The organism is Pseudomonas sp. GW456-L13 (genome assembly GCF_017350115.1).
GTDB classification, from domain to species: Bacteria; Pseudomonadota; Gammaproteobacteria; order Pseudomonadales; family Pseudomonadaceae; genus Aquipseudomonas; species Aquipseudomonas jessenii.
In genome coordinates, this window is the sequence record NZ_JACNAS010000001.1 from 169,684 (window position 1) to 227,354 (window position 57,671).

The 57,671-nt window shown below is 60.4% G+C and carries 40 protein-coding genes (2 of these 40 only partly in view); 30 read left to right on the forward strand and 10 right to left on the reverse strand.

What is annotated here, in order from left to right; genetic code table 11:
* The 3 genes in view from J4D25_RS00800 to J4D25_RS00810 are tightly spaced (at most 4 nt apart) and all read left to right on the forward strand, a layout consistent with a single transcriptional unit that may run on beyond the window.
* On the forward strand, window positions 1–704 hold the 3' end of the coding sequence (locus J4D25_RS00800) for an FUSC family protein (protein WP_057714777.1). 1,432 nt of this gene lie to the left of the window's left edge; only the last 704 of its 2,136 coding nucleotides appear in the window; its start codon lies off the left edge, out of view; its stop codon occupies window positions 702–704.
* Window positions 694–894 (forward strand): DUF1656 domain-containing protein, encoded by a 201-nt coding sequence (locus J4D25_RS00805; protein WP_032829912.1) that lies wholly within the window; start codon window positions 694–696, stop codon window positions 892–894. The genes J4D25_RS00800 and J4D25_RS00805 overlap by 11 nt, the downstream gene beginning before the upstream one ends.
* A 4-nt stretch (window positions 895–898) precedes the next feature.
* Window positions 899–1,864 (forward strand): HlyD family secretion protein, encoded by a 966-nt coding sequence (locus J4D25_RS00810; protein WP_057714778.1) that lies wholly within the window; start codon window positions 899–901, stop codon window positions 1,862–1,864.
* A gap of 207 nt (window positions 1,865–2,071) precedes the next feature.
* Here the strand turns inward: J4D25_RS00810 and J4D25_RS00815 are convergent, their stop codons facing one another.
* The 4 genes from J4D25_RS00815 to J4D25_RS00830 all read right to left on the reverse strand — a co-directional run bounded on the left by J4D25_RS00815 (window position 2,072) and on the right by J4D25_RS00830 (window position 9,120).
* Window positions 2,072–3,493: an efflux transporter outer membrane subunit gene (locus J4D25_RS00815; protein ID WP_057714779.1), complete on the reverse strand. Its 1,422-nt coding sequence runs from the start codon at window positions 3,491–3,493 to the stop codon at window positions 2,072–2,074.
* A complete protein-coding gene (locus J4D25_RS00820; protein ID WP_057714780.1) occupies window positions 3,493–6,672 on the reverse strand; it encodes an efflux RND transporter permease subunit in 3,180 nt (1,059 codons plus the stop codon). Before J4D25_RS00820 ends, J4D25_RS00815 begins: the two co-directional genes overlap by 1 nt.
* Window positions 6,673–6,684: 12 nt before the next feature.
* The gene (mexE, locus tag J4D25_RS00825; RefSeq protein ID WP_057714781.1) at window positions 6,685–7,938 is read right to left on the reverse strand and encodes a multidrug efflux RND transporter periplasmic adaptor subunit MexE; all 1,254 of its coding nucleotides are present in this window, start codon (window positions 7,936–7,938) and stop codon (window positions 6,685–6,687) included.
* Between the two features lie 264 nt (window positions 7,939–8,202).
* The gene (locus J4D25_RS00830; protein WP_057714782.1) at window positions 8,203–9,120 is read right to left on the reverse strand and encodes a LysR family transcriptional regulator; all 918 of its coding nucleotides are present in this window, start codon (window positions 9,118–9,120) and stop codon (window positions 8,203–8,205) included.
* 270 nt (window positions 9,121–9,390) lie between these two features.
* Between J4D25_RS00830 and J4D25_RS00835 the strand changes: the two genes are divergently transcribed.
* From J4D25_RS00835 to pgm, 4 genes are all read left to right on the forward strand, one after another.
* Window positions 9,391–10,413 (forward strand): zinc-dependent alcohol dehydrogenase family protein, encoded by a 1,023-nt coding sequence (locus J4D25_RS00835; protein WP_057714783.1) that lies wholly within the window; start codon window positions 9,391–9,393, stop codon window positions 10,411–10,413.
* A gap of 551 nt (window positions 10,414–10,964) precedes the next feature.
* On the forward strand, window positions 10,965–12,455 hold the full coding sequence (locus J4D25_RS00840) for a hypothetical protein (RefSeq protein WP_057714784.1): 1,491 nt from the start codon (window positions 10,965–10,967) through the stop codon (window positions 12,453–12,455).
* Between the two features lie 40 nt (window positions 12,456–12,495).
* Window positions 12,496–13,896, forward strand: coding sequence for a PLP-dependent aminotransferase family protein (locus tag J4D25_RS00845; protein WP_057714785.1), 1,401 nt, complete (start codon window positions 12,496–12,498; stop codon window positions 13,894–13,896).
* Window positions 13,897–14,008: 112 nt separating this feature from the next.
* Window positions 14,009–15,655 carry a phosphoglucomutase (alpha-D-glucose-1,6-bisphosphate-dependent) gene (gene pgm, locus J4D25_RS00850; protein WP_057714786.1) on the forward strand — a complete coding sequence of 549 codons (1,647 nt, stop codon included), beginning with the start codon at window positions 14,009–14,011 and terminating at the stop codon, window positions 15,653–15,655.
* A 198-nt stretch (window positions 15,656–15,853) separates the two neighbouring features.
* On the opposite strand, the gene J4D25_RS00855 is transcribed toward pgm, so the two are convergent.
* Window positions 15,854–16,549 carry a pirin family protein gene (locus tag J4D25_RS00855; RefSeq protein ID WP_057714787.1) on the reverse strand — a complete coding sequence of 232 codons (696 nt, stop codon included), beginning with the start codon at window positions 16,547–16,549 and terminating at the stop codon, window positions 15,854–15,856.
* Window positions 16,550–16,828: 279 nt separating this feature from the next.
* Here J4D25_RS00855 and J4D25_RS00860 point away from each other — a divergent pair, with 279 nt between their 5' ends.
* Window positions 16,829–19,303, forward strand: a complete 2,475-nt coding sequence (locus tag J4D25_RS00860) for a UvrD-helicase domain-containing protein (protein ID WP_057714788.1) — start codon at window positions 16,829–16,831, stop codon at window positions 19,301–19,303.
* Window positions 19,304–19,473: 170 nt separating this feature from the next.
* On the opposite strand, the gene J4D25_RS00865 is transcribed toward J4D25_RS00860, so the two are convergent.
* Window positions 19,474–19,746, reverse strand: a complete 273-nt coding sequence (locus J4D25_RS00865) for a DUF1652 domain-containing protein (protein WP_057716601.1) — start codon at window positions 19,744–19,746, stop codon at window positions 19,474–19,476.
* Window positions 19,747–20,012: 266 nt separating this feature from the next.
* On the opposite strand from J4D25_RS00865, the gene J4D25_RS00870 reads away from it, so the two are divergent.
* From J4D25_RS00870 to J4D25_RS00885, 4 genes are all read left to right on the forward strand, one after another.
* Window positions 20,013–20,828 (forward strand): AraC family transcriptional regulator, encoded by an 816-nt coding sequence (locus J4D25_RS00870; RefSeq protein WP_057714789.1) that lies wholly within the window; start codon window positions 20,013–20,015, stop codon window positions 20,826–20,828.
* A gap of 50 nt (window positions 20,829–20,878) precedes the next feature.
* Window positions 20,879–22,285 (forward strand): FAD-binding oxidoreductase, encoded by a 1,407-nt coding sequence (locus J4D25_RS00875; RefSeq protein WP_057714790.1) that lies wholly within the window; start codon window positions 20,879–20,881, stop codon window positions 22,283–22,285.
* A gap of 29 nt (window positions 22,286–22,314) precedes the next feature.
* Window positions 22,315–22,656, forward strand: coding sequence for a cupin domain-containing protein (locus J4D25_RS00880; RefSeq protein WP_057714791.1), 342 nt, complete (start codon window positions 22,315–22,317; stop codon window positions 22,654–22,656).
* A gap of 71 nt (window positions 22,657–22,727) precedes the next feature.
* Window positions 22,728–23,813 (forward strand): polyamine ABC transporter substrate-binding protein, encoded by a 1,086-nt coding sequence (locus J4D25_RS00885; protein WP_057714792.1) that lies wholly within the window; start codon window positions 22,728–22,730, stop codon window positions 23,811–23,813.
* Window positions 23,814–23,856: 43 nt separating this feature from the next.
* Here J4D25_RS00885 and J4D25_RS00890 read toward each other — a convergent pair whose 3' ends face one another.
* The gene (locus tag J4D25_RS00890) at window positions 23,857–24,513 is read right to left on the reverse strand and encodes a hypothetical protein (protein WP_057714793.1); all 657 of its coding nucleotides are present in this window, start codon (window positions 24,511–24,513) and stop codon (window positions 23,857–23,859) included.
* A 573-nt stretch (window positions 24,514–25,086) separates the two neighbouring features.
* Here J4D25_RS00890 and J4D25_RS00895 point away from each other — a divergent pair.
* From J4D25_RS00895 to J4D25_RS00930, 8 genes are all read left to right on the forward strand, one after another.
* Complete coding sequence (locus J4D25_RS00895; RefSeq protein WP_057714794.1) at window positions 25,087–26,544, forward strand: serralysin family metalloprotease; 1,458 nt, start codon at window positions 25,087–25,089, stop codon at window positions 26,542–26,544.
* Between the two features lie 81 nt (window positions 26,545–26,625).
* Complete coding sequence (locus J4D25_RS00900; protein WP_057714795.1) at window positions 26,626–27,039, forward strand: AprI/Inh family metalloprotease inhibitor; 414 nt, start codon at window positions 26,626–26,628, stop codon at window positions 27,037–27,039.
* Window positions 27,040–27,200: 161 nt separating this feature from the next.
* Complete coding sequence (locus tag J4D25_RS00905) at window positions 27,201–28,949, forward strand: type I secretion system permease/ATPase (protein ID WP_057714796.1); 1,749 nt, start codon at window positions 27,201–27,203, stop codon at window positions 28,947–28,949.
* Between the two features lie 62 nt (window positions 28,950–29,011).
* Window positions 29,012–30,322, forward strand: a complete 1,311-nt coding sequence (locus tag J4D25_RS00910) for an HlyD family type I secretion periplasmic adaptor subunit (protein ID WP_373423033.1) — start codon at window positions 29,012–29,014, stop codon at window positions 30,320–30,322.
* 2 nt (window positions 30,323–30,324) lie between these two features.
* Window positions 30,325–31,692 carry a TolC family outer membrane protein gene (locus tag J4D25_RS00915; protein WP_057714798.1) on the forward strand — a complete coding sequence of 456 codons (1,368 nt, stop codon included), beginning with the start codon at window positions 30,325–30,327 and terminating at the stop codon, window positions 31,690–31,692.
* Between the two features lie 154 nt (window positions 31,693–31,846).
* Window positions 31,847–34,894: an autotransporter serine protease gene (locus J4D25_RS00920; protein WP_057714799.1), complete on the forward strand. Its 3,048-nt coding sequence runs from the start codon at window positions 31,847–31,849 to the stop codon at window positions 34,892–34,894.
* 23 nt (window positions 34,895–34,917) lie between these two features.
* Window positions 34,918–36,618 carry a hypothetical protein gene (locus J4D25_RS00925; RefSeq protein WP_057714800.1) on the forward strand — a complete coding sequence of 567 codons (1,701 nt, stop codon included), beginning with the start codon at window positions 34,918–34,920 and terminating at the stop codon, window positions 36,616–36,618.
* A 102-nt stretch (window positions 36,619–36,720) separates the two neighbouring features.
* Window positions 36,721–38,574 (forward strand): polyurethanase, encoded by a 1,854-nt coding sequence (locus J4D25_RS00930; protein ID WP_057714801.1) that lies wholly within the window; start codon window positions 36,721–36,723, stop codon window positions 38,572–38,574.
* A 122-nt stretch (window positions 38,575–38,696) separates the two neighbouring features.
* Here J4D25_RS00930 and J4D25_RS00935 read toward each other — a convergent pair whose 3' ends face one another.
* Window positions 38,697–38,921 (reverse strand): YgdI/YgdR family lipoprotein, encoded by a 225-nt coding sequence (locus J4D25_RS00935; protein WP_057714802.1) that lies wholly within the window; start codon window positions 38,919–38,921, stop codon window positions 38,697–38,699.
* 197 nt (window positions 38,922–39,118) lie between these two features.
* Here J4D25_RS00935 and J4D25_RS00940 point away from each other — a divergent pair, with 197 nt between their 5' ends.
* From J4D25_RS00940 to J4D25_RS00955, 4 genes are all read left to right on the forward strand, one after another.
* Window positions 39,119–40,786 carry a VRR-NUC domain-containing protein gene (locus tag J4D25_RS00940; RefSeq protein WP_057714803.1) on the forward strand — a complete coding sequence of 556 codons (1,668 nt, stop codon included), beginning with the start codon at window positions 39,119–39,121 and terminating at the stop codon, window positions 40,784–40,786.
* Window positions 40,783–43,062 carry an ATP-dependent DNA helicase gene (locus J4D25_RS00945; protein ID WP_057714804.1) on the forward strand — a complete coding sequence of 760 codons (2,280 nt, stop codon included), beginning with the start codon at window positions 40,783–40,785 and terminating at the stop codon, window positions 43,060–43,062. Before J4D25_RS00940 ends, J4D25_RS00945 begins: the two co-directional genes overlap by 4 nt.
* A 125-nt stretch (window positions 43,063–43,187) precedes the next feature.
* Entirely contained in the window at window positions 43,188–44,090 is a 903-nt protein-coding gene (locus J4D25_RS00950; protein WP_057714805.1) for a zeta toxin family protein, read from the forward strand.
* A gap of 100 nt (window positions 44,091–44,190) precedes the next feature.
* Window positions 44,191–46,107 (forward strand): PAS domain-containing sensor histidine kinase, encoded by a 1,917-nt coding sequence (locus J4D25_RS00955; RefSeq protein WP_057714806.1) that lies wholly within the window; start codon window positions 44,191–44,193, stop codon window positions 46,105–46,107.
* Here J4D25_RS00955 and J4D25_RS00960 read toward each other — a convergent pair.
* Both J4D25_RS00960 and J4D25_RS00965 read right to left on the reverse strand, forming a co-directional pair.
* Window positions 46,085–47,446, reverse strand: coding sequence for a sodium:proton antiporter (locus tag J4D25_RS00960; protein WP_057714807.1), 1,362 nt, complete (start codon window positions 47,444–47,446; stop codon window positions 46,085–46,087). The genes J4D25_RS00955 and J4D25_RS00960 overlap by 23 nt on opposite strands.
* Before the next feature lie 198 nt (window positions 47,447–47,644).
* Window positions 47,645–48,799 carry a MalY/PatB family protein gene (locus J4D25_RS00965; protein WP_057714808.1) on the reverse strand — a complete coding sequence of 385 codons (1,155 nt, stop codon included), beginning with the start codon at window positions 48,797–48,799 and terminating at the stop codon, window positions 47,645–47,647.
* Window positions 48,800–49,088: 289 nt separating this feature from the next.
* On the opposite strand from J4D25_RS00965, the gene fdnG reads away from it, so the two are divergent.
* The 6 genes in view from fdnG to selB are tightly spaced (at most 51 nt apart) and all read left to right on the forward strand, a layout consistent with a single transcriptional unit that may run on beyond the window.
* Entirely contained in the window at window positions 49,089–52,154 is a 3,066-nt protein-coding gene (gene fdnG, locus J4D25_RS00970; RefSeq protein ID WP_157858924.1) for a formate dehydrogenase-N subunit alpha, read from the forward strand.
* A complete protein-coding gene (gene fdxH, locus J4D25_RS00975; protein WP_057714811.1) occupies window positions 52,155–53,090 on the forward strand; it encodes a formate dehydrogenase subunit beta in 936 nt (311 codons plus the stop codon). It abuts the gene before it with no gap.
* Window positions 53,087–53,752, forward strand: a complete 666-nt coding sequence (locus J4D25_RS00980) for a formate dehydrogenase subunit gamma (protein WP_057714812.1) — start codon at window positions 53,087–53,089, stop codon at window positions 53,750–53,752. The genes fdxH and J4D25_RS00980 overlap by 4 nt, the downstream gene beginning before the upstream one ends.
* A 3-nt stretch (window positions 53,753–53,755) precedes the next feature.
* Window positions 53,756–54,682, forward strand: coding sequence for a formate dehydrogenase accessory protein FdhE (gene fdhE / locus J4D25_RS00985; RefSeq protein WP_057714813.1), 927 nt, complete (start codon window positions 53,756–53,758; stop codon window positions 54,680–54,682).
* A gap of 51 nt (window positions 54,683–54,733) precedes the next feature.
* A complete protein-coding gene (gene selA / locus J4D25_RS00990) occupies window positions 54,734–56,164 on the forward strand; it encodes an L-seryl-tRNA(Sec) selenium transferase (protein WP_057714814.1) in 1,431 nt (476 codons plus the stop codon).
* Window positions 56,161–57,671 carry the 5' portion of a selenocysteine-specific translation elongation factor gene (selB, locus tag J4D25_RS00995; protein ID WP_057714815.1) on the forward strand. The gene runs 397 nt beyond the window's last position, so the window shows 1,511 of its 1,908 coding nt (coding positions 1–1,511); the start codon lies at window positions 56,161–56,163; the stop codon falls past the right edge of the window. Before selA ends, selB begins: the two co-directional genes overlap by 4 nt.

Genomic DNA, 57,671 nt, shown 5'->3' on the forward strand with positions numbered 1-57,671 from the left:
CCAGTCCACCCACTACAGGTACCGGGATTGGCCTGGGGCTCACGACGTTTTTGTTGCTTGGGCCGTTGAACGTGGGGATTGGTCAAAACACTGCCAGCCAGTGGTTCGAGTTTGCCGGAGCCTATACCTGTGCGACCGTGCTGGCTTTGAGTGTCTATGCGCTGATCTTTCCGTTCAGGCCGGATTTTCGCATGCGCCGGCTCTACAAAGAGAACTGCGAGCAGGTGTACGCCTTGCTGAAAACGTCGGCGAGCGATGAACAGCAGTTTGCGTTCGAGAGCCGTATGGTTGACCGCCTGACCATGATGTTGGGGCTACTGCCGGCGACCCGGGAGCCACAATCGCGCGAGCTGTTTCAAGTCAGCTTGGCCTGCATGGCATTGGGTATCGCCTTGAATCAGCTGCGGCAGCAAGGGCAGAACAACGCACTGCTGAGTCCGGATCTGCAACGTCGCCTGTTTTCGACAGTCCGGGAAACGGGCAGGCTGGTTGCCGGTCGGCCCGGGGTCGAAGTGGTGCAGGTGCTTGATAGCCTCCACACCTTGGGCGACGACCTGGATGCCCTGCACACCAATGTTCACGAGCACCTGTGGTCGGTGTTCCGCATGCGTGTGGCGCTGCTGATCGTGGTGTCGTTCGTGGAACGCTATCGCGGCCACTTTCAACCCTCAGGCCTTGAAGGAGACCCTGTCCTTGCCCATTGATCTGGAAGTGGGTGGTGCCTATCTGCCCCCGATTGCCCAGGCGCTGCTGCTGGGCTTGCCGATTTTCCTGTTGCTGGACTGGACATTGCGGCGCCTTGGCGTGCTGCAGTTTGTCTGGCACGAGGCGTTGTTCGAAGGCGCGTTGTACGCCTGCGTCTGCGCCACGTTGATTCTGGTCATGGGAGCCTGAAGCCGTGAAGAACATCCTTTCCCGACTCACGACGGTAGCGGTGGTATTGCTGGCCCTCATTCTGGGCTGGTTCGCCTGGGAGCATTACACCCGCGCACCCTGGACCCGGGATGCCCGGGTGCGTGCCGATGTGGTGACCTTGTCCGCCGACGTTTCGGGGCGAATCGTCAGCCTGGCCGTGCAGGACAACCAACATGTGAGCAAGGGCCAGGCGCTGCTGGAGATCGATCCGGCGCGTTACACCCTGGCGGTGGAGCATGCCAGACGCGCGGTGGAGGTGGCGAAAGCCTCGCTCGGGCAGGCCCAGGCGGCGATTATCTCCAGCGAAGCATTGCTCAAACAACGTCAGAGCGAGGAGCAGCGCCGGCGCACGCTCAAGGATCGTTCAGCGATTTCCGGCGAAGAGTGGGAGAAAGCCAGCACCGACGTGTCGGTGGCCCAGGCCGACTTGATGCGTAATCAGGCCAGTCTGGTGTTGGCCCAGGCCAACGTGCAACTGGCCATCGCGGCATTGACCCAGTCGGAGCTCGACTTGCAGCGTACCCATGTCGTCTCCCCGGTGACCGGCTATGTCACCAATCTGCTGACCCGGGAGGGTGATTACGCCTCGGCAGGTGGCCCATTGTTGGCGCTGGTGGACAGCGAGTCGTTCTATGTCAGCGGTTACTTCGAAGAAACCAAGTTGCCGCGGATCGGGGAGGGTGACCGGGTCAGGATCGAGTTGATGAGTGGCGAAACGTTCGGCGGCAAAGTGCAGAGTATTGCCTTCGCCATTGCCGACCGGGAAAACCTGCCGGGCGGCCGTCTGCTGGCCAGCATCAACCCCAGCTACACCTGGATCAAACTGGCGCAACGGGTGCCGGTGCGGATCGAGATCGATGCCGACTATGCCGGTAAAAACAACCTGCGGGCGGGGACCACGGCTACCGTGACCGTCCAGGAAACCCGCAAATCCAAAGACCAGCACTAACCCCCCTGTGGGAGCGAGCTTGCTCGCGATAGCGGTGGATCAGTCAACATCATTGGTGAAGGTGCTTGCGTCATCGCGAGCAAGCTCGCTCCCACAGGGGGGGGGTACTGCCTTTTTTAGGGCAAAAAAAGCCCCGCGACCGAATGAGACGCAGGGCAAGGAAATTGGTTGGTTGCGGCCAACCAAAGGAGCGCTTTAAAAACCGTATTACTTGCTCGCGACCGTCTCCGGCTGCCAGCCACCACCGAGGGCCTTGTAGATCGCGACGATGCCGCGATACAGGTCAACCTCGGCCTGGGCCTGGGTGTCTTCGGCCGCCAGGCGTTCACGCTGGGCGTCAAGCAGTACGAGGAAATCGGACGTGCCTTCGCGGTAGCGGATTTGCGCCAGGTCGGCAGCCGAGCGGCTGGACTCGCTCTGGCGAATCAGCGAGATCAGGCGCTGTTGGCGTTTGCCATAGTCGCTGAAAGCGTTTTCCGATTCTTCCAGGGCCAGCAACACTTGCTGCTCGTAGGTCGCCAGGGCGCCTTCGGCATCGGCGTCGGCGCCACGTATGCGGGCTTTTACGCTACCCAGGTCAAACGCGGCCCAGGTGATGCTCGGGCCCAGCGCCCAGGCGTTGGCCGCCGAAGAACCGATCTGCGAACCACGTCCGGCAGTCCAGCCGAGGAAGCCGCTGAGGCTGACCCGAGGGAACAGATCCGCCTTGGCCACGCCGATACGCGCGGTGGCCGAGGCCAGTTGGCGTTCGGCACTGAGGATGTCCGGACGGCGTTGCAGCAGTTCACCCGGATCGCCGATCGGCAGGGCCTTGGCAATCGCCGGCAAGTCTTTCGGGCTCAGGTCCACGGTCAGCTTGTCCGGACGTTCACCCAGCAGGGTGGCGATGCGGTTTTTCTGCCGAACCTGTTCGGCCTGCAGTTGCGGCACGCTGGCTTCAACCGACGCCAGTCGCGCATCGGCACGCTCCACATCGAGCTGGTCGCCGACGCCGGCATCACGCAGGCTGACCGTGATCTTGCGCGACTCCTGCTGGTTCTCCAGGTTGGCCAGGGCAATTTTCTCCCGCAACTGCGCGCCGCGCAGCTGCCCGTAGGAGTCCACCAGTTCGGCAATCATGGTGACTTGCAGTTGGTACAGATCGGCCTCGAATGCCTGTTGCTCGGCGTTGGCCGACTCCAGGTTGCGCTGGATGCGACCGAACAAGTCAATCTCCCAGGCCATGTCCAGACCCAGGTCATAGCGTTCGCTGTTGACCCGGTCGGTGGTCTGGCCCGGAATCTGTCCTTTGCCCAGGTCACTGCTGACGCGGCTGGTGATGGTCGGCATGGCGTCGTTGCTGACGTCATCGCGGATCGCCCGCGCCGCTTTCCAGCGGGCGAAGGCGACGCGCAGATCACGGTTGCCTTGCAGGGATTGCGTCACCAGCTGGTTGAGGGTCGGGTCTTCGAACTGCTGCCACCAGATGCCTTCGAAACGCGAACGGTCAAAGTTCTTCTGGCCGGCGGCGCCGTCGGTGGCGGCCGTGATGTTGGCCGCCTCGGTGGTTGGCGTCTTGTAGTCCGGGCCCACGGCACAGGCACTCAGGGCCAGTACCAGCAGGCTCGGCAGGAAGGCTTTCAAACTCATCAGTGCGACTCCAGCTTCAGGGTGGCCTTGGCAGCTTTGCGTGCCTGGCCGCGCTCGACAAAGTTACGGATCAGTACGTAGAACACCGGCGTCAGCAACAGACCGAAGAAGGTCACCCCAAGCATCCCGGAGAACACCGCGACACCCATGGCGTGGCGCATTTCGGCACCGGCGCCGCTGGAGAACACCAGGGGCACCACACCCATGATGAACGCGAAGGAGGTCATCAGGATCGGCCGCAGACGCAGACGGCAGGCTTCCAGGACCGCTGCCAGCGGGCTCAAGCCTTCCTCCTGTTTGTCCTTGGCGAACTCGACGATCAGGATCGCGTTCTTGCAGGCAAGCCCCACCAATACGATCAAACCGATCTGGGTAAAGATGTTGTTGTCACCGCCGGAGGCGATCACACCGGTGATGGCCGACAGCAGGGTCATCGGTACGATCAGGATCACCGCCAGTGGCAGGCTCCAGCTTTCGTATTGAGCCGCCAGTACCAGGAATGCCAGCAGCACACAGAGCGGGAACACGAACAGTGCGGTGTTACCGGACAGGATCTGCTGGTAGGTCAGGTCGGTCCATTCGTAGGTCATGCCGTTGGGCAGTTCTTCCTTGAGCAGTTTCTCGATGGCTTTTTCGGCCTGGCCGGAGCTGTAGCCGGGAGCTGCCGCACCGTTGATTTCAGCGGTGATGAAGCCGTTGTAGTGCATCACGCGGTCCGGGCCCGAGGTATCGCTGACCTTGATGAAGGTCGCCAGCGGGATCATCTCGCCTTTGTTGTTACGCACTTTCAGCTGGCCGATCTGGTCGGATTCGAGACGGAACTGTTGTTCGGCCTGAACGTTGACCTGATAGGTGCGACCAAAGCGGTTGAAGTCGTTGGCATACAGCGAACCCAGATAGATCTGCAGGGTGTCGAAGATGTCGCTGACGGCCACGCCGTGGGTCTTGGCTTTTTCCCGATCGATGGCGGCATCGACCTGGGGCACGTTCACGGTGTAGCTGGTGAACAGGCCGGCCAGTTCCGGCACGTTGTGGCTCTTGTTGATGATGTTCATGGTTTCCTTGTACAGCTCTTCGTAACCCAGGTTGCCCCGGTCTTCGATCTGCAGGCGGAAACCACCGATGGTGCCCAGGCCTTGTACCGGCGGCGGCGGGAAGATCGCCATGTAGGCTTCCTGGATATTCGCGTACTGGCCGTTCAAGGCGCCGGCAATCGCACCGGCGGACATGCTCGGGTCTTTACGTTCGTCGAACGGTTTGAGAGTCACGAACACGATGCCGGCGTTCGGACTGTTGGTGAAACCGTTGATCGACAGGCCCGGGAAGGCCACGGCGCTTTCCACGCCGGGCTGTTTCAGCGCCAGCTCGGACATGCGCTTGATCACGTCTTCGGTACGGTCCAGGCTCGAGGCATCCGGCAGTTGCGCGAAGGCCACCAGGTATTGCTTGTCCTGGCCGGGGACGAAACCGGTCGGGGTGCTGGAGAAACCGAAGAAGGTCAGGACCATCAGGCCGGCGTACAGCAGCAGGGCGATACCGCTTGAGCGGATCACGCGGGCAACGGTGCCGACATAACCATGGCTGGCCTTTTCAAAGAAGCGGTTGAACGGACGGAACAACCAGCCACCGAAAATCTTGTCCAGCACCTTGGAGAATCGGTCCTTCGGCGCGTCATGGCCCTTGAGCAATACCGCGGCCAGCGCCGGCGACAGGGTCAGGGAGTTGAAGGCCGAGATCACCGTGGAAATCGCGATGGTCAGGGCGAACTGTTTGTAGAACTGTCCGGTCAGGCCGGAAATGAACGCCGCCGGAACGAATACCGCACACAGCACCAGCGCCGTGGCGATGATCGGGCCGGTTACCTCGCCCATGGCTTTTTTGGTCGCTTCAACCGGGGTCAATCCGAGTTCGATGTTCCGCTCGACGTTCTCCACCACCACGATGGCGTCGTCCACCACGATACCGATCGCCAATACCAGGCCGAACAGTGACAAGGCGTTGAGCGAGAAGCCAAACAGATGCATCACGGCAAAGGTACCGATCAGCGATACCGGCACAGCGACCAGCGGAATGATCGAGGCGCGCCAGGTTTGCAGGAACAGGATCACCACGAGTACCACGAGGATCAGTGCTTCGAAGAGGGTGTGAACCACCGCCTCGATGGAGCCGCGCACGAAGATCGTCGGGTCATAGACGATGCTGAAGTCCATGCCTTCGGGGAAGTTTTTCTTCAGTTCGGCCATTTTCGACCGCACTTCGTTGGAGATTTCGATGGCGTTGGAACCCGGACGCTGGAAGATCGGGATCGCCACCGCCGGCTGGTTGTTCAACAACGAACGCAGGGCGTACTGGCTGGAGCCCAGCTCGACGCGAGCGATGTCTTTGAGGCGAGTGATTTCACCGTTGTCGCCAGAGCGAATGATGATGTTCTCGAACTCTTCCTCGGAAACCAGACGGCCCTGGGTGTTGACCGACAGCTGGAAGGCCGTGGCATTCGGTGCAGGAGGCGCACCCAAGGCACCGGCCGCCACTTGACGGTTCTGCTCACGAATCGCCGTGACCACATCGGTGGCGGTCAGGTTGCGCGAAGCGGTCTTGTTCGGGTCGAGCCAGACACGCAGGGAGTAATCGCCCATGCCAAACAACTGCACATCACCGACACCACCCAGACGCGCCAGCTCATCCTTGATGTTGAGCAAGGCGTAGTTGGACAGGTAGAGCATGTCGTAGCGTTTGTCCGGTGAGGTCAAGTGCACAACCATGGTCAGGTCGGGCGAAGCCTTGTCCACGGTGATACCGATGCGCGTCACTTCCTCGGGAAGTTTTGGCTCGGTCCGCGTCACACGGTTCTGCACCTGCACCTGTGCGTTGTCCAGGTCAGTGCCCAGCGCAAAGGTGATGGTCAGGGTGATCTTGCCGTCAGCGGTGGACTGCGAGGACATGTACAGCATGTTCTCGACACCGGTGATGGCTTGCTCCAGTGGAGCGGCCACGGTTTCACCGATGACTTTTGGGTTGGCACCCGGGAAGTTGGCACGAACCACAACGGTCGGCGGTACCACTTCCGGGTATTCGCTGATCGGCAGCTGGAACAGCGAGATGGCGCCGGCGATCAGGATCAGCAGCGAAAGCACCGCTGCAAAGATCGGCCGTGAAATGAAGAATTGGGAAAAATTCATCGTAAAAATCCCTTAACCGCGTGGGGTCGTGGCAGCCAGTTTCACAGCCGTGCCCGGCGCAACCCTGGCAGGCGCGACTTGGGGCAGGTTGCTGGCTTCCAGCGCTTGGCGTTGTTGTGCGAGTGCCGCGAGGGTTTGTTCGCTGGCCATCGGAATCACTTCAGGGGTGACCGGTGAGCCAGGGCGCACCCGTTGCAGGCCCTTGACGATGATGGTGTCGTCCTTGTTCAGGCCATTGCGCACAATGCGCAGACCTTCGATCTTCGGACCCAGCTCCACCGCGCGGTAGGCGGTCTTGTTGTCGGCATCCATCACCAGCACGAACTTCTTGCCCAGGTCGGTGCCGACCGCTTCGTCATTGATCAGCATGGCGCTGTAAGTGCCGCTGCCCACCAGTTTCAGGCGTGCATACAGGCCCGGGGTGTAGCTGCCATCGCTGTTGTCGAACACGGCGCGCCCACGAATGGTGCCGGTCTTCGGGTTGACCTGGTTGTCGACGAAGTTCATCACGCCCTGGTGCGGGTTACCGTCCTCGTTGGACAGGCCCATGTAGACCGGGGTGGTGGCGCCGCGCTTGCCCTGGCGAGCGAGCTCGGTGTACTTGAGGAACACACGCTCGTCCGCGTCGAAGTAGGCGTACACCTTGTCAGTGGAGACCACGCTGGTCAGCGGGGTGGTGTCGGCAGTCACCAGGTTACCGGCGGTGATTTCCGCACGGCTGACGCGGCCGCTGATTGGAGCAGTCACACGAGTAAAGCTCAGGTTCAGCCTGGCCAGATCCAGCTGCGCTTGCAGGGCGCCGACCGCGGCGCGGGCTTCCTGGGCGGCGCTGGTCCGCGAGTCGGCCAGTTCGGCGGAAATCGCGTTGCTGGTGCGCAGGCGCTCACCGCGCTGGGCTTCGTTTTCGCTGCGGGTGGCATTGGCGCGCGATTGTGCAACCAGTGCTTCGAGGCGGCGGACCTCAGCCTGGAACGGACGCGGGTCGATCTGGAACAGCAGGTCGCCTTTCTTGACCAGGGCGCCTTCCGTGAACGCCACTTCATCGATCTGGCCGGAGACCCGTGGACGAATCTCGACGGTTTCCGGCGCTTCAAGACGGCCGGTGAACTCGTCCCATTCGTTGACCGGCTGTTCCAGCACCTTGGCCACGCTGACCTTGGCCGCTGGCATGCTGGCGGCGGTTTCCGGGGCCTTGCCGCAAGCGCTGATCACCACTACGGCCAACAAAGCCAACGGGAAGCGCAAATGTTTGAGTGACTGTTCCATGGATGCATCCGCCAATGTGTTGAGATTGGCGAATGATGCGCGGCGGGTTTGTATCTCACGAATCGAATGGGGCGAAGGTAACTATCATCCGGAATGATATAAGACCCAAGCCAGCCCTCTAGCCTGCGCCTTGTGTTCGGTCGTCATCAACTGGATTGATGACAATTGTGTGTTGCATTGGATGCAATAGTCAGATCTGGAACCGTGTTGCGGCCATCGCGAGCAAGCCCGCGAAGAGGCCGGCAGCCTTCTACACAATCCGGATCAGACCAAGCTGTCCGGATCCCCGAAGAACATCTGAATCCGCGACCGCAACCAACGCTCCCCCGGATCATTATCCTGGGACCCGCGCCACGCCATGTGCAGTTCGAAACTGCGCACCGGCAACGGCGGATCTTCGGCCCGCACACCGCCAGCGGCAGTCAGTGCATCGGCCGTGTAGTCCGGCACCGTCGCCACGATGTCAGTGCCCGCGAGCAGGGTACTCAACCCGTTGAACTGCGGAACGGCGAGCACCACATGCCGTTTGCGACCGAGCTTTTCCAGCTCTTCATCGATGAAGCCGCTGAGGTCGCCAGCGAACGACACCAGTGCATGGGGGCGAGCGCAGTAATCATCCAGGCTCAACGGCCCCGGCACGGTGTCGGCGCGCAACAGCTTCGGTTGGCTGCGGCGCAGTACCTTGCGTTTGGCGTTGGCCGGCAGGTCGGTGGTGTAACTGACACCGATGGATATCTCACCGGATGCCAGCAACCCCGGCATCAGGATGTAGTTGACCCGACGTACCACCAGCACAATCCCCGGCGATTCGGCACGCAGGCGCTTGAGCAGCATCGGCAGCAAGGCGAACTCGACGTCGTCCGAAAGGCCGATGCGGAACACGGCGGTACTTGTGGCAGGATCGAACTCGGCCGCACGGCTGACGGCGGTGGAAATCGAATCCAGTGCCGGGGAGAGCAGGGCGAAGATCTCGACCGCCCTGGCGGACGGCTCCATGCTGCGGCCGGTACGCACAAACAAAGGATCATCGAACAGGCCGCGCAGGCGCGAGAGCGCCGCACTGATGGCTGGCTGGCCGAGGAACAGTTTTTCCGCAGCACGGGTCACGCTGCGTTCGTGCATCAATGTTTCGAAAACGATCAACAGGTTCAGGTCGACACGACGCAGGTCATTACGATTCATCTGGAGTCCTGGCAGAGTCAGCAAGCTTGACGTGGGCGGCCATATGAGAACAATGGCCAGCAGGAATATTACGGGGAAAGACTGGTACTCTGCACCGGGTAATTCAGTTTTTCCTACATAGGCTGCTTCGGTTTCTTACGACATTTGACGATGTTGCCGCCGCTGCGGAATCAATGACAGGCATGTCGACTATTAATAGCCACAGATAGTGTTGGGTTGAAAGCCCGGCTAGAGTTCATGGCATTAGAGGTTTATTTGGCGAGGTTTGCGATGTCCCGCACGATACGTTTTCACAAGTTTGGTCCAGCCGAGGTGCTCAAATGCGAAGAGCATGCGACGGCTCTGCCTGCACCGGGCGAAGTGCAGGTGCGCGTCGAGGCGATCGGCATCAGTTGGTATGACACTCTCTGGCGTCAGAACCTGGCCCCGTCCCATGCCCGACTGCCTTCAGGCCTTGGCCAGGAGATGGCCGGTATCGTCACCGCTGTCGGTGATGGCGTCGATGACCTGGAGGTCGGTGACAAGGTCGCCAGCTTTCCGGCCCAAAGCCCGAACGACTATCCGGTCTACGGCGAGCAGATCGTTCTGCCGCGCTCGGCAGTCACCCGTTATCCGGATGTGCTTAGCCCGATTGAAGCGAGCGTGCACTACACGCCGTTGTTGATCGCCTATTTCGCCTATGCCGATCTGGCACGGGTCAAGCCCGGGCAATTTGCTCTGGTGACTGACGCGAGTCATTGCGCCGGACCTTCGTTCGTACAACTGGGCAAGGCCTTGGGTGTTCGAGTGATCGCCGCGACCAAGACCGAGGAGGAACGTGAATACCTGCTGTCGCTGGGTGCCGAGAAAGTGATCGTCACCGAGGAAGAAGATCTGCTGATGCGGATCAACAAAATCACCGATAACCGTGGCGTAGATGTGGTGTTCGATGGTTTGGGCGGTCCGCAGATGTCGTTGCTGGGCGATGTGCTGGCGCCTCGCGGCAGCCTGGTGCTGTACGGCCTGCAAGGTGGCAACCAGACACCTTTCCCGGCCTGCGCAGCGTTCCAGAAGAACATTCAGTTCTTCGTGCACTGCATCGGCAACTTCACGGGCAAGCCGGAACTGGGCATCACCCAGGACCAGGCCGCACTGCAACGTGCCTTGCGCGACATCAATCAGCTGACCGCCGACCGCGTTCTGCTGCCGCTCAAGACTCGGGTCTTCCCGTTTGCCGAGTTTGTCGAAGCACACCGCTACATGGACGAATGCCCGTGTCGCGAACGGGTCGCGCTGCAGGTCGAGCCGGCGTAGCACTTACAGTCCTCCCAAGAGTCCGTGCCCACACGGACTCTTTCGTTTGAGCCCCCCCCCGAAAGCCATCGATCCGCAGGCCGGTCCAGCAACTGAACTGGTTTTTGCCCGTAATCTGTAGCTTCTAATCAGCCACTAAGCCCTGATAATTGAATGATTACTTTCATCTCAAGGAATGAGTCATGGCCGGGTGTAAGGCTGAAACTTTTCAATGTGCGCCATCGGTGCAAATCTCCAAATTAGTTGGCCGTTGGCTAGTTACCAAAAAGACAGCTGCAACTTCCTTCCTTGTTTCTTGTATTAAGTGTCTGTGGGACTTTGTCGGATATTTCCTAGGACTCCGGTTTCAAATCAGCAAACCCTTGCCAGCAGGGCGCTCCAGCCTCACCTCTGTCGTTAAGTCGAGGGGGTGTTGCGATCGTTTCAAATGATTTCAAGAAAATTCAAGTGTTAGCATTTGGCAATAAAGTCCATGACTCCATTCGCGCCGACAGTCCAACGGGATTTGCTGTCTGCACGATATTGAACTTACGAGTATCAGGTAAATAAAGATGACCAGCATCCATGACCAAGCGATGAACTATGTCTATCAACAAGTGCTGCAGCGATTGCTGGGTTTTTTCTCCCGTGCCGAACGCACTGCATTGCAATTGTTGATTCAGCGCCTGGCAGTAGCGGCCGGGGGCATGGAGCACATTGGCGATTACAAGGTGTTGGCGATCCAGTCCGGAGCCCGTGACAACTGCTACACCCTGGCTTTGTTGCGTGCTGCACAGCTGACCATCGCCACGCGGACGCCGGCGACATTCCAGTTGCGCATCGCCTCGTTACGGTTGAACGGCACAAGCGGCGCGGCCGTGGAAAACATGCACCGGACCAACAGCGCATTGTTTGTCTATGACGATCCCCGGGTCGAGGTACTGATGGTCGATGATCGGGAAGTCTTGCCGTTCAACCACCTGGCGCCGATCTCCGACGCCGGCCGCGAGTCCAGCCGCCTGAACCTGCTGCTGATCGGCCATCGCCGGGAGTGGCGCGGCGGGTTCGACCTTTGGGATGACGGTTATCTGGCCACGGGAGAGTTCTACGGACAAATCGCTCGCTGGGACGGCGGTGTCGACGCCCTGCTCATCAGTGACACGCCGCGTCAGCAAAAGCAGTTCATCGACGGCTTGAGGCGCGCCGCCACCAAGGCAGGGCTCAAGCCTTCGCCTGCGGGCGAGCCGGGTTATGCGGGGTTGTTTGCATTGCTCGATGAACTGGGCAGCGACTGTTATCACGGGTTCTACGCCGATTACGGCCAGGCCCGGTGGCGTCCGCAAGAGCGCTTCGAAACCTGCCGTCGTACGGCCTGCATCGACATTCACGACCTGCTGGTCAGCAACCTGGAAGAGCGTTGGCCATTGTTGACGGAGTTTCTCGGGTTCCAGCCTGACGAACTGTCCGCGCAGATCAGCGACAACGAATTCGTCAGCCCGTCGATCACGGCGCACGTCCGAGGGTTGCATGCGTGCTTCGTACAGAATCGCAATTACGAATCCGGTGTTGCGCAATACCTGCAACGGGCCTTGGTGATGATGCGCCGCAAGCACTTGCCCGAGCGATTGTGCGAGCAGGCCATCGAGGTCTTCGGCAATCCGGCGACACTGGTCGAACTGCGCGCCCGAGCGGCGGCCGAGGCACAAAAGAACCTGGGCCTGAGCGAAGCACAACTGGTGTGCCTGCTGTTTGCGCCCTTTACCGAAAAAGGTGCGGGGCTCGAGCGTTTTCTGCGTCAGTGCCATCCGGGCATGCTGGTGGCCATGCCCGAGTTGCATAAGGCGATGCAGGGGCATCCGGTCGCCGAACAGATCATGCAATGGATGATTGATGTCAGCGGATTGCCCGTCAGCCTGATTGGCCGGCTTTACCGCATGGAGCGGGCGCCCGCAGACGCTGGCGGGGCGGCTGAAGCAATCATCCCAAGGGCCGTGTCGCAAAATGCGCTGGACGATCCTGATGCTGACAGCACGTTGGTGGATGAATGGTCAGCGGGTCACTGAACGTGGGCGGATTTTCAGTCAATGCAAATGGCCTTCGCCGATGAAAGGTCCACGAGAAACGGATTTCGCCTATCAAGCGGTTTATCGATATCTGGTCAGCCTGATCAACGAGTCTGAAGGGGATTCGCGCATCCGCCTGCCGTCGCTGCGGCACCTGGCTGAGCGTCTGAATGTGTCGATCTCGACCATTCAGTACGCCTATTCGCTGCTGGAGAAAGAAGGGCGGGTGTATTCGGTGGCCAAGTCCGGTTACTACGCATTGCCAGTGTCCGCAATCAACCTGCAGGACAGCGGCAGCGACCTGCTGGAAGCGGTCTACGTCAATGCCAGGCGCCCGGGGATGCTGGTCATGAGCGCCGATGAACCGGCGTTATTGCAGCCACTGGACAGCCCGTTGTTGCTGCTGGAGCGGGAGTTGCTGCGCCAGTATCCCCGCCAGCCGCAGTCGCCTTCGCAACCCTGCGGCGAACTCGAACTGCGTGCCGCCCTGGCAGCACGCTACACCACGTCTCCCATGCGTTACTGGCACGCCGATGATGTCTACATCGGCGCCGACCTGCGCGGTGTACTGGAAATCCTGATCGCCGTGCTGGGATTGAAAGACGCTACGGTGGTGGTCGAATCGCCGTGCGACTGGACGATCCTGCGTTTGTTTCAAGCCGCCTGCGTGCGGGTGATCGAGTTGCCCGTACAAGCCGATGCCTGTCTGGATCCGGAACGTCTTGAAATGCTGCTCGATACCGAACCGGTAAGGCTGGTGATGCTGTCATCGGCCCTGAACATGCCCCGTGGCAGCCTGGCGCCTGACCACAACAGGCAGGCCATTGCCCGGCTGTTGGCCGCGCATGACAGTTGGGTGCTGGAAAACGACTGTTATGGCGAACTCGGATTCGACCTGGGCACCCTGCGCTTTCGAGACTTGCTGGACCCTGAACGGCTGATGGTGTTTTCCACGTTCGAGAAAGTCATCGGACCTGAAGCGCCCTACGGTTTTCTGCTTTCAAGGCATTTGAGCGCGGAGTTGCAACGGCACTTTCTGCTGCGGTCCTTCCGACTCTCGCCGATTCGCCAGAAAGCCATTGCCCGTTTGTATAGCAGCGGTCGCATTGATCAACACCTGCTGGTGCTGCGGCGGCTGCTCAATGAACGCAAGAATCAAATGACCCTGTTGTTGCAGGAGCGATTGGGTGATGCCTTGCATTTCGTCGAGCCGCAAGGGGGTGCAACGATCTGGATGCGCTCATTGCGTCGGGTCAATGTCCGTCGTGTGTTCCAGCGCCTGCTGGCGCATCAGGTGGTCATCGCACCAGGCGAGTTGTTCAGCCTCCACGGTCTGCACGGACAGCATCTGCGCCTGAGCCATACCTTCGGTGGCGATCACAATCTGGCGGCCGCGCTGGGATTGCTGGGGGATGCGCTGCGTCTGGAATCAATCGAGTGAGTGAGACAAAAAATAACAACCTCCACTGTGCGGATCGATCCCATCGCCTTGCGGTCAAACTGCCAGTAAACTGCGACCCAATTCCTGAACCACTCTATTCCAGAGGTTTTGCATGACACTCAGTCCTTTTGCGGGTAAACCGGCACCGGCACAATTGTTGGTCGACATCCCGCGACTGGTAACGGCCTATTACACCGGCCAGCCTGATGCCGCGATTTCCACCCAGCGCGTTGCCTTCGGCACGTCGGGGCACCGTGGCAGCTCGTTCGACTTGAGTTTCAATGAATGGCACGTTCTGGCGATCAGCCAGGCGATCTGCCTGTACCGCGAAGCTCAAGGCATCGATGGCCCGCTGTTTGTCGGTATCGACACCCACGCGCTGTCCACGCCGGCCGGCGCCAGTGCCCTCGAGGTACTTGCAGCCAACGGCGTGACCGTGATGATCGCCGAAGGTGACGAGTACACGCCGACACCGGCCATTTCCCATGCGATTCTCTGCTACAACCGTGGACGCACCACTGGCCTGGCGGACGGCATTGTCATCACGCCGTCCCACAACCCGCCGCAAAGCGGTGGCTACAAGTACAACCCAACCAACGGTGGCCCGGCCGATACCCACATCACCAAGTGGATCGAAGCCAAGGCCAACGAACTGCTGGCCAACAAGCTCGCCGGCGTCAAGCGCATCAGCTACGAGCAGGCACTGAAGGCCAGCACTACCCATCGTCACGATTACCTCAACACCTATGTCGCCGACCTGATCAACGTGATCGACTTCGACGCGATCCGCGATGCCAAGCTGCGCCTGGGTGTCGATCCACTGGGTGGAGCAGGGGTGCGCTACTGGTCGGCGATTGCCGAGCATTACCGCCTGGACCTGGATGTGGTGAACAAAGAGGTCGACCCGACCTTCCGCTTCATGACCGTCGACTGGGACGGCCAGATCCGCATGGACCCATCGTCCAGCCACGCCATGCAAGGCCTGATCGGCCTGAAAGAGCGCTTCGACGTGGCGTTTGCCTGCGATCCGGACCACGACCGCCATGGCATCGTCACGCCGTCCGGTGGCTTGCTGGCACCGAACAACTACCTCGCCGTTGCCATCGACTACCTGTTCCAGAATCGTCCGCAATGGCGCGCCGATGCCGCCGTGGGTAAAACCGTGGTCAGCAGCGGCTTGATCGATCGCGTGGCCAAGCGCCTGGATCGTCGCCTGTACGAAGTGCCGGTGGGTTTCAAATGGTTTGCCGACGGCCTGTTCGATGGCTCCCTCGGTTTCGGCGGCGAAGAAAGCGCCGGTGCCTCGTTCCTGCGCAAGGACGGCGGTGTCTGGAGCACCGACAAGGACGGTTTGATTCCGGCCCTGCTGGCCGCCGAGATGACGGCCCGGACTGGTCGCGACCCGAGTCAGGCGTATCGCGCCTTGACCGATGAACTGGGTGAGCCGTTCTCGGTACGGGTCGACGCCAAGGCCAATCCGGAGCAGAAAGCGCTGCTGAGCAAGCTGTCGCCGCAACAGGTCACCTCGACTCAACTGGCCGGCGAACCGATCCAGAGCATCCTCAGCCACGCACCGGGCAATGACCAGGCCATTGGCGGTCTCAAGGTCATGACCGAGAACGGCTGGTTTGCGGCGCGTCCGTCGGGCACGGAAGACATCTACAAGATCTACGCCGAAAGCTTTGTCAGCGACGACCACCTCAAGCAACTGGTGGCCGAGGCGCAAACGCTGGTGGATGGTGCCATTTCCGCAAAATAAACGGCGTAATTCCCACTGGAGTTGCATATAACCCTGTGGGAGCGAGCTTGCTCGCGATAGCGGACTGTCAGTCAAAATCAATGTTGGATGCCAGGCCGTCATCGCGAGCAAGCTCGCTCCCACAGGGGTTGGCTGCAGCCACTTAAAGGGGGTGACCAATGCGGTCGCCCCTTTTTATTTGCGATTGCGCTCAGCGAATCAAGCCAGATCCACCAGAACAATCTCGCTGTCCTCGATGGCCGTCACCCGCAGCACCCGCTCATCGGCAACGGCTACACCGTCTCGAGCTTGTGCACGCAAGCCATTGACCTCAATGACACCCGTGGCCGGTACCAGGTAGGCGCGACGACCGTTGTCCAGGTGATACTCGGCGGACTCGCCGGCCTTGAGATTCGCAGCTACCAGCCGGGCATCGGCGCGAATGCGCAGGCTCTGATCGTCGCCTTCCTTGCCGCTGGCCAGGGTGACAAAACCTTCGCGGTTACCTTTCGGGAACGGCTTGGCGCCCCAGGACGGCGCCAGGCCGGACTCGTTCGGGATGATCCAGATCTGGAAAATCCTGGTCGGCGTCGCTTCCAGGTTGTACTCGCTGTGGGCGATCCCGGTACCGGCGCTCATGACCTGGACGTCACCCGCTTCGGTGCGACCCTTGTTGCCAAGGTTGTCCTGGTGGGTAATGGCGCCTTCGCGGACATAGGTGATGATTTCCATGTCGCGGTGCGGGTGTTGCGGGAAACCGGTGCCGGGCTCGATCACGTCGTCATTCCAGACCCGCAGGTTGCCCCAGTTCATGCGCTTGGGATCGTAGTATTCGGCGAACGAAAAATGGTGGTGGGCATCCAACCAGCCGTGGTGAGCACCGCCGAGCGAGTTGAAAGGTCTGAGTTCAAGCATGATCGTCTCCAGAAAAGGTTCGTCATGGGGCGAAACGCCTGGGCCACGAAGCGAGACCGGTGAGTGATGACGGCCATCATCCAACAGGCAACAATCGATAAAAAGCGTAAAAAATGCAGCATTCCTATCGAATGGATTGATATGAAATAACTTCGAAAGTTTCTCATCCAACCTTCACTTCATCGCATAAGCCAATGAGTCATAAGCAATTCACTAGAACTCAACGGCAAATGCAGACACCATAGCGCTCAACAGCCTCACACCCTGGAGTCAGTCCGCGTGCCGCAACACACCCCCGATCTCCCGCCTGAACTTCGCCCATTGGCCGAGATGCCGCTGATCAAGCGATTGCTCGCCCGATTCTTCGGTTACAGCCTGACCCGCCTGCACGCACAGCATCGTGCGTCGTGGTTGCATGGCCAGGCCGACGGTTTTCGCAGCGGTCACAGCGCCGGGGTCGATTACGGCTACAAGGAAGGCAAGCTCGAGGGGCTGGAGGAGGGCCGGCAGGTTTTGCTGATCCGCGACTCGCGCTGCACTGAACACCGACCGCCGAATGTCGATGACCTGTTGTTCGACGACTGGCGCCTGCCGTTGAGCGCCGAGCTGAAGAAGCGCATGAAGGCCGATGTCGCCCGATTGTTGCCGGCCCATGCCCAACCCAGTGCCGCACAGTGGAAAATGATCTTCAGCGACACCCCGTCCACCTCGGTGATCGCGGGGGCCGGTGCGGGCAAATCGACCACGCTGGTGCTGCGTATCCTGCTGTTGACCCATTACCTGGGCTTCGAGCTGAGTTCGATGACGGTGGTGACTTTCACCCGCGAGTCGCGCAAGGACTTCATCAACAAGCTGATCGAACTGTTTGCGCTCTGGGGCCGCGGGATCAGTTTCAAGGAGGCGCGGGACCTGGTGCGCACCTTTCACTCGCGGATCCTGCCGATGGTGCGCAGCCTTCCGGGTTTCGAGCGTTTACAGGCTTTCGAGAACCTCAGCCTGCGGGCTGCACAGGGGGACGAGGAGGTCGACAGCAATCCGTTCGATCTGCGCATCAACGACGCCCAACGCCAACAGCTCAACGCCTGCTATCACCGTCTGCACCGTGACGATGAGCGTTTTCGCGAGTTGATCAAGCCATTGTCCCGGCATGCGCTGCAACTCAAGGAGCTGGAGCGCGATCACCCGGATGTGCAAAAACGCATGGGCGTTACCGAACTGGCGGCCAAACGCGACGAGGAGCTGTGCGACGCCATCGAGGACCTGTGGTTTCGCGCCGGTGCCTGGCCCATCAAGGGCATCGAACCGAATCGCCAGTCGTTCGATATCAACGGTTCGACATTCCATTGTCACGGCTACATCCCGTCCCTGGATGCCTGGGTGGTGCTGGGGTTCGATCCTCGGGAGAACCCGCAGGTCACGCGACCAAATGCCAAGCTGACGGTGCGCGCAGAGTGGGCAGTAAAGCGCACCCTGTTTCAAGCTTTCTGTCGTAAGCCATTGATATGGCTAGATAGTTACGAGTCATCAAGACGTGTTCTGGCCTCGCTCGCCGGTGATGCCAGCGCCGGGCCGGGTTTCGATTACAAGGTCAAGGGCGAGCTCGCTTCAGCGCCACTGCTCGATTGTTTTGTCGCCGCCGCCGGGTTCATCGAAAACCTCGGGCTGGACGTGCCGGGCGCCGTGGCCCGGATGAGTTTCGCCAAGGACGATCCCGACCGGTTCTTCTTCGAAGCCTTGAGTCTGTACTGGCGGGCGCTGGAAGATCATTTGCTGGATCAGAAGCCGCCGATCATGACCTACAACCGAATGTTCGCCCTGTTCAGCGAACATTCGCCGGAGAACCTCAAATTGCTCGGCGATGAGCTGCTGCGGCCGCTGTCACACCTGATGATCGACGAATTCCAGGATGTCTCGCCGCAGATCGTCTCCTGGATCAGGGCCAGCCTGGCAGAGATCCGCAGTCGCGGGCCGGCCATGCACGTCGGGCGCGCAGCCCAGCGTTCCTCGTTGCTCTGTGTGGGCGATGACTGGCAGTCCATCTATGGTTGGCGCGGCAGTTCGCCGACCTACTTCATGGAGTTCAACAAGGAGTTCCCGTCGCCGAGCACCACCAAGGTCATGCTCAGCGACAACTACCGCAGCCACCAGCACATCATCGATGCCGCCGAGCACATCGTGCGCGCAGCACCGGCGATTGCCGGGAAGAAAGCCAAGGCCAGCGGTGAACCCAAGGCATTGCTGCCGGTGAACGTCCTTGATCGTGATGACAAGGGCATGGCCCAACGCCTGATGGAGCATTACCGAAAGGGCGATTCGATCTTGATGCTTTATCGAAAAAGTAGCGATAAGTCATTGATAGAAGAACATATTCAATCAGTACTTAATGTTGATTCCAGCTTGCCGTATGAGGCTCGCAGGCTCAAGCAGTTGACGTATCACAGCGCCAAGGGCCTCCAGGCCGATGCGGTGTTTTTGCTGGGCGACTGCCAGCACCTGACCAGTTCACCTTACAAGAATCAGGTTTACCGGATGGCGGGCCTGGGCAAGGCCGGCGACAGCGAGCCCTATGACAATGCCCAGAAGGACGAGATCCTGCGGTTGGCCTACGTGGGTATTACCCGCGCTGTCAGCCATTGCTACTGGTACGTCGACGCACAAGAATCCCAGGCCGCGAACATGCCCAAGGCCTCCGACCGGATCGGCAAGGGCAAAGCGTTTTTTGTCGACCATCGTAAAAGCCAAATCACCGCCTGACTACTGTAGGTGTAGGAGCGAGCTTGCTCGCGATGGATTCAAGAGCGCCGTGGTTAGCCAGTAAATACGCGTTATCGTTAACGACCATCGCGAGCAAGCTCGCTCCTACAGGTACAGGGAAGCGTTCAACAAAAAGCCCACATAAAGTGGGCCTTTTAACAGCTGAGCCTTCAGGCATAACTCTTGAAGGCCTCCGGTGGGATGAAGGCTTCAAGCTCGTCCTCCACCGCTTCGATTATTCGTTCTACATCCGCGGCATTCATGACGGTGGCGCACGGAATACCGGCAATGGCGATCATGGTCTCGCCAGTGGCACGATCAAAAAGACGGGCAATCATACTGCCCGGCGCGTCCATGCTCGCCTCGAAACCCATGGGATGAAAATGCCAGCGCATCAGCTGGCAGGCGTTTGGAAACGTAACCTTACTGAACCCTTTATTCATGTGTTGCCCGCCTTCATTATCGAGCGCGTCCGTTAGCTCATGGTAGGAGGGAAGAACCTTCATTGGTTCAACCAGTGACAGTTTTTAAAAGTAGCATCCGGATGTGAAAACAATGTGGAGTTTTCAGGTCGTTTGGCGATTGCCGGCGCTTTTTTTGATTCAGGTCACGCTTATCGGCCATTTGCGGGCACAAGCCATCATCGGTTTGGTCGTTGAAGACAAAACGGAAGTTGGGCAAGCTCGGTCTTTTCCCGTCGAGATGTTCAATGCACGCCAATGATGATGGCCCACTGCAAACCCAGGCCACGGGCGAGACGGTTATGCGCTATCACTTGCGCTGGAAGCACCGGGATCTGGATGGCGTCATGGCGCTTTATCACCCTGAAGTCCAGTACAACGACTTTTTCCAGAACCGGGTCATGGGCCTGGCCGAATTGCGCGAATATGTGCGCAGCAGCATGCCCCGGGATCCGGATGAAGCGCTGGAGCACTCCGACCGCATTCGACTGGACGGCAACACTGCGTTCATTCAGTACCACATCACCTTGCGCGGTGGTGAAGGGCTGGTGTCGTTCCGCGCCAGCGAAGCGATCACCGTCAAGGACGGGCTGATCTGGCGGGTCAATGAATATGCTTCATTGGTTCACGAACAACCCGGCAGCAAAACGTCCGGCAACCAGCGCCCGGCGGTCAGCCGGCTCGGCCTGTCGCCTCGCCAGTTGAGCTTCATGGCCGATGACCTGCAGCAGTATTTCCAGCGCCAACAGCCTTATCTGGACCCGGAGCTCGATCTGCAACGAGTGGCGAAGGAGTGTGGCTACAGCCGCAACCAGATTTCCTACCTGTTGAATCAGGTGCTGGGCCAGAGCTTCTACCGCTATGTCAACCAGGCGCGCCTGCAACATTTGCTTGCGGCGCTGGATGCCGCCATGCCGCCAGTGCGCATCGACGAACTGGCCTTCGCCGCCGGATTCAATTCGCTGTCGGCGTTCTACAGCTGTTTCCGCCAGCATACCGGCCAGTCCCCCAAGGCCTACGTCAAACAAATTTCTTTGCGTGCACGCGCGCAAGACAGCGCCTGAGCCCACGCACTAGGATCGACGCCATCGAAGTTTGAGTGGCGGAGTCTTGCATGCCGGCGTGGCGCACTATCAGTTTGTGGATGGACCAGCTCGACGAGCCGCTATTGGCGCGTCCGGCGCTGGAGCGGGACCTGGATGTCGACGTGGCGATCATCGGCGCGGGTTATACCGGACTCTGGACCGCGTACTACCTCAAGCGGCACAAACCTGACCTGAACATCGCCATCGTCGAAGCGCAAACCGCCGGTTTCGGCGCGTCGGGGCGCAATGGTGGCTGGCTGATGGGCAATTTGCTGGGAGAAGACCGCCTGCTGGCCAAACTGTCGGCCGAAGCGCGCCGCGCCTCCTACGATTTGTTGCACAGCATTCCGGATGAAGTGGAGATTGTCCTCGAACGTGAGGGAATCGACTGCGATTACCGTAAAGGCGGGGTGCTGTATTGCGCCGCACGCTATCCGGAGCAGGAGGCCAGCCTGCGTCACTACCTGGTCGATCTCCACCGCCAGGGCCTAAACGACAGCCACTATCGCTGGCTTACCCCGGAACAACTGGCGCAACAGATCCGCGTCGCCAAACCCTACGGCGGTATCTACGCGCCGCACGTGGCGACCATTCACCCGGCCAGACTGGTACGGGGGCTGGCCCGCGCGGTGGAGCGCCTGGGCGTCAGAATCTACGAAAACAGCCCGGTCACCCATTGGCAGCCCGGCAGCCTACGCACGGCCAAAGCTTCGGTGCGCAGTTGCTGGGTGGTGCCGGCGGTAGAAGGCTACTCCGTGACGCTGCCGCCATTGGGGCGTTATCAGTTGCCGGTGCAGAGCCTGATCGTCGCGACCGAGCCCTTGTCGGCGGCCATCTGGGACGAAATCGGCCTGAGTCACGGCCAGGCATTCAGCGAGGCCAGTCGCCAGGTCACCTACGGTCAACGCACCGCTGACAACCGATTGATCTTTGGCGCCCGTGGCGGGTACCAGTTCGCTGGCAAGCTGCGCCACGACTTCGACCTGAGCGCTGACGAAATACACCTGCGGCGTTATCTGTTCGGCGAACTGTTCCCGCAGTTGAAGAACGTGCAGATCACCCATTCCTGGGGCGGCAACCTGGGCATGTCCCGGCATTTCCAGCCACACATGCTTTGCGACCGGGCCAACGGCGTTGCCCTGTCGGGCGGTTATGGCGGGGAGGGCGTTGGCGCCAGCAACCTGGGAGGCCGCACGCTGGCCGACCTGATCCTGGGGCGCGATACCGATCTGGTACGCCAACCGTGGGTCATCCCCCAACGCGGCCTCGACGCACTGCGGGCCTGGGAGCCGGAGCCGATCCGCTGGCTCGGCTACAACGCGATCATCCGCAGCTTTGTCCACGAGGACCAGACCCTGGCCAACCCGGCCACAGCGCCCTGGCGGCGCAGGCTGGCCAGCGGGGTGGCCGGTTTCATGGAAGGTTTCATGCACTAAACAGCGTCTCTACATCGACAGGTATCCCCATGAGCATCACGCAATTCAAGAACACCGCAACCCTGAAACTGGACGAATCCAATCCGGTCGCCGTGCCCCTGGGAACTCCCGTGGCCGTGGCTTCGACCACCAGTGTCGAACGCGACGACAGCGTCGAGACCGGTGTCTGGGAATGTACCCCCGGGCGCTGGCGGCGGCAGATCGTCGCCCAGGAATTCTGTCACTTCATTCAGGGCCGCTGCACCTTCACGCCCGACGGCGGCGAACCGCTGCACATCGAGGCCGGCGACGCGCTGATGCTGCCAGCCAATAGCCTCGGTATCTGGGACATCCAGGAAACCGTGCGCAAGACCTACGTTTTGATTTTTTGAATGCTTTTGAAATTTGAAAGCTGATCTTTTGATTGCCTGCCAATAACAACAACCTCTACAGGAATCGACTCATGATCCGAAAGACCCTGACTCTGGCTCCGCTGATGCTGGTTGCATCCATCAGCCAGGCCGCCGAAACCGTCAAAATCTATAACTGGTCGGATTACATCGCGCCAGACACCACGAAAAACTTCCAGAAAGAAACCGGCATCGGCTTCACCTACGACGTCTACGACAGCAACGAAACCCTCGATGGCAAGCTGATGACCGGAAAATCCGGTTACGACGTGGTGTTTCCGTCCAACCACTTCATGGCCCGGCAGATTGAAGGCGGCGCACTGAAGAAGCTCGACAAGAGTCAGCTGCCGAACTGGAAAAACCTCAACCCGGTATTGCTCAAGGCATTGCAGACCAACGACCCGGGCAACGAACACGGCTTCCCTTACCTGTGGGGCAGCACCGGCATCGGCTACAACATTGCCAAGGTCAAGGCGGTGCTGGGCGACAACGCCCCGGTGGATTCCTGGGACCTGATCTTCAAGCCCGAGAACATGCAGAAGTTGCACAAGTGCGGCGTGGCCATCCTCGACAACGGCCCCGAACTGCTGCCGGCCGCGTTGAACTACCTCGGTTTGCCGCATCACAGCAAGAACCCGGAAGACTACAAAAAGGCCGAAGCCCTGCTGATGAAGGTGCGGCCGTATGTCAGCTATTTCCACTCGTCCAAGTACACCAGTGATCTGGCCAATGGCGACATCTGCGTCGCGGTCGGTTTCTCCGGCGACATCCTGCAAGCGGAAAACCGCGCCAGGGAAGCCAACAATGGCATCGACATCGGCTACTCGATTCCCAAGGAAGGCGCAGCGATTTGGTTCGATATGGTCGCGATGCCGGCCGACGCTCCGGACGACAAGGCCGGCTACGCCTTTATGGACTACCTGCTGCGCCCGGACGTCATGGCCAGCGTCAGCAACTACGTGCATTACGCCAATGGCAACGAGCAGGCCGACAGCCTGATCGACCCTGCGATCAAGAACGACACCAAGGTTTACCCAAGTCCTGAAATGATGGGCAAGCTGTTTGCGCTGGAAGCCATGCCACTGAACATCGACCGGGTGCGTACCCGGGTCTGGAACAAGATCCGCACCGGCAGCTGACAAGCTGCATCAGGCCACCGGGAAAGGATGTCCCGATGCGCCATCAGCCAACTGGCTCGAGCGTACAACGCATTTGCCCCGAGCCCGGGATCTGTAACAGGGCCTCGTCACCGGTTTGCCAAAAGCCGTAGCTACCCCGCAAATCCTTGCCGTTGTATTGGCTTGCATAATCGTTCGGTACCTGGATAAGGGTGGCAGAGGTATTCGCCCATTTCAGGTACACCACACGCGGCTCGACATTGAAGAAAGTAGCGGCAATCAACGCGTTCAATCCTGCGCAACGAAAGGCTACGGGGCCATCGGTGAGCCTGCTTGGATCCTTGGTCCTCGCAATGGCCGAACCCTGGCGAAGCTGGTGTGCGCGTTCGGCATAACTGCGGATCGTGCAGGCCTTGGGCTCTGCCTTGGTGGCACATTGATTTCGCGCGTCGACCCAGAAGCGCTGTTCGATCTCGACCTTGTCGGGGCGCGGTACCGAATGATCGTCCGTGAGCGCCAGGCGATAAAGGCGTGTCAGTTCAATCTCCATCCGCTTCAGCTGTGGGTCGCGACAGATCAGCTTCTCGACGGATGCGCTGGCCCTGGCGCAGTCGAAGCTGGTTGCCAGGACCGTAGTCGTCCCGGCATTCGCACAAATGCTCATTACCGCACACGCGCTGGCGGCGATGAGAGCGGCCAAAAGAGGCGTGACCATTTTCATGTCGGCTTCACCCGGATCATTTCGTGAGGCCCGTGGTGTAAGGCAATCCATCGAACCCTTGCACCGTCATTCGTTCATGGGCTGTATCGCAGTTTAAGGCAGTGTGCAAAACCTGCCACACCGGGGAGGGTTCCAGTGGGGCGACAACGCCGGTTGTGCAGCCTTTGCGGAGCTGAAATGGTTATTGCCTGATGGTCATTCGTTGCCTGCTCGCGAAGAGCGATAACCCGGTATTCAGAGGTGATCACTTCATTGAAATGTTTAACAGATTAAACATAAATAGTCGGACGATTCGAGTGCCCGGAAATTTACCTATATTTAATAATTAAATTGTCGATTGTCCGACAATAACTCCCGTCTAATATTTTTTTAACTCAATACTTTCTCAGTACGCCCACTGTTTACGGGCACATTCCTGAATGCGCAAATTTGACGTCAAAAAAGTAGTGGACGTTTGATTTCTAATTGTGTCAGTTTTCCTACGCCTTCATTGGGCGAGTGATAGGACGATCTCGCCAGGGATCGTCTTTATCTGACAAAAACTGTTCCATAGCTAAACAAGGAAGTGTGTTTATGTCGAAAGTAAAAGATCACGCTATTGATTCCGCTGAACAGGTGCTGCTGCCACTGTCAGCATTGGCGGCAAGCAGTTCTGCATTCAATCAGATCAATAGTTTCAGCCATCAGTATGATCGGGGCGGCAACCTCACGGTCAATGGCAAACCGTCGTTCTCCGTCGATCAGGCAGCCAACCAATTGCTGCGCGACGGCGCTGCTTACCAGGACAAGGATGGTAGCGGCAAAATAGAGCTGACCTATACCTTCCTGACTTCGGCATCGTCCAGCACGATGTACAAGCACGGGATTACCGGGTTCAGTCAGTTCAGCGCGCAGCAGAAAGCCCAGGCCGTGCTCGCCATGCAATCCTGGGCCGACGTGGCCAATGTTACCTTCACTGACAAGGCCAGCGGCGGCGATGGCCACATGACCTTCGGCAACTACAGCGGCGGTCAGGACGGTGCGGCTGCGTTTGCCTACCTGCCTGGTACCGGGGCCGGTTACGACGGGACTTCCTGGTACCTGATCAACAGCAGTTACACGCCCAACAAGACCCCGGACCTGAACAACTATGGCCGGCAAACCCTGACCCACGAAATCGGCCACTCCCTGGGCCTGGCCCACCCCGGCGACTACAACGCCGGCGAGGGTGCACCGACCTACAATGACGCGTCCTATGGGCAAGACACCCGCGGCTACAGCGTCATGAGCTACTGGAGTGAAAGCAATACCAGTCAGAACTTCAGCAAGGGCGGCGTCGAAGCCTACGCGTCCGGCCCGCTGATTGACGATATCGCTGCCATTCAGCAGCTCTACGGTGCCAACACCACCACTCGCACCGGCGACACTACCTACGGTTTCAACTCCAACGCCGGTCGCGACTTCCTTGGCGCGTCTTCTTCGGCGGACAAGGTGGTGTTTTCGGTCTGGGATGCAGGCGGCAAGGACACCCTGGACTTTTCCGGGTTTACCCAGAACCAGAAGATCAACCTCAATGAAACGTCGTTCTCGGACGTCGGCGGCCTGGTGGGTAACGTCTCCATCGCCAAGGGTGTCACCGTCGAGAACGCCATTGGCGGTTCTGGCAACGACTTGCTGATCGGTAACAACGTGTCCAACGAGCTCAAAGGCGGTGCCGGCAACGACATCCTTTACGGCGCTGGCGGCGCGGACAAACTGTGGGGCGGCGCAGGTTCGGACACCTTCGTGTTTGCGGCCAGCAGTGACTCCAGGCCAGGTACGGTCGACCAGATCCTCGACTTTGTCAGCGGTCTGGACAAGATCGACCTGACCGGCATCACCAACGGCGCGGGCCTGCACTTTGTCAGCGCCTTCACCGGGGCGGTGGGCGATGCGGTGCTCAGCACCTCGGGCGGCAACAGTTTGTTGTCGATCGACTTCTCGGGGCATGGCGCGGCTGATTTCCTGGTCAGTACCGTGGGCCAGGCGGCGTACTCGGACATCGTGGCTTGATGTGAGGTGAACAAGGAGGGCGGCGCCCGATGCGCTGCTCTCTTACCGTAAGCAGGGTTGCGGCCCGGAGTACAAGAACCTATGACGCACAGCGTCTTTTCCCGCAAGACAAGCGCGTGGCTACTGGCAGCGTTGATGATGTTTTTTGGAGAGGAAACCATGGCAAGCAGTCTGAAACTGGCGGATCCGTCAGAGTTGGCTGGCAATTGGCTGGCTACGCTAAGAGCCGCGCAAGACACGGACAAATCACCGCTCGTTGCTTCGAATGAATGCTTGATCGACTTTCAGCCAAATCAAACCCTGGGTGCTGGCGCGGACTGTTTCACCGCCTGGCTTGGGGAGCAGGTGATCGGCTGGTTTCCCGAACCGGACGGCATTGCAATCACCGGCAAGGAAGGCTCAAAAATCCTGTTTTTCAACCGTCAGTTCGAAGGGCTTTATCAAGGTACTTTGCAGTCGGGTCGGATCATTACCCTCAAGCGGCCGACGCGTTAGCCGCAAAAGCAGTCAAGCGCAATCCCCCGGCACTTTATCGATCACAAAACATTGTTCGTTATTTGTAAACGATAACGGGCAAACAATGTCTCGACCGTGTGCGGACAGTTAACTGGAACCTCGCCCGCGCGTGGCGATAAATATCAGCTCAGGAATAACCAATGAAGATGGCGAAGGCCCCAGCCACCGCACCATTAATAAAGGCACTGGGGGACTATAAGAGCATCTTGATCAGCGTCGGTTGTTTTACCGCCCTGATCAACATTCTGATGTTGGCGCCCTCTATCTACATGCTGCAAGTCTATGACCGGGTACTGTCTTCGCAGAATGAAACAACACTGGTCATGTTGTCGCTGATGATTGTCGGGTTCTTTGCCTTTATCGGTTTGCTGGAAGCTGTCCGCAGTTTCATCGTCATCCGTATTGGCAGTCAGTTGGAGCGACGGTTCAATCTGCGGGTCTATCGGGCGGCGTTCGAGCGCAACCTGTTCAAAGGCGAAGGCAATGCGGGACAGGCGCTGGGGGATCTGACACATATTCGCCAGTTCGTCACCGGCCCGGCGTTGTTCGCGTTTTTCGATGCGCCGTGGTTCCCGGTGTACCTGTTGGTGATTTATTTGTTCAACATCTGGCTCGGCGTTTTTGCCACGGCGGGGGCTCTGCTGCTGATTGCGCTGGCCTGGCTGAATGAGTCCATGACCAAAAAACCGTTGGGCGAAGCCGCCGCGTGTTCCCAGCAATCCAGCCAATTGGCCACCAGCCATTTGCATAACGCCGAAACCATTCAGGCCATGGGCATGCTGGGGGCGTTGCGCAATCGCTGGTTCCAGGTGCATTCACGGTTCCTCGGCCTGCAAAACCAGGCCAGCGACACGGGCGCCGTCATCAGTTCCTTGAGCAAAACCCTGCGCCTGTGTCTGCAATCGTTGGTGCTGGGCCTTGGCGCATTGCTGGTGATCAAGGGTGACATGACTGCGGGAATGATGATTGCCGGTTCGATCCTGATGGGCCGTGTGCTGAGTCCTATCGATCAGTTGATCGCCGTATGGAAACAATGGAGCGGCGCCAAGCTGGCTTACCGCCGTCTCGACGCCTTGCTGCAAGCCTTCCCGTCGGGCGACGAGGCCATGGCGCTGCCGGCGCCGAAGGGCCAGATCACCTTTGAGCAGGTTAGCGCGGCGCCTCCGGGGCAACGGGCGGCGACCCTGCACCTGGTCAGTTTCAGCCTCGCAGCGGGTGAGGTGATGGGCGTGCTCGGTGCTTCCGGTTCCGGTAAATCGACACTGGCACGGGTACTGGTGGGTGTCTGGCCGACGCTCGGTGGTACGGTGCGGCTCGACGGTGCGGACATCCATCGCTGGAACCGCGACGACCTCGGGCCTTACATCGGTTACCTGCCGCAGGACATCGAGTTGTTCAGCGGCAGCATCGCGCAAAACATCGCGCGTTTCCGCGAGGCCGATCCACAGCGCGTCGTGGCCGCCGCACAGCAGGCCGGGGTGCATGAACTGATCCTGCGCCTGCCGCAAGGGTACGACACCGTGCTCGGCGAAGACGGTAGTGGCCTTTCCGGCGGGCAGAAACAACGCGTGGCCCTGGCCCGTGCGCTGTACGGCCAGCCGCGCCTGGTGGTGCTGGATGAGCCGAACTCCAACCTCGACACCGTGGGTGAAGCGGCGTTGGCCAGCGCGATTGCGCAAATGAAGGCCCAGGGCACCAGCGTGATTCTGGTGACCCATCGTTCTTGCGCATTGGCCCAGGCCGACAAGTTGCTGGTGCTCAACGACGGGCGCTTGCAGGCGTTCGGTTCGAGCCAGGACGTGCTCAAGGCACTCTCGGGCGCTCAGCAAGCACAACATGAAAAAACCGCACAAGCGCCGGGCGGGCTCAGCATGAGCTGGCAGTCTTAGCCCGCGACAAGGAGTTCGGGCGTATGAGCCGCAGCCAAGTAAAGCCTCAAAACGAAGCGACGATGGAGCAGGACTACCTGGCTGGACAGCCTGAACGCGACGCGCGTTACTTCGCTCGCCTGGGCTGGATACTGGCGATTGTCGGCGCTGGCAGTTTCTTCACCTGGGCCAGCCTGGCCCCCCTCGATCAGGGCATACCGGTACAGGGCACAGTGGTGGTTTCGGGCAAGCGCAAGGCCGTGCAGTCGATGAGCAACGGCGTGGTCAGCCAGATTCTGGTGAGCGAAGGCCAGCGGGTGAAACAGGGCCAGCCGTTGTTCCGGCTCGACCAGACCCAGGTCGCCGCGGACGTGCAATCGTTGCAAGCGCAGTACCGCATGGCCTGGGCCAGCCTTGCCCGTTGGCAAAGCGAGCGGGACAACCTCAAGCAGGTGAATTTCCCCGCCGAGCTAAGCAATGATCCCGACCCGCGTCTGGCGTTGGTGCTCGAAGGCCAGCGCCAGTTGTTCAGCAGTCGTCGCGATGCCTTCGCCCGCGAGCAGGCCGCGTTGCGCGCCAGCATCGAAGGCGCCGGCGCGCAACTGGCCGGCATGCGCCGTGCCCGTACCGACTTGAGCGCTCAGGCCGATTCCCTGCAACAACAGCTAAGCAATCTGACGCCATTGGCGGAAAACGGCTACATCCCGCGCAATCGGTTGATGGAGTACCAGCGGCAACTGTCGCAAGTGCAACAGCAGTTGGCCGAAAACCTCGGCGAAAGCGGTCGGGTGGAGCAGGGCATTGTCGAGTCCCGCTTGAAGTTGCAACAGCATATCGAGGAGTACCAGAAAGAAGTACGCACCCAACTGGCCGAAGCGCAGCTCAAAAGCGTGACGCTGGAGGAACAGTTGACCTCCGCCGGGTTCGATCTGCAGCACAGCGAGATCATCGCCACGGCTGACGGCATTGCGGTCAATCTGGGTGTACACACGGTAGGCGCGGTGGTGCGCCAGGGCGACAACCTGCTGGAGATCGTGCCTCAGGACACGCGCCTGGAAGTGGAAGGGCACCTGCCGGTCAACCTGATCGACAAGGTCGGTCCGCACCTGCCGGTGGATATCCTGTTCACCGCCTTCAACCAGAGCCGCACCCCGCGAGTACCTGGTGAAGTCAGCCTGGTCTCCGCCGACCAGTTGCTCGATGAGAAAACCGGCGCACCGTACTACGTGCTGCGCAGCAGCGTCAGTGACCAGGCCATGGAGAAACTCAATGGCCTGGTGATCAAGCCCGGTATGCCGGCGGAAATGTTCGTACGTACCGGTGAGCGTTCGCTCCTCAATTATTTGTTCAAACCGCTGCTCGACCGGGCAGGCTCCGCGTTGACCGAGGAATAAGGATGTTCGGCTGTATGAAAAAGCTTTCGATGCTCGGGGCGGCGTTGATGTTGTTCGCGGGCAACCAGGCCGTGGCGGCCATGGGACCGTTCGAGATCTATGAACAGGCACTGCACAATGATCCGGTATTCCTCGGCGCCATCAAGGAACGCGATGCAGGCCTTGAGAACCGTGCCATCGGCCGCGCCGGGTTGTTGCCAAGACTGGGTTACAACTACAACAAGGGCAGGAACAGCTCCAAGGCTACCTACCTCAACGAGCGCGGGCAAAACCAGAGCGATGACCGCAACTACAGCAGTTACGGTTCCAGCCTCACCTTGCAACAGCCGTTGCTCGACTACGAGGCCTACGCGGCTTATCGCAAGGGCGTCGCGCAATCGCTGTTTTCCGACGAAAATTTTCGTGGCAAGAGCCAGCAATTGCTGGTGCGGGTGCTGGAAAACTACACCAAGGCGTTGTTCGCCCAGGACCAGATCGATATCGCCCTGGCCAAGAAGAAAGCTTTCGAGCAGCAGTTCCAGCAGAACGAGCAGATGTTTCGCCAGGGCGAAGGTACTCGCACGGACATTCTCGAAGCCGAATCGCGCTATGAGCTGGCCACCGCCGAAGAAATCGAAGCACGTAATGAACAGGATGCATCTCTGCGCGAACTCGGCGCGCTGATCGGTGTGCCGGCGATCGACATTGCCGACCTTGCACCACTGGATCAAAACTTCCAGACCCTCACCCTGCAGCCGGCCAATTACGACACCTGGCGTGAGATGGCCGTGGCCAACAACCCCAACCTGGCTTCCCAGCGCCAGGCGCTTGAAGTGGCGCGCTACGAGGTCGAGCGCAACCGGGCCGGGCACCTGCCCAAGGTCAGCGCCTACGCCACGGTGCGTCAGAATGAATCGGAAAGCGGCAACACCTACAACCAGCGCTACGACACCAACACCATCGGCATCGAAATCAATGTGCCGCTGTACGCCGGCGGTGGTGTTTCTGCATCGACCCGCCAGGCAAGCCGTGCGATGGAACAGGCCGAGTACGAACTGGACGGCAAGACCCGGGAAACCCTGATCGAATTGCGACGGCAGTTCAGCGCCTGCCTGACAGGGGTGAGCAAGCTGCGTGCCTATCAGAAGGCCCTGGTCTCCGCCGAAGCGCTGGTGGTCTCGACCAGGCAAAGCATTCTGGGCGGTGAGCGGGTCAACCTCGATGCGCTCAATGCCGAGCAACAACTGTTTACCACCCGCCGGGATCTGGCCCAGGCCCGCTACGACTATCTGATGGCCTGGACCCGGTTGCATTTCTACGCCGGGACCTTGAGCGAGCAGGACCTGGCCAAGGTGGATGAGGCCTTCGGCCAGGGACCGAGGGTGCAGTAGCTATTAAAAACAGTATGGAGAGGACTCAAAAAATGCCTGTCTGTTGAGGAACTGAACACCGCAGCCCCTGTAGTGGCGCGTTTTAACCAAGAGGAATTGAGGCAAGGCTTCTAACAACAAGGATTTTGGCAACACAACTAAGGAAGGTAGCTCGATGAATAACAAGTACAACAATCTAGCCGTGCTCTGCGCGTTGGCCACACTGGGCACCGCACACGCGGCACCCTACGTGGAAAACGGCAGGACAGGCGATCCCGAAAGCTGGCGCAGCACAGAGTTCAGCGCTGACTGGGGCCTGGGGGCGATCAACGCGCAGGATGCCTATGCGGCCGGTTACACCGGCAAAGGCGTGAAGCTGGGGATCTTCGACCAACCGGTGTACGCCTTGCACCCGGAGTTTTCCGGAGCCAATAAGGTCATCACGCTGGTGACCAGCGGCATCCGCGAGTACACCGACCCGTACATTCCGGTCAAGGTCGGGGACGCCTTTCTCTATGACGGTTCGCCCTCGGTGGGCTCCAACGGCAAACTCGGTGCCCACGGCACCCACGTTGGCGGGATCGCCGCCGGCAGCCGCGATGGCGGACCGATGCACGGCGTCGCCTTTGGTGCACAGATCATCAGCGCCGACAACGGCGACCCGGGCCCGGAAGACGGTATCGTACGCGGCAACGACGGCGCGGTGTACAAGGCCGGTTGGGACGCCCTGATCGCCAGCGGCGCGCGGATCATCAACAATAGCTGGGGCATCGGCATCACCGACCGCTTCGACCTCGGCGGTCGGGACCCGGCGTATCCGCACTTCACCGTGCAGGATGCACAACTGCAGTTCAACGAGATCCGGACCTTGCTGGGGACCAAACCCGGCGGTGCCTACGACGGCGCCATCGCGGCGGCCCGCAGCGGCATCGTGACGATTTTCGCCGCCGGTAACGACTACAACCTCAACAACCCGGACGCCATCGCCGGCCTCGGTTATTTCGTCCCCGAGATCGCGCCGAACTGGATGACCGTCGCGGCCTTGCAGAAGAACCCGGACACCAACAGTCCCGCCCCCTACAACATCAGCACCTTCTCGTCGCGCTGCGGCTACACCGCGAGTTTCTGCGTGTCGGCGCCGGGCAGCCGGATCTACAGTTCGATCATCAGCGGCACCGATGCCGCTGACCTGACTACCGGCTACGCCAATTACAACGGCACCTCCATGGCGGCACCGCACGTTGCCGGCTCGGTGGCGGTGTTGATGGAACGCTTCCCGTACATGACCGGCGCACAAGTCGCCAGCGTGCTGCGTACCACCGCCACCGACCTCGGCGCACCCGGCGTCGATTCGCTGTATGGCTGGGGCATGATCAACCTGCGCAAAGGCATCGACGGCCCGGCGATGCTCGTCACCGAGCAGGACATTCCCGAAGAGTTCCGCATCGACGGCGCCTACGGCTCCAGTCAGTTTGTCGCGGACTTGCCGGGTATCGGCGCGATCATCGACGCCGGCAAACCCACCGAGCGTGTGTGCAACGACGTGCACTGCGGGCTCGACGTCTGGCGCAACGACATATCCGGCCACGGCGGCCTGACCAAGCAGGGCATCGGCACGCTGGTGCTGACCGGAGCCAACACCTACACCGGCCAGACCCTGGTCAATCAGGGCCGATTGGCCGTCAACGGTTCGCTGCTATCGGCCGTCACCGTCAATGACAATGGCATCCTCGGTGGTAACGGCAGTATCGCGGCACTGACTGCGAAAAGCGGCGGTACCGTGGCGCCCGGCAACTCCATCGGCACCTTGCAGGTGACGGGCGACATGACCTTCGAGCCCGGCTCGACCTACGCCGTAGAGGTGTCGCCCACCCGCAGCGACCAGATCATTGCCGGCGGCACAGCCACCATCGAAGGCGCAACGGTCAGCCTGACCCTGGAAAACAGTCCAACGCTGCTGACCACCGGCGAGGCGAAAACCCTGCTGGGCAATCAGTACAACATCCTGCAAGCCGCTGGCGGGATCGAAGGGCGTTTCGGGGCGGTGTTGCCGGACTACCTGTTTATCGGTGGCACCCTCGGTTACACGACGGACAGCATTCAACTGGCGGTGGAGCGCAATGCGACATCTTTCACCAGTGTAGGCCTGACCCCGAATCAACGGGCCGTGGCCGCTGCCGCCGAGCAACTGGGCGCAGGCAATCGGCTCTACGAAACCCTGCTGTTGTCGCCGACCGCCGCTGTCGCGCAACAAGCGTTCCAGCAACTGTCCGGTGAGATTCATCCGGCGATCGGCACGCTGCTGATCAACGACAGCCGCTACCTGCGCGATGCGGTCGGCGAACGTCTGCGCGAGCGTGATCTGTTCGACGCCAGCGCACCGACCGATGACCGCAGCAATGCCTGGCTCAAAGTGCTCGGCGCCTGGGGCAAGAGCGATGGCGGGAATGACAACGCCAGTTCCAACAGCTCCATCGGCGGGCTGCTGGCCGGCGTCGATGGCTTGATCACTGAAGACACACGACTGGGTTTCGTTACCGGTTATAGCGACAGCTCGTTGAGCATGGGCGATGGCACGCACTCGTCGGCATCGGTCGACAGCTACCACTTGGGCGCCTACCTGGGCCACGAAATCGACGCGCTGCGCCTGAGCGTCGGCGGTGCTTACAGCTGGCATCGCATCGACGTCAAACGCGACCTGCAATTCGGTGACGTCAGCGGCAAGCAGAAATCCAAACGCGATGCGACCACCGCGCAACTGTTCACCGAAGCGGCGTATCGCCTGGACCTGCAACCGCTGGCACTGGAGCCGTTCGTCAACCTGGCTTACGTGCACCTGAACAGCGACAGCTTCAGCGAAAAAGGTGACGCCGCCGCACTCAAGGGCGGTGAAAACAACCGCGACGCGGTGCTCTCGACCCTTGGCCTGCGGGCGAGCAAAGCCATTGCGCTGTCCGATCAGCAACAACTGGAATTGTCCGGCACGCTCGGCTGGCAGCACAACCTGGGCAACACCCGTTCCGAAGACCACCTGGCCTTCGTCAATGGCAACACCGCGTTCAGCGTGCAAAGCGTGTCCATGGACCGCAATGCCGCGGTGGTCGGTGCCCGGGCCGGCTGGGCGCTGGGACGCGATACCCGCTTGAACCTGGACTACAACGGACTGCTCGGCTCCCGGGAAAAAGACCATGGTGTGGGCCTGACCCTGGACTGGCAGTTCTGATTTGACGCAAAGGAAGCAAGAAAATGGGACTGTTTGATTACAAAAATGCCGGCAGTGAGGCCGGCAAGGCGTTGTACTCCGACGCGATCGCGCTGGCGCTGTACGCGTATACGCCTACCGGCCAGCCACTCCCGGCGACCGCCTGGGCGCCAATTGGTGCCTCGGCCTTGGGCTATCAGGGCAAGGTTGGCACCCAAGGTACCTTCTATGGCGAGAAGGACGGCTTCACCAGCGCCGAAGCCGAAATCCTCGGTAAATACGACGGGGCCGGGAACCTGATCGGCCTGGGCATCGCCTTCCGTGGCACCGGTGGCCTGGGGTACAGCGACACCTTCGGCGACATGAAAAACAACCTGTTGGCCGCAGTCGGTCCGGTGGATTATGCGAGCAACTACGCGAAAAACGCTTTCGACAGCCTGCTCAAGAGCGTCGCTGCATTCGCCATCGCCCACGGCCTGAGTGCCAGGGACGTTGTGGTCAGCGGGCATAGCCTTGGCGGTTTGGGGGTCAACAGCCTGGCGGAGTTGAGTGGCAATGACTGGGGCGGTTTCTTCAAGGACGCCAACTACATCGCCTTCGCTTCGCCAACCCAAAGCGCCACCGGCAACAATGTGCTCAACATCGGTTATGAGAACGACCCGGTGTTTCGGGTGCTCGACAGCACTACCTTCAGCAGTGGCTCACTGGGCAAGCACGATGGTCATCAGGATTCAGCGACCAACAACGTCGTCAACTTCAATGACCAGTACGCCTCCACCGCGCAGAACCTGGTGCCCTTCAGCATTCTCAACCCGCTGAACTGGTCGGCCCATGGATCGCCGGGTTACGCCGACGGACTGAACCGGGTGATCGACTCTGCCTTCTATGACCTGACCGGGAAGGATTCGACCCTGATCGTCTCCAACCTGTCGGCGTCGTCTCGCGGCGCCACCTGGGTCGAGGACCTCGGGCGCAGTGGCGAGCCGCACACGGGCAGCACGTTTATCATCGGCACCGACAGCGCCGATTGGCTCAAGGGCGGCGCCGGCAATGACTTCATCGAAGGCCGGGACGGCAACGACCGTTTCCGCGACGACGGCGGCTTCAACATACTTTTGGGCGGCAAGGGCAACAACACGTTCGAACTGCTCAAGCCACTGCAGAACTTCAGCCTCGCCAACGATGGCGATGGCACGCTGTTCGTGCGTGACGCCTATGGCGGCATCAGCATGACCCGGGACATCGGCGCGCTGGTGAGCCAGGAGTCCGGATCATGGTGGAGCACCAGGGACATCACCTGGACCGTCACCGGCAACGGCCTGCTCAACGGCAACGAACTGACCCGCTACAGTCATTCGCTCAACGGCGATGCCCTCGGTAATACGCTGTTGGCCGACGCCCAGGGCGACTGGCTGTTCGGCAACGGCGGCGATGACGTATTGCGCAGCGACAAGGGCCACGTGACCTTCGTCGGCGGCAACGGCAACGACGTGATGCATTCCACCGGGGACGGCAGCAATACCTTCCTGTTCAGCGGCGCTTTCGGATTTGATGCGATCAATGGCTACCAGGGCAGTGACACCCTGGTGTTCATGGGCGTTGAAGACGCGGGGCAGGGCTATGACTACCGACAGCATGTCTCCCAGGCCGGTCAAGACACGGTGCTGAAGGTTGGCGAGTTTTCCGTGACCCTGGTCGGGGTGGGGCTGGATAACCTGTCGACTTCCGGTTTTGTGTTTGCCTGACAGATTTTTGTAACAGCACTGGAGGCTCCGGGCATCTCGCGATCGAGGTGTCCCGGCTGTGAGCTATCTCTGACAATTCCAACAAAGAGAGAGGCAATACCCATGGGTGTGTACGACTACAAGAACCTTGGTACAGAAGACGCCAAAGCGTTGTTCACCGACGCGATGGCAATCACGCTGTACTCCTATCACAACCTCGACAACGGCTTTGCCACCGGTTACCAGCACAACGGTTTCGGCGTGGGCCTGCCGGCAACGTTGGTGACCGCGCTGATTGGCGGCACCGACTCCCAAGGGGTGATTCCCGGTATCCCCTGGAACCCCGATTCGGAAAAGGCCGCACTGGACGCGGTACAGAAAGCCGGTTGGACACCCATCACCGCCGCGCAGCTGGGTTATGACGGCAAAGTCGATGCACGGGGAACCTTCTTCGGTGAAAAGGCCGGCTATACCAGCGCCCAGGTGGAAATCCTCGGTAAATACGACGCCCAAGGGCACCTCACGGAAATCGGCATCGCCTTTCGCGGCACCAGTGGCCCTCGTGAAAGCCAGATCAGTGACTCCATCGGCGATGTCATCAATGACCTGTTGGCGGCATTGGGTCCACAGGATTACGCGAAAAACTATGTGGGTGAAGCGTTCGGCAAGCTGCTCGCCGACGTCGCGGCGTTTGCCCGGGCCAACGGGTTGTCCGGTAATGACGTGCTGGTCAGTGGTCACAGTCTCGGCGGGCTGGCAGTCAATAGCCTGGCGGATTTGAGCCGCGAAAAATGGGGCGGTTTCTTCCAGGATTCCAACTACATTGCCTACGCCTCGCCAACTCAAGGCAGCAGCGACAAAGTGCTGAACGTCGGCTATGAAAACGATCCAGTGTTCCGCGCGCTGGACGGTTCGGCGTTCAACCTGGCATCGGTCGGTGTGCACGATGCCGATCAAGCCTCGGCCACCAACAACATTGTCAGCTTCAATGACCACTACGCGTCGACCGCATGGAATCTGCTGCCGTTTTCCATCCTCAACATTCCGACCTGGATTTCCCACTTGCCGACCGGTTATGGCGACGGCATGACCCGGGTGCTGGAGTCACGGTTCTACGACCTCACCAGCAAAGACTCGACCATTGTTGTTGCCAACCTCTCGGACCCGGCGCGGGCCAACACCTGGGTCCAGGACCTGAACCGCAATGCCGACATCCACAAAGGCAGCACTTTCATTATCGGCAGTGACGGCAACGACCTGATCCAGGGCGGCAAGGGCAACGACTATCTGGAAGGCCGCGACGGCAACGACACCTTCCGTGATGCCGGTGGCTACAACGTCCTTTTGGGCGGCAACGGGCACAACGTGCTCGACTTGCAGCAGTCGGTGAAAAACTTCGACTTTGCCAACGACGGCGCCGGCAACCTGTACATCCGCGATGCCAATGGCGGCATCAGTATCACCCGTGACATCGGCAGCATCATGAGCAAGGAGCCGGGCTTTTTATGGGGGCTGGTCAAGGATGACGTGACCCACAGCGTCACCGCAAACGGGCTGGCGGACGGCAACCAGCTGACCCGGTACGAGTCGTCGATAAAGGGGGGCATGGGGAACGATACGCTCAAGGCGCAGGCGGTCGGCGATTGGTTGTTCGGTCTCGACGGCAACGATCATTTGATCGCAGGCAAGGGCAACGACGTCTTGATCGGCGGGGCCGGCAACGACCTGCTGGAATCGGGGGGCGGGATCGATACGTTCCTGTTCAACGGCGCGTTTGGCCACGACCGGGTGCTGGGTTATCAGGCGAACGACAAACTGGTGTTTCTCGGGGTGCAGGGTGTTACGCCGGACGACGACTTCCGGGCCCATGCCACCGTGGTGGGGCAGGATACCGTGCTGACGTTTGGCAATGATTCAGTGACATTGGTCGGGGTCGGGCTGGACAGTTTGTCGGGTGCGGGGATTGTGATCGCCTGATGGTGAGTTGGCGCCGGTAAGGGCCTCTTCGTCGGAGCGCCGCCCGGACCAGGCCCACTCCCGCAAGGTTGGCGCATACCCTGTGGGAGCGGGCTTTCCCGCGATGAACGATAACGCGAAATTCAGTCTTCCCTGCGAATCGTGGCCACTTCATCGGCCTTGACTTTCACTTTCGCCCCGGAAATATCTTCGAACTCGAAGAAGCCATCCTTTGTCTTGGTTTCCGGCATGTCCTTGGTCAAATACTGGGTGCCGTTCTGCAGGGTCACCACCGTTGGCGTCGAGCAACCGGCCAGCATCAGCAGGGCCGCCGCCGCCAAGGGCAAGCCCAATGTCTTGATGTCCATAATCACCTCCCGTACGTTTTGAAGCAGCACCATCAGCTCGAGGCTGTCACCGTTTCTCTCTGGCGGTTGGTGCCGCCCGGGGGCAGAAAGTTCTACTGCCCGGAAAAAATACCGTACAGCGCCGCCATTTATCCTTTTCCGATTGCGCCGCGCAGGGCGGAACTGGTATCTGTACGCATAACCAGTATTCGCTCGCCATGGCCCATTTCCCTGTGACTGCAAATCCCCTCGACGATCCGTTCTACTACTTGAACAACTTCATGCAAGTGCTTGATTGGCTTGAGCAGCGCTCAAGCGATTTGTTGAGCGTCGAAGAGCAGCGCTTCACACATGAGTTTAAGCGGTTGCCCCGTGAATCGCAGGCGCTGCTGGTCAGAATGGTGATGCGCAAAGGCGTTCATTTCAGGGCGAGCAAGCTGCATTACGACGAAATCGGCGATATCGGCACCGCCGCCGGCCCGCTGCTCGAGCTGGGTTGGGTCGAAGGGCAAATGCCCATCGCCATCGACGAACTGTTCGAGGTGCTGCTCAAGGCAGAAATCCTCCAGACCTTTGCCGCTGTCATCGATCAACCCAAAGGCAAGAAAGCCGATTGGTTGCCGGCGCTGTGCGAGCAGTTTCCCCAGGTGCAAAGCTTCAACGACTGGTGTCCGAGCCTGGACGAGCGCCTGTTCAGCCTGACCATCATGCAATTGTGCGATCGCCTGCGCCTGATGTTTTTCGGCAACCTGTATCAGGACTGGTCGGAGTTCGTATTGGCCGACCTCGGTATCTACACCTACGAAAAAGTCGAATTCTGTGCCGAGTCCCGTGGCTTGCGCAGTCGCGAAGACGTGGATGCCTGCGTCCTCCTGCACGCATACCAGCAACAGTTCGAGGCCGGTGAAGCGCTGGAAGAGGTGGCCGAGCGGATCAAGGGCCTGGCGCTGGACAATCCGTGGTTGCAACGCCGGCGCGGCAAGCTGCTGTTCCAGATGGCCCAGTACTGCGAACGCATCGCCGATTTCTCCATGGCCCTGAACCTGTACCGCGAATGCGCTTTTCCCGGCGCGCGTGCGCGCCTCATTCGCGTGCTGGAACGCAGCGGCCAGTTTGAACAGGCGATGGACCTGGCCGTGCAGGCCGAACAGGCACCGCAAAGCGCCGCGGAACACCAACAGTTGCTTCGCGTCCTGCCACGTCTGCTGCGCAAGCTCGGCGGGCCGCCCATCAAGCGGGCAGCACCTCGGGAAATGCAGCGCCTGGACCTGCAATTGCCCAGGACAGACCCGGCATTATCGGTGGAGTTCTATGTTCAGGCGCATCTGGCGCAAGATTCGGCGCCGGTGCACTACGTGGAAAACAGTCTGGTCAATTCATTGTTTGGCCTGCTGTGTTGGCCAGCGATCTTCGCGCCTTTGCCGGGGGCGTTTTTTCACCCGCTCCAGCGCGGGCCGGTGGATTTGCTCAGCGAAGACTTCCATGTCCGCCGGGCCGAACTGTTTCAGGCTTGCCTGGCCGAACTCGACGACGGGCGCTACCGGCAGACCATCCGCGAACGTTATGCCGCCAAGTGGGGCGTGCAGTCGCCGTTCGTGTACTGGAGCGTGCTCAGCGAAGAGTTGCTGGAGCAAGCCCTCGATTGCCTCCCGGCCGAGCACCTCAAGTACTGGTTCAACCGCCTCTTGCTGGACATCAAGGCCAATCGCGCCGGCATGCCGGACCTGATCCAGTTCTGGCCGCAGCAAAAGACCTACCGCATGATCGAGGTCAAGGGCCCGGGCGATCGCCTGCAGGACAACCAGTTGCGCTGGCTGGAGTTCTGTCATGAGCACCAGATGCCCATCGCCGTGTGCTACGTGCAATGGGCGGAGCAGGGCGATTGAGCTACAGCATTGCGGTGCGGGCGCTGTGCGAGTTCACCGCCAAGACCGGCGACCTCGACCTGCGCTTCACACCGTCACCGACCGCGCTGGAAGGTATCGTCGGGCACCGTACGGTGGCCTCGCGGCGCAGCGAGGGTTACCAAAGCGAAATTGCCCTTGAGGGCCAGTATCAAACCTTGACGGTCAAGGGCAGGGCGGATGGCTATGACCCCGGGCAAAACTGCCTGGAGGAGGTCAAGACCTACCGCGGCGACTTGAGCAAACAACCGGCCAACCACCGCCAATTGCATTGGGCCCAGGCCAGGATCTACGGCTGGTTGATGTGTCGGAAACTGGACCTGTCGCGGATCAATCTGACACTGGTGTATTTCGACATCGTCAGTGAAAAGGAGACCTGCCTGGTCGAGTCTTTCGACGCCATCGAGCTGCAACAGTTCTTCGAACGGCATTGCGCGCAGTTCCTGCAATGGGCCGAACAGGAAGTCGCCCATCGAGAAGGGCGCAATGTGGCTGCGCAGGGCCTGGCCTTTCCCCATGCCGGTTTTCGACCGGGGCAGCGTCATCTGGCCGAATCGGTGTTCAAGGCCGTCAGCACGGGGCGCTGCCTGATGGCCCAGGCGCCCACGGGCATCGGCAAGACCCTGGGCACCTTGTTCCCGATGATCAAGGCGCTAGCGCCGCAGCAACTGGACAAGGTGTTCTTCCTTACGGCGAAAACCCCGGGACGGCAACTGGCCCTGGACGCCGCGCATGTGATGCTTGCCAGCGCCGATGCGCCGCCGTTGCGGGTGCTGGAGATGATCGCCCGGGACAAGGCCTGCGAACATCCGGACAAAGCCTGCCACGGCGAGTCCTGCCCACTGGCCCGGGGGTTCTACGATCGCCTGCCCGCCGCACGGCAGGCGGCCAGTCAACTGAGCCTGTTGAACCAGAGCGCCTTGCGCGAGGTCGCCCTGGCGCACGATGTCTGCCCGTATTACCTGAGCCAGGAAATGGCGCGTTGGGCCGACGTGGTGGTTGCCGACTACAACTATTATTTCGATTTCAGCGCGTTGCTGTTCGGTCTGGCCCAGGCCAACAACTGGAAGGTCGCGGTGCTGGTCGACGAAGCCCACAACCTGGTGGAGCGCGGCCGCCAGATGTACAGCGCCAGCCTCGACCAGGCGACCTTCAACGGCGTGCGCAAAACCGCGCCCGAAGCGCTGAAAAAACCGATGCAACGGGTCAACCGCGAGTGGAATGCCCTGCATAAAGCGCAAACCGGCGCCTATCAGGCCTATGACAAGGCGCCGGAAAAGCTCCTGCAGGCGCTGTCATCGTGCAGCGCCAACATCGGTGACTACCTCAACGATCACCCTCAAGGCCTGGACAGCGCACTGCAGGGATTTTACTTCGACATGCTGCACTTTTGCCGGGTCGCCGAACTGTTCGATGGGCAGTTCCTGTTCGACATCAGCAAGCGCAACCTCGAGCGCCAGCGCAACCTCTCGCAACTGTGCCTGCGCAATGTAGTCCCCGCCGGCTTCATCCGCCCGCGCCTGACCGCCGCGCGTAGCACGGTGCTGTTTTCCGCGACCCTCAGCCCCCGGCACTATTACGCCGATTTACTGGGAGCGCCGCAGGACACGGTGTGCATCGACGTCGAGTCGCCGTTTCACGCCGATCAACTGCAAGTGCACATCGTCGACCAGATCTCCACGCGGTTCGTACATCGCCAGTCCTCTCTCGAACCGATCGTGGACTTGATCGCCAGACAGTTCTGCAAACGCCCCGGCAATTACCTGGCGTTTTTCAGCAGTTTCGAATATTTGCAGCAGGTGGCGCAGTTACTCGCCGAGAAACATCCGAATATCAGTCAGTGGTCGCAGTCCCGAGGCATGGGCGAAGCGCAGCGTCAGCAGTTTCTCGACCAATTCCACGCCGAAAGCCAGGGCGTCGGCTTTGCGGTATTGGGCGGGGCCTTTGGTGAAGGCATCGATTTGCCCGGCGCCAGGCTGATCGGCGCGTTTATCGCCACGCTGGGGCTGGCGCAACTCAATCCGGTAAATGAGCAACTGAAACGGCGCATGGCCGCCATTTTCGGTGCCGGTTATGACTACACCTACCTTTATCCCGGCGTACAGAAAGTGGTTCAGGCCGCTGGACGGGTCATCCGCACGCAACAGGATCAAGGAGTGGTGATGTTGATCGACGACCGTTTTGGCGAGCACAAGGTCAGGCAATTACTGCCGCGCTGGTGGTCGATTGCGCCAACGATTTTTCGCTCTGCGCCGTAGGAGTCTTTACCTTTAAAAACAAATACATACCTTGATTAAAACAAAGAATTGAACAATCAGCGCCAGCACGCTTTATTGGAAAGGCTAGATGTCACAACCCAATTCTTTGATAAGGAAATCAAGGTATGTCAGAAGCACCGAAATACAACTATTCCTCAGACGACGTGATCAAGGCGTTCGACGAGATCTTCCCTGCGCTCTTCGTCGGCAAAACTGCTGAAGCCATCCCAAAGTTGCTGATCACCGCCGGAGTGGAGGGCTCGGGCAAGACTTACTTGTTGGAAAAAAGCTTGCTGCCATCCGGGAATTACGGGAACTACATTCGACTGTACCTGCCTGAATATCGAAAAAAACACCCGCATTACGCCGACATGATCAAGCTCGGCGTTTTGCACGCCTACGAACATACAGAAGCGTTTGCCAGGGAACTCGGTGAGAAAATCTTCGCCAACGCGCTTTCTCAAAGATGCAACATCATCATGGAGTGCGCGTTCGATGACATCGGTTTTGCCGGATTGGCAAAATTTGTTCCCGGTTATCAACTCGAAGTCCATGTCGTGGGCTGCAATCACGCGTTCGCCCATCTGTCCAGCATCAAAAGAGCATTCTCCAGCCTGGAAAAGCAGGAGATGGAACGGTTTGTCAGCTATTCGAGACTCGAATCGAGCATCAGTAACGCCCCTGCGGTTCTCGTTGCGTTCGAGTTCATCGCAAAGACAGTGAGTGGCTCGCAAATCTTCCTGTACGAGCGCGGTCTGGGCACGCTGAGCGAACGGGTACTGCGTGCTCACAGCACCTATACCCTGGACCCAAATGGGAATCTGAACGAAGTTTCAACGTTGCTGCCATATGCGTACAGGGCCTATGACACTATCCTCAGAAGGTCCGTCTATTCGATGGAGGAGCGTGACGAGATGGTCAGGGAATGTCATCTGCAGCTGCTTAAAACCAGCAAATATGACAAACAGGTTCCCGATTTTGTCTACAACGACCTTTACTCCTATATCACCAAATACGTGTATCGCTAAGCCGGGATTGCAGGCTATGAAGCAAACTGCCGCAGTCATGGCTTTCCAAATTGGCAGTTTGTCTCATACTCCAGAAAAACAATCATGACGCGAGAACTCAATGAGCGAGGATCGAAACAGGCCGAGTACCGTTGAGGACAAGCGCTTTCGCCTGTTGATCGATGCAGTGATCGACTATGCGATCTACATGATTGATCCCGACGGCATCATTACCAGCTGGAACGCCGGCGCCAGGCGTTTCAAGGGCTACGAGGAAGCCGAGATCCTCGGTCAGCATTTCTCGCGCTTCTACACCGATGACGATCGCCGTGCCGGCTTGCCCCAGCGGGCACTGGACACGGCGATTCGTGAAGGGCGTTTCGAGGGCGAAGGCTGGCGGGTACGCAAGGACGGCACACATTTCTGGTGCCATGTGGTCATTGATCCTATCTTCGACCCGTCGGGTACGTTGCTCGGTTTCGCCAAGATCACCCGGGACCTGACCGATCGCAAAATGGCCGAGGAAATCCTCAAGCAAAGCGAGCAGCAGTTTCGCCTGCTGGTGCAGAGCGTTACCGACTATGCGATCTACATGCTTTCTCCGGACGGCCGGGTGAGCAACTGGAACCCCGGCGCCCAGCGCATCAAGGGTTACTTGCCGGAAGAGGTCATTGGCCGGCATTTTTCGATGTTCTACACCCCGGAGGATCGCGATGCCCGCGAGCCACAACGGACGCTGGATATCGCCGTTCGTGAAGGGCGCTTTGAAAACAAGGGCTGGAGGATGCGCAAGGATGGTACGCGGTTCCTCGCCCATGTCATCGTCGACCCGATCTGGGGTGACACCGGCACATTGCTCGGTTTTGCCAAGATCACCCGGGACATCACTGAAGTCACCCAGGCGCAGCAGGCGCTGGAGCAAACCCGTGAGGCCTTGTTCCAGGCGCAGAAAATGCAGGCCATCGGCCAGCTCAGCGGCGGGATCGCCCACGACTTCAACAACCTGCTGACGGTGATCCTCGGCAATCTGGAAATCGTGCGCAAACGGGTGACGGATGACCCCAAAATAACCCGCCTGATCGACAACGCCACCCAAGGTGCCTTGCGCGGTGTATCCCTGACCCAGCGCATGCTGGCGTTTGCCCGACGCCAGGAGCTCAAGTCGGTACCTGTGCGGATACCGGCGTTGGTGGAAGGCATTTCCGGGCTATTGCGCAGTTCCCTGGGGCCGTCGGTGAAAGTCGAAACACGCTTTCCCGAGGATCTTGAACCGGTGATGGCGGACATCAATCAACTGGAACTGGCCGTACTGAACCTGGCGACCAACGCCCGCGACGCCATGCCCCACGGCGGGACCATCATCTTCAGTGCCAGGACCGAGGAGGTCACCGGCGGCGCCTCATCCCTGGCCGCGGGGCGTTATGTGTGCCTGAACATTGCCGATACCGGCGAGGGCATGGATGAAACCACGCTGGCCTCGGCGATGGACCCCTTCTTTACCACCAAGGGCGTCGGTAAAGGTACGGGCCTGGGGTTATCGATGGTCCACGGTTTTATCGAGCAATTGGGTGGGCGCTTCATCCTCAAAAGCAACAAGGATCAGGGTACGACGGCCGAGTTGTGGTTGCCGGTTGCCACCCGGGGTTCGGTGGCTGAGCCTGTAGCGCAAACGCAGACCGTGGAAGTGCCCCGCCTGTGCGTACTGGTGGTGGACGATGACAGTCTGGTGTTGACCAGCACCAGTCTGCTGCTCGAGGACCTCGGGCACCGGGTCATCAGTGCGCCTTCCGGAGCCAGGGCGCTGGAGCTGTTCGGCAGTGAACCGGATATCGATCTGGTGATCACCGACATGGCCATGCCACAGATGAGTGGCGCGCAACTGGCCAACGCCATCAGGCTCATTCGGCCGAGCGTGCCGATCATCCTCGCCACCGGTTTTGCCGAACGCCTGGAAGGCATTGCCGAGCGTCTACCTCGTTTGTCGAAACCCTTTACCCAGCTCAACCTGGTGGAAGTCATTGCCTTGGCGATGAAGTGACGCGGCGGTTATGCCGTTCATAGCGGGCAAGCATCGGCTGGGTGCTGATGCCGTGGACCAGAATGCTCAGGGCGACCACCGAGAGCGTCAGGTCGGCACACACCGTTGCCACTGAAGGCAGCAGATCGTGGTTCAAGGCATAGAAAAGGTAGTAGAAACTCCCGATGCCGCGAATTCCGAACCAGCCAATCAACCAGCGTTGCGGGCCATTGAGCAGCGAACCCCATGGCATCAGCCAGACCGTCAGCGGGCGAATCATCCCGAACAGCACCAACGCGACCAGCAACGCCCGCCAGTCCCAGTGCGCGATCAGCACAATACCGAGCAAGGTGACCAGAAAAACTTCCATCGCCCGTTCCACCAGGCTGCCGAACGACAGCATGTCGCCCATCATGATCCCGGCGGCGACTTGCGTGTCTTCCAGGTGCTCCACATTGCCGAGCACGGCCGCCTCGGGTTCGACATGCTGATGACCGACCACCGCTTGAACCAGGTGTTCGGCCGGAGTGTGGGCGTCACTGCTTGTCCTGACCTCGGCCCGGCGCAAGCCCAGGCCGGCGGCAAACACCGAGAGGAACCCGTAGCCGCCGATGGTTTCGGCCACGACGTAAGCCAGTGCGATCAAGGCCAGGGCAAGGTAGTCATTGGGGGAAAACGTGCTGTCGGCATTCTTGATGCGCATGAACAACGTCAGGTGACCAATACCGCGCCCCATCCAGTAACCGGTCAGCAGTCCGACGGGCACGCCCCACAACAGGCGCTTGAAAAACCAGTCATCCAGACCGCTGCCAAAGCTGCCGTTTTGCTGCAAAAACAACAGTCCCAGAATCACGAACGGGAAAGCGATTCCGTCGTTAAGTCCTGCCTCGCCCGAGAGCCCGAACCGCACCGGATCATCATCCTTGGCGTCATTGACCTGAACCAGCGAGGCCAGGACCGGATCGGTCGGCGCCAGTATCGCCCCGATCAGCAGCGACGGCCCCCACGCCAGTCCGAAAGCGAAATGCAGCAGCAGGCAGACGCCGACAATGGTCAGCACCATCACCGGTCCCGCCAGGACGAACGCCACTCGCCATCGGCGATCACGAAGAGGAGGTCGCAGCTTGAGCCCGCAGACAAACAATGAAAACAGCACCGCGACTTCCGTCAGGTGCTCGATCCAGAACGCCGCCTCCTTGATATCCAGCCTGAGCATACCCAGGCCCGCCGGCCCGATGGCGATGCCCAGGACCAGGCACACCGCCGAAGTGGTGACCGGCATCCAGCGCAGGTACGACGAAGTCAGTGCCAGGGTCAGCAACACCGCGCCCAACACCGCCACCCAGGCAACGAAACTCATGGCTCAGATCCCGAAACAACCGTCAGTGCAGGGCTATAGGCTGTTGAGCATTGAAGGGCTGCATCGGTTCAATTATTACCTGAAGGAGTGAGCCTGCTCGCGATAGCGCCGTGTCAGGCAACACATTGCCGACTGACAGGACGCCATCGCGAGCAGGCTCACGCCCACAAGGGGATAGGCTACGGCTAGAGGGGCGGGTCAGGCCTTGAGATGGCGCAAACTGCGCTCCATCCGCGCAATGCCTTCTTCCAGCAGCGACCGTGGGCAGCCGAAGTTCAGGCGCACGAACTGCTTGCAGCCATCGCCGAAGTCCAGGCCGGCGCTCAAACCCACCTTGGCCTGTTCGAGGAAAAACTGCTGCGGATCGTCCAGCCCCAGTGCCGTGCAGTCGAGCCACGCCAGGTAGGTGCTTTGCGGCAGGTTCATGGTGATGCCCGGCAGGCGGGTGTGTACGGCCTCGGCCAGGTAATCCCGGTTGCCTTGCAGGTAGACCTTCAGCTCGGCGAGCCATGGCGCGGCTTCGCTGTAGGCGACGCGGGTGGCTTCCATGCCCAGCGGATTGACGCTGTCGACCATGCCGCAACGGGCGTGGTTGACCTTCTCGCGCAGGTGGCGGTCCTGGATGATCATGAACGAGGTCTTCAGGCCGGCGATGTTGTAGGCCTTGCTCGCCGACATCAAGGTGATGGTGCGCTGGGCGACCTGCGGGCTCAGGGTTGCCATCGGAATGTGCTGGCGGCCGTCGAAGCACAACTCGGCGTGGATCTCGTCGGAAATAATCCAGGCATCATGCTCAAGGCAAATGTCGGCAATGGCTTGCAGCTCTGTGCGGGGGAAGGCCTTGCCCAGCGGGTTATGCGGGTTGCTCAGCAGCAGTGCGCCACCACCTTGCAGCGACTGGCTCAGGGTATCCAGCGGCGTTGTGTAGGTGCCGTCGGCTTGCGCATCGAAATTCAGTTCGACCTTGTTCAGCCCCCAATGCCCGGGCGCATGACGCAGCGGTGGGTAGTTCGGCACCTGCACAACGACATTCTGTGGCGCCTGAACCAGTGCCTTCAGTGCCATGTTGAAGCCGGACTCGACGCCCGGCAGGAAAATCAGCTCCTGGGGCTCGACGCGCCAGGCGTACTTGTTCCAGAGGTCGGCAACGATTGCCTCGCGCAGGTCATCCTGGGCCACGCTGTAGCCGACCATCGGGTGTTCCAGTCGTTTTTGCAGGGCCTGGATGATCATCGGCGGCGCGGCGAAATCCATGTCGGCGACCCACATCGGCAACACATCGGCGGGGTAGCGGCTCCACTTGGTGCTGCCGGTGTTGTGGCGGTCGAACACCTGATCAAAATCGAAAGTCATGCGGGGTCTCGTAACGGCAGGTTGGTTATGGCGCCATGATAAGCGCCAACCCCCTGTAGGAGCGAGCTTGCTCGCGATGGAGTGTCAGTCGACACTCACTCAGCTGATACACCATCGCGAGCAAGCTCGCTCCTACAGTGGGTAGTGTCTGGAGGGCCGACGGTCGGCTGTCATGGTGAATTCGACAGCATTGACTACAGTTTGTAGTGTCGGCAGCCAGACTGCCCCGACCGTGGTTGTTCGAAAAAGCCCGGCCATGTACCGGGTTCCACCTGATCAGGAGTGCACGATGGATCTCAGCCGTCGTCAGTTCTTCAAGGTCGCCGGCATCGGCCTTGCAGGCTCTAGCCTGGGTGCGTTGGGCATGGCCCCGACGCTTGCCTTTGCCGAACAGGTGCGTCACTTCAAGCTCGCCCACACCCATGAAACCCGCAACACCTGCCCGTATTGCTCGGTCGGTTGCGGCTTGATCATGTACAGCCAAGGCGATACGGCGAAGAATGTCGCGCAAAACATCATCCACATCGAAGGTGACGCCGACCACCCGGTCAACCGCGGCACCCTTTGCCCTAAAGGCGCAGGCCTGCTGGACTTCATTCACAGCCCCGGCCGCCTGCAATACCCGCAGGTACGCAAACCCGGCAGCACCGAATGGACCCGTATCTCCTGGGATGAAGCGCTCGATCGCGTCGCCGACCTGATGAAGGCCGACCGCGACGCCAACTTCATAGAGAAGAACGCCGAGGGGCAAACGGTGAACCGCTGGCTGACCACCGGTTTCCTCGCGGCATCGGCTGCGTCCAACGAAGCCGGCTATATCACCCACAAGGTGGTGCGCAGTCTCGGCATGCTGGGGTTCGATAACCAGGCGCGTGTCTGACACGGCCCGACGGTGGCAAGTCTTGCCCCGACGTACGGCCGTGGTGCCATGACCAATACCTGGACCGATATCGCCAACGCGAATCTGGTCCTGGTGATGGGCGGCAACGCAGCAGAAGCGCATCCGTGCGGCTTCAAATGGGTGACCGAAGCCAAGGCGCACAACAAGGCGCGGCTGATCGTGGTCGACCCGCGTTTTACCCGGACCGCCTCGGTGGCCGACTATTACGCGCCGATTCGCACCGGCACCGACATTGCCTTCATGGGCGGGTTGATCAATTACCTGCTGACCGAGGACAAGATCCAGCACGAATACGTGCGCAACTACACCGACGTGTCGTTCATCGTCAAAGCCGGCTATGGCTTCGAGGACGGGATCTTCAGCGGCTACGACGCGGCCAAGCGCCTTTACACCGACAAGTCCGGCTGGGGCTATGAGCTCGGTGAAGACGGTTTTGCCAAAGTCGACCCAACCCTGCAGGACCCACGCTGCGTCTATCAACTGATGAAGCAGCATTACAGCCGCTACAGCAAAGAACTTGCGAGCCAGATCTGTGGCATGCCGGTCGATGCCATGCAAAAAATCTGGGAGGAAATCGCCACTTGCTCGACACCGGGCAAGACCATGACCATCCTCTATGCGCTGGGCTGGACCCAGCACTCGATTGGCGCGCAGATGATTCGCAGCGCGGCGATGGTGCAACTGCTGCTGGGCAACGTCGGCATGCCGGGCGGCGGCGTGAACGCCTTGCGCGGGCACTCCAACATCCAGGGGCTGACCGATCTGGGCCTGTTGTCCAACTCACTGCCGGGCTACCTCACGCTACCCGGCGATGCCGAACAGGACTACAACGCCTACATCGTCAAGCGCACGCAAAAACCCTTGCGCCCGGGGCAACTGTCCTACTGGCAGAACTACGGCAAATTCCACGTCAGCCTGATGAAAGCCTGGTACGGCGCCAACGCCACGGCCGAGAACAACTGGGCCTACGACTACCTGCCGAAACTGGACATTCCCCAATATGACATTCTCAAGGTGTTCGACCTGATGGGGCAGGGCAAGGTCAACGGCTACATGTGCCAGGGTTTCAACCCCATTGCCGCATTGCCCGACAAGAACCGGGTGATGGCGGCGCTGGCCAAGCTGAAATGGCTGGTGGTGATGGATCCGCTGGCCACCGAGACCTCGGAGTTCTGGCAAAAGGTCGGGCCGTATAACGACGTGAACAGCGCCGACATCCAGACCGAAGTCATTCGCCTGCCCACCACCTGCTTTGCCGAAGAGGACGGTTCGCTGGTCAACAGCAGCCGCTGGCTGCAATGGCACTGGAAGGGCGCCGACGGACCGGGTGAAGCGCAGACCGATATCCGCATCATGAGCGAGCTGTTCATACGTCTGCGTCAGCGTTATCAGGCCAATGGCGGCAAATACCCCGACCCGATGCTCAAACTGTCGTGGCCGTACAAGATCCCCGAGGAACCTTCGCCGGAAGAGCTGGCCAAGGAAATCAACGGCTCCGCCACCACGGACTTCGCCGACGCGACGGGCGTGGCGATCAAGGCCAATGCGCAACTGGCCGGATTCGGCCAGCTCAAGGACGATGGCAGCACGGCGTCCGGTTGCTGGATTTTCTGTGGCAGCTGGACCGAACTGGGCAACCAGATGGCGCGGCGCGACAACAACGATCCGTACGGCATGCACCAGCATCAAGGCTGGGCCTGGGCCTGGCCGGCCAACCGGCGGATCCTCTACAACCGCGCCTCGGCGGACCTGCAAGGCAAGCCGTGGGATCCGAAAAAACGCCTGGTGTGGTGGAACGGCAAAGCCTGGGCCGGCACCGATGTGCCGGACTACAAGGCCGACGTGCCGCCGGAAGCGGGGATGAATCCGTTCATCATGAACCCCGAGGGCGTGGCGCGATTCTTCGCCGTCGACAAGATGAACGAGGGCCCGTTCCCCGAGCACTACGAGCCGTTCGAGACGCCGATCGGCATCAACCCGCTGCACCCGCAAAACAAGAAAGCCACCAGCAACCCGGCGGCGCGGATCTTCGATTCGGTGTGGGATTCCCTCGGCGTGGCCAAGGATTACCCGTACGCCGCGACCAGTTACCGGCTGACCGAGCATTTCCACTTCTGGAGCAAGCATTGCAAGCTCAACTCGATTACCCAACCGGAGCAGTTCGTCGAGATCGGCGAAGTGCTGGCCAAGGAAAAAGGCATCGTCGCCGGCGACAGGGTGCGGGTCAGCAGCAAGCGCGGCTTCATCGAGGCAGTGGCGGTGGTGACCAAGCGGATTCGTCCGCTGCAGGTCAACAATCAGGTGGTGCACCAGATCGGCATTCCGTTGCACTGGGGGTTCACCGGCCTTACGCGCCACGGTTACCTGACCAACACCCTGGTGCCGTTCCTCGGCGATGGCAACACCCAGACCCCGGAATCCAAGTCATTCCTGGTCAACGTGGAGAAAGTCTAAATGGCCAGCCAAGACATCATTGCCCGCTCGGCCACCACCACACCTGCGCCCTCGGTGCGCGGCATGGAGGAAGTCGCCAAGCTGATCGACACCACCAAATGCATCGGCTGCAAGGCCTGTCAGGTCGCCTGCTCGGAGTGGAACGAGTTGCGTGACGAGGTCGGCCATAACCATGGCACCTACGACAATCCTCAGGATCTCACCGCAGAAACCTGGACATTGATGCGCTTCACCGAGCACGAGACCGACGCCGGTAACCTTGAATGGCTGATCCGCAAGGATGGCTGCATGCACTGCGCAGAGCCCGGTTGCCTGGCGGCATGCCCCAGCCCGGGGGCGATCATCAAGCACGCCAATGGCATCGTCGATTTCGATCAGGATCATTGCATCGGTTGCGGCTATTGCATCACCGGTTGTCCGTTCAACATTCCACGGATCTCGCAAAAGGATCACAAGGCCTACAAATGCACCTTGTGCTCTGACCGGGTGGCGGTAGGGCTGGAACCGGCCTGCGTGAAAACCTGCCCGACCGGTGCCATCGTGTTCGGTTCCAAGGACGACATGAAGGAACATGCGGCCGAGCGTATCGTCGACCTCAAGAGCCGGGGTTTTGAAAACGCCGGCCTGTACGACCCCGAAGGCGTTGGCGGTACCCACGTGATGTACGTGTTGCACCACGCCGATACGCCAAGGCTGTACGCCGGCTTGCCCGATCACCCGGCGATCAGTCCGTTGGTAGGGCTGTGGAAGGGCATCAGCAAACCCCTGGCACTATTGGCCATGGGCGCAGCGGTGCTGGCCGGGTTCTTCCACTACGTGCGCGTCGGTCCGCAAATCGTCGAAGAGGATGAACATCCGGAGCCGCCGGACAACGCCGTGCACGAAGTCGATCCATCGGTGCACACCTTCGATCCCCGAGGGGAGGGCAGGCCATGAGCGACAAGACGATCCTGCGCTACACCAGCAACCAGCGCACCAATCACTGGCTGGTGGCGATTCTGTTCCTCATGGCCGGATTGTCCGGGCTGGCGCTGTTCCACCCGGCGCTGTTCTGGCTGAGCAACCTGTTCGGCGGCGGACCATGGACGCGCATCCTGCACCCGTTCATGGGCGTGCTGATGTTCGTGCTGTTCCTGGGCCTGGTGTTTCGCTTCTGGCGCGCCAACTACTTCATCGCCAATGATCGCCTGTGGCTAAGGCGCATCGACCGGGTGATGAAAAATGAAGAGGAGGGCGTCCCGCCCATCGGCAAATACAACCCCGGGCAGAAGCTGCTGTTCTGGACTTTACTGCTGTGCATGCTGGTGCTGTTGTTCAGCGGGCTGGTGATCTGGCGTGCGTACTTCAGCGAGTATTTCGGCATCACCACGATACGCTGGGCGATGTTGCTGCATGCGCTGGCCGGTTTCGTGCTGATCCTGAGCATCATCGTGCACATCTATGCCGGCATCTGGATCAAGGGCTCGGTCAGCGCCATGTTGCACGGCAGGGTCAGCCGCGGCTGGGCCAGGAAACACCACGAACTCTGGTATCGCCAAGTGACTCAAGATGAGACCCGCGGCGAAGCGCCCAAACGACCGATCACCAAAAAGGGCTGACATTTGCCAACCATCCTTGAACCCGGAGAAATCGAAGCGGCGGCCAGTTCGCCGCCGTTTCTGTACATGCCACCGCATAACCTGTTCAGCCTGCGTGGCCAGCGCCTGGAAACGCTGGCCGAAGGGCACCCGATGGCCGATTACCTGCGCCTGATCGCCGGGTTGTGCCGGGTGCAGCAACAGGTGCTGGACGACCCGCCGCCAAGCGACCCCCTTGACCGACAACGCATCGAGTTGTGCCAGCAACACGGCTTGCCGCCGTTCGCGGCCGACAGCCTGGCGCGCGAAGACGATTGGCAGCCTTACCTCGATGCCTTGTTGCAGTGCTATAGCGCACCGTCACAATCCGCCGTGGCCGATGCCGTGGACACCTTGCGCCTGGTCGGTGCCGGGCAACGTCGCGCCTGGGCGGTGGCGCTGGTCAGTGGCCAGTATTCGCTGGTGCCAGCGGCGCTGGTGCCGTTTCTCGGTGCGGCGCTTCAAACAGCCTGGAGCCACTGGCTGTTGAGTACGCCGAACCTCGCGCTAACTCCCGGCGACAGCCTCAGCCAGTGCCCGGCCTGTGGCTCGCCGGCCATGGCCGGGGTCATCCGTCATCGCGGCAAGCACAACGGCTTGCGTTATCTGGTCTGCTCGCTGTGTGCCTGCGAGTGGCATGTGGTGCGGGTCAAATGCGTGTATTGCGAACAGAGCAAGGGCCTGGAATACCTCAGCCTTGAAGATGATCGCCATGCCGCCAACCAGGCGCCGTTGCGCGCCGAAGTCTGCCCCGGTTGCAACAGTTATCTGAAGTTGCTCTATCTGGAGAACGATGCGGACGCCGAAGCGTTGTCGGCAGACCTGTCCAGCCTGATGCTCGACATGCGCCTGACCCAGGACGGTTATCAGCGTCTGGCACCCAATCTGTTGCTGGCGCCGGGAGACGAATGACCGCAGCGTCTACACTCTGGCGCGAGGGTCATTCGTTTTCAGGAGCGCCAGATGTCTGCACGCAGTGCCAGCCAACCCTTGCGTCTACCTTCCATCGACAGTTTGTTGCGTCATCCGGCGTGCCGGCCGTTGGCCGAGCGCTATGGACGCGACGCCTTGCTGGGCGCCTTGCGGCTATTGCTGGATGAACTGCGCGAAGGCGTACGGCAGGGTTTGCTTGAACCTGTGGAAGTCAGCGCCGACGTGCTGGCGGGCAGGGTCGGCGAGCGATTGGCAACCGAGCATCGCAGCCATGTGCGTCGGGTGTTCAACCTCACCGGCACGGTCTTGCATACCAATCTCGGCCGGGCGTTGTTGCCCGAGGAAGCGATTGAAGCGGTGCAAATGGCCGCGCGCTATCCGCTCAACCTTGAGTTCGACCTGCGCAGCGGCAAGCGCGGAGATCGCGACGACCTGATCGAAGGCTTGATCCGCGAATTGACCGGCGCCGAAGCGGTGACCGTGGTCAACAACAATGCCGCAGCGGTGCTCTTGACCCTCAACAGCCTGGGCGCGCGCAAGGAAGGGATTATCTCCCGGGGCGAACTCATTGAAATCGGCGGTGCCTTCCGCATTCCCGACATCATGGCCCGCGCCGGGGTAAAGCTGGTTGAGGTCGGCACTACCAACCGCACCCATGCCCGCGACTACGAGACTGCCATCGGCCCGCGCAGCGGCTTGATCATGCGCGTGCATGCAAGCAACTACAGCATTCAAGGCTTCACCACGAGTGTGGCGACGGCTGAACTGGCGCAAATTGCCCACCAACATGGACTGCCATTGCTCGAAGATCTCGGCAGCGGCAGTCTGCTGGACTTGACCCGCTGGGGTTTGCCGGCAGAGCCGACGGTGCGCCAGGCCCTGCTCGATGGCGCGGACATCGTCACCTTCAGTGGCGACAAACTGCTCGGCGGACCACAGGCTGGGTTGATTGTCGGCCGCAAGGAATTGATCGCCAGGATCAAGAAAAACCCGCTCAAACGTGCACTGCGTGTCGACAAAATGACCCTGGCGGCCCTGGAAGCGGTGTTGGGTTTGTACCGAAACCCGGACCGATTGGCCGAGCGTTTGCCGAGCCTGCGCCTGTTGACCCGGCCACAGGCCGAGATTCTCGCCCAGGCCGAGCGCTTGCGGCCGGCGCTTGCCCAAGTGCTGGGTGACGGCTGGAGCGTCAGCGCCATGCCGGCACTGGGCATGATCGGCAGCGGCAGCCAACCGGTGGCGAGGCTGGCCAGCGCAGCGCTGTGTCTGCGCCCGCTGACGTCCAAGCGCTTGCGCGGGCGCTCGCTGTTGACGCTGGAAGAAGCCTTTCGCGACTTGCCGATTGCGGTCCTGGGGCGCATCGACGATGACGCCCTGTGGCTGGACCTGCGGCAACTGGACGACGAGCCGGCATGGCTGGCGCAACTCGAACAATTACACGTGGAGGGCCGGGCAGGGTGATTGTCGGCACCGCAGGGCACATCGACCATGGCAAGACGGCGCTGCTCCAGGCGCTGACCGGTCAGGCGGGTGACCGGCGCCGCGAAGAGCGTGAGCGCGGCATGACCATCGACCTTGGCTACCTGTATGCCGAGCTGGAGGCGGATGCGCAGCTGACCGGATTCATCGACGTTCCCGGCCATGAGCGCTTCACCCACAACATGCTGGCCGGAGCGCAGGGCATCGATCTGGTGTTGCTGGTGGTGGCCGCCGATGACGGGGTGATGCCGCAGACCCGCGAGCACCTGGCGATTGTCCAGTTGCTGGGCATCCCCCGGGCACTGGTGGCGATCAGTAAGTGCGACCGGGTCGACAGCGCCCGGGTACAGATCGTGCGTGAGCAGGTCCGTACCTTGCTGGCGCCCGGAGCGTATGCCGATGCACCGCTGATTGCGCTGTCGAGCGTGACCGGCGAGGGCATCGACACCTTGCGCCAACAATTGCTGCAAGCCCAGCGTGAAGTACAGCAGCGCAGCACTGAAGGCGGTTTTCGCCTGGCGATCGATCGGGCTTTCAGCGTGGCCGGGGCCGGTATCGTGGTGACCGGCACGGCGCTGTCCGGCCAGGTTGCGGTGGGCGATACCCTGCTGTTGGGACCACAGGGCAAACCGGTGCGCATTCGCGGCCTGCACGCGCAAAACCAGGCTGCCGACCACGCTTTCGCCGGCCAGCGCGTGGCCTTGAACCTGAGTGCCGAACGGCTGGCCCTGGAACACATCCATCGCGGCCACTGGTTGCTCGCCGAAGGCCTGTATGCGCCCACCCGGCGCCTGGACATCGACATGCAACTGCTGGCCGGCGAACCACGGGCTTTCGAACACTTTCAACCGGTGCACGTGCACCTCGGCACCCAGGACGTGACCGGGCGAGTCGCCTTGCTGGAAGGCACCAGCCTGGCGCCCGGTGGACGGATGTTTGCGCAACTGCTGCTCAACACAGCGGTGCATGCAGTGAAGGGTGATCCGCTGATCCTGCGTGACCAGAGTGCCCAACGAACCCAGGGTGGCGGCCAGGTGCTCGATCCGTTTGCCCCGGATCGGCAACGCCGCAGCCCCGAACGTCTGGCTCAACTGGGTGCGCTGGCGAACAGTGCCGGGCTGGAAGATGTTTTGCCGGCGTTGCTGGCCCACAGCGACACCGGACTCGATCCGCAGCGTCTGGAGCGGCAGTTCAACCGACCGCGCAGCAGTTGGGTGTTGCCCGCTGACGTGCGCCTGATCGATACCCGTCAAGGCCCATTGCTGTTCAGTGCAAGTCGCTGGGAATCCTTGAAAGCGCCCTTAGTGGATCAGCTCGCGCATTTCCATCAACTCGAACCGGATCAGATGGGGCCGGACCGGGATCGCTTGCGTCGATTCATCGGCAGCACGCTGGAACGCCCAACGTTTATCAGCCTGCTCGACGAGTTGTTGGCCAGCGGAGACATCGCCAGCAGCGGCCCGTGGTTGCACCTGCCCGAACATCAGGT

Bases quoted from the DNA above. Each gene is read 5' to 3' on its own strand.
- J4D25_RS00815 (WP_057714779.1), bottom strand. From the start codon at position 3,493: ATGAGTTTGAAAGCCTTCCTGCCGAGCCTGCTGGTACTGGCCCTGAGT.
- J4D25_RS00820 (WP_057714780.1), bottom strand. From the start codon at position 6,672: ATGAATTTTTCCCAATTCTTCATTTCACGGCCGATCTTTGCAGCGGTG.
- mexE (WP_057714781.1), bottom strand. From the start codon at position 7,938: ATGGAACAGTCACTCAAACATTTGCGCTTCCCGTTGGCTTTGTTGGCC.
- J4D25_RS00830 (WP_057714782.1), bottom strand. From the start codon at position 9,120: ATGAATCGTAATGACCTGCGTCGTGTCGACCTGAACCTGTTGATCGTT.
- J4D25_RS00835 (WP_057714783.1), top strand. From the start codon at position 9,391: ATGTCCCGCACGATACGTTTTCACAAGTTTGGTCCAGCCGAGGTGCTC.
- J4D25_RS00840 (WP_057714784.1), top strand. From the start codon at position 10,965: ATGACCAGCATCCATGACCAAGCGATGAACTATGTCTATCAACAAGTG.
- J4D25_RS00845 (WP_057714785.1), top strand. From the start codon at position 12,496: ATGAAAGGTCCACGAGAAACGGATTTCGCCTATCAAGCGGTTTATCGA.
- pgm (WP_057714786.1), top strand. From the start codon at position 14,009: ATGACACTCAGTCCTTTTGCGGGTAAACCGGCACCGGCACAATTGTTG.
- J4D25_RS00855 (WP_057714787.1), bottom strand. From the start codon at position 16,549: ATGCTTGAACTCAGACCTTTCAACTCGCTCGGCGGTGCTCACCACGGC.
- J4D25_RS00865 (WP_057716601.1), bottom strand. From the start codon at position 19,746: ATGAATAAAGGGTTCAGTAAGGTTACGTTTCCAAACGCCTGCCAGCTG.
- J4D25_RS00870 (WP_057714789.1), top strand. From the start codon at position 20,013: ATGCACGCCAATGATGATGGCCCACTGCAAACCCAGGCCACGGGCGAG.
- J4D25_RS00875 (WP_057714790.1), top strand. From the start codon at position 20,879: ATGCCGGCGTGGCGCACTATCAGTTTGTGGATGGACCAGCTCGACGAG.
- J4D25_RS00880 (WP_057714791.1), top strand. From the start codon at position 22,315: ATGAGCATCACGCAATTCAAGAACACCGCAACCCTGAAACTGGACGAA.
- J4D25_RS00885 (WP_057714792.1), top strand. From the start codon at position 22,728: ATGATCCGAAAGACCCTGACTCTGGCTCCGCTGATGCTGGTTGCATCC.
- J4D25_RS00890 (WP_057714793.1), bottom strand. From the start codon at position 24,513: ATGAAAATGGTCACGCCTCTTTTGGCCGCTCTCATCGCCGCCAGCGCG.
- J4D25_RS00895 (WP_057714794.1), top strand. From the start codon at position 25,087: ATGTCGAAAGTAAAAGATCACGCTATTGATTCCGCTGAACAGGTGCTG.
- J4D25_RS00900 (WP_057714795.1), top strand. From the start codon at position 26,626: ATGACGCACAGCGTCTTTTCCCGCAAGACAAGCGCGTGGCTACTGGCA.
- J4D25_RS00905 (WP_057714796.1), top strand. From the start codon at position 27,201: ATGAAGATGGCGAAGGCCCCAGCCACCGCACCATTAATAAAGGCACTG.
- J4D25_RS00910 (WP_373423033.1), top strand. From the start codon at position 29,012: ATGGAGCAGGACTACCTGGCTGGACAGCCTGAACGCGACGCGCGTTAC.
- J4D25_RS00915 (WP_057714798.1), top strand. From the start codon at position 30,325: ATGTTCGGCTGTATGAAAAAGCTTTCGATGCTCGGGGCGGCGTTGATG.
- J4D25_RS00920 (WP_057714799.1), top strand. From the start codon at position 31,847: ATGAATAACAAGTACAACAATCTAGCCGTGCTCTGCGCGTTGGCCACA.
- J4D25_RS00925 (WP_057714800.1), top strand. From the start codon at position 34,918: ATGGGACTGTTTGATTACAAAAATGCCGGCAGTGAGGCCGGCAAGGCG.
- J4D25_RS00930 (WP_057714801.1), top strand. From the start codon at position 36,721: ATGGGTGTGTACGACTACAAGAACCTTGGTACAGAAGACGCCAAAGCG.
- J4D25_RS00935 (WP_057714802.1), bottom strand. From the start codon at position 38,921: ATGGACATCAAGACATTGGGCTTGCCCTTGGCGGCGGCGGCCCTGCTG.
- J4D25_RS00940 (WP_057714803.1), top strand. From the start codon at position 39,119: ATGGCCCATTTCCCTGTGACTGCAAATCCCCTCGACGATCCGTTCTAC.
- J4D25_RS00950 (WP_057714805.1), top strand. From the start codon at position 43,188: ATGTCAGAAGCACCGAAATACAACTATTCCTCAGACGACGTGATCAAG.
- J4D25_RS00955 (WP_057714806.1), top strand. From the start codon at position 44,191: ATGAGCGAGGATCGAAACAGGCCGAGTACCGTTGAGGACAAGCGCTTT.
- J4D25_RS00960 (WP_057714807.1), bottom strand. From the start codon at position 47,446: ATGAGTTTCGTTGCCTGGGTGGCGGTGTTGGGCGCGGTGTTGCTGACC.
- J4D25_RS00965 (WP_057714808.1), bottom strand. From the start codon at position 48,799: ATGACTTTCGATTTTGATCAGGTGTTCGACCGCCACAACACCGGCAGC.
- fdxH (WP_057714811.1), top strand. From the start codon at position 52,155: ATGGCCAGCCAAGACATCATTGCCCGCTCGGCCACCACCACACCTGCG.
- J4D25_RS00980 (WP_057714812.1), top strand. From the start codon at position 53,087: ATGAGCGACAAGACGATCCTGCGCTACACCAGCAACCAGCGCACCAAT.
- selA (WP_057714814.1), top strand. From the start codon at position 54,734: ATGTCTGCACGCAGTGCCAGCCAACCCTTGCGTCTACCTTCCATCGAC.